At 62.0% G+C, this 57671-nt stretch carries 45 protein-coding genes (2 of these 45 running past the window's edge); 17 read left to right on the top strand and 28 right to left on the bottom strand.

Annotation, left to right across the window (positions count from 1 at the left end; all coding sequences use genetic code 11):
- The 3 genes from QZR30_RS15465 to QZR30_RS15455 all read left to right on the top strand — a co-directional run.
- Window positions 1-603, top strand: partial view of a CheW domain-containing protein gene (locus QZR30_RS15465; protein ID WP_311903635.1) — the 3' portion only. 186 nt of this gene lie to the left of the window's left edge; the window shows 603 of its 789 coding nt (coding positions 187-789); its start codon lies off the left edge, out of view; the stop codon is at window positions 601-603.
- An 80-nt stretch (window positions 604-683) separates the two neighbouring features.
- The gene (locus QZR30_RS15460) at window positions 684-1166 is read left to right on the top strand and encodes a chemotaxis protein CheW (protein WP_005790025.1); all 483 of its coding nucleotides are present in this window, start codon (window positions 684-686) and stop codon (window positions 1164-1166) included.
- Window positions 1167-1559, top strand: a complete 393-nt coding sequence (locus QZR30_RS15455) for a DUF2802 domain-containing protein (RefSeq protein WP_046071807.1) — start codon at window positions 1167-1169, stop codon at window positions 1557-1559. It abuts the gene before it with no gap.
- A 78-nt stretch (window positions 1560-1637) separates the two neighbouring features.
- Here the strand turns inward: QZR30_RS15455 and QZR30_RS15450 are convergent, their stop codons facing one another.
- On the bottom strand, window positions 1638-2372 hold the full coding sequence (locus QZR30_RS15450; RefSeq protein ID WP_056847927.1) for a DUF6875 domain-containing protein: 735 nt from the start codon (window positions 2370-2372) through the stop codon (window positions 1638-1640).
- 213 nt (window positions 2373-2585) lie between these two features.
- On the opposite strand from QZR30_RS15450, the gene yegS reads away from it, so the two are divergent.
- The gene (gene yegS, locus QZR30_RS15445) at window positions 2586-3506 is read left to right on the top strand and encodes a lipid kinase YegS (protein WP_056847928.1); all 921 of its coding nucleotides are present in this window, start codon (window positions 2586-2588) and stop codon (window positions 3504-3506) included.
- Here yegS and QZR30_RS15440 read toward each other — a convergent pair.
- From QZR30_RS15440 to QZR30_RS15430, 3 genes are all read right to left on the bottom strand, one after another.
- Window positions 3465-4124, bottom strand: a complete 660-nt coding sequence (locus QZR30_RS15440) for a response regulator transcription factor (protein WP_046071810.1) — start codon at window positions 4122-4124, stop codon at window positions 3465-3467. The two genes, yegS and QZR30_RS15440, sit on opposite strands and share 42 nt — an antisense overlap.
- Complete coding sequence (locus QZR30_RS15435) at window positions 4121-5014, bottom strand: sensor histidine kinase (protein ID WP_046071811.1); 894 nt, start codon at window positions 5012-5014, stop codon at window positions 4121-4123. Before QZR30_RS15435 ends, QZR30_RS15440 begins: the two co-directional genes overlap by 4 nt.
- 343 nt (window positions 5015-5357) lie before the next feature.
- Complete coding sequence (locus tag QZR30_RS15430; protein ID WP_046071812.1) at window positions 5358-5807, bottom strand: hypothetical protein; 450 nt, start codon at window positions 5805-5807, stop codon at window positions 5358-5360.
- A gap of 584 nt (window positions 5808-6391) precedes the next feature.
- On the opposite strand from QZR30_RS15430, the gene QZR30_RS15425 reads away from it, so the two are divergent.
- On the top strand, window positions 6392-7327 hold the full coding sequence (locus QZR30_RS15425) for a chemotaxis protein CheV (RefSeq protein WP_046071813.1): 936 nt from the start codon (window positions 6392-6394) through the stop codon (window positions 7325-7327).
- Window positions 7328-7365: 38 nt separating this feature from the next.
- On the top strand, window positions 7366-8169 hold the full coding sequence (locus QZR30_RS15420; RefSeq protein WP_046071814.1) for an MOSC domain-containing protein: 804 nt from the start codon (window positions 7366-7368) through the stop codon (window positions 8167-8169).
- A 48-nt stretch (window positions 8170-8217) separates the two neighbouring features.
- Here the strand turns inward: QZR30_RS15420 and ppnP are convergent, their stop codons facing one another.
- From ppnP to QZR30_RS15380, 8 genes are all read right to left on the bottom strand, one after another.
- A complete protein-coding gene (ppnP, locus tag QZR30_RS15415) occupies window positions 8218-8502 on the bottom strand; it encodes a pyrimidine/purine nucleoside phosphorylase (RefSeq protein ID WP_046071815.1) in 285 nt (94 codons plus the stop codon).
- 63 nt (window positions 8503-8565) lie between these two features.
- On the bottom strand, window positions 8566-9108 hold the full coding sequence (locus QZR30_RS15410; RefSeq protein ID WP_046071816.1) for an exonuclease domain-containing protein: 543 nt from the start codon (window positions 9106-9108) through the stop codon (window positions 8566-8568).
- A 75-nt stretch (window positions 9109-9183) separates the two neighbouring features.
- Window positions 9184-11067 (bottom strand): acetyl/propionyl/methylcrotonyl-CoA carboxylase subunit alpha, encoded by a 1884-nt coding sequence (locus QZR30_RS15405; protein ID WP_068967544.1) that lies wholly within the window; start codon window positions 11065-11067, stop codon window positions 9184-9186.
- Window positions 11068-11178: 111 nt separating this feature from the next.
- Window positions 11179-11940, bottom strand: a complete 762-nt coding sequence (locus QZR30_RS15400) for an enoyl-CoA hydratase/isomerase family protein (protein ID WP_046071818.1) — start codon at window positions 11938-11940, stop codon at window positions 11179-11181.
- Window positions 11937-13094 (bottom strand): citronellyl-CoA dehydrogenase, encoded by a 1158-nt coding sequence (gene atuD / locus QZR30_RS15395; protein WP_059397757.1) that lies wholly within the window; start codon window positions 13092-13094, stop codon window positions 11937-11939. Before atuD ends, QZR30_RS15400 begins: the two co-directional genes overlap by 4 nt.
- 23 nt (window positions 13095-13117) lie before the next feature.
- The gene (atuC, locus tag QZR30_RS15390) at window positions 13118-14734 is read right to left on the bottom strand and encodes a geranyl-CoA carboxylase subunit beta (protein WP_046071820.1); all 1617 of its coding nucleotides are present in this window, start codon (window positions 14732-14734) and stop codon (window positions 13118-13120) included.
- A gap of 4 nt (window positions 14735-14738) precedes the next feature.
- The gene (locus QZR30_RS15385) at window positions 14739-15611 is read right to left on the bottom strand and encodes an SDR family oxidoreductase (protein ID WP_068967543.1); all 873 of its coding nucleotides are present in this window, start codon (window positions 15609-15611) and stop codon (window positions 14739-14741) included.
- Window positions 15612-15623: 12 nt separating this feature from the next.
- Window positions 15624-17402, bottom strand: coding sequence for an acyclic terpene utilization AtuA family protein (locus QZR30_RS15380; protein WP_068967542.1), 1779 nt, complete (start codon window positions 17400-17402; stop codon window positions 15624-15626).
- Window positions 17403-17554: 152 nt separating this feature from the next.
- Between QZR30_RS15380 and QZR30_RS15375 the strand changes: the two genes are divergently transcribed.
- The gene (locus QZR30_RS15375; RefSeq protein ID WP_046071823.1) at window positions 17555-18178 is read left to right on the top strand and encodes a TetR/AcrR family transcriptional regulator; all 624 of its coding nucleotides are present in this window, start codon (window positions 17555-17557) and stop codon (window positions 18176-18178) included.
- Window positions 18179-18271: 93 nt separating this feature from the next.
- Window positions 18272-19060, top strand: coding sequence for a substrate-binding periplasmic protein (locus QZR30_RS15370; RefSeq protein ID WP_056847934.1), 789 nt, complete (start codon window positions 18272-18274; stop codon window positions 19058-19060).
- Between the two features lie 636 nt (window positions 19061-19696).
- Here the strand turns inward: QZR30_RS15370 and QZR30_RS15365 are convergent.
- Window positions 19697-20248, bottom strand: a complete 552-nt coding sequence (locus tag QZR30_RS15365; protein WP_043049829.1) for an RNA polymerase factor sigma-70 — start codon at window positions 20246-20248, stop codon at window positions 19697-19699.
- 300 nt (window positions 20249-20548) lie between these two features.
- On the opposite strand from QZR30_RS15365, the gene QZR30_RS15360 reads away from it, so the two are divergent.
- Both QZR30_RS15360 and QZR30_RS15355 read left to right on the top strand, forming a co-directional pair.
- Window positions 20549-21301: a thioesterase II family protein gene (locus QZR30_RS15360; RefSeq protein WP_046071825.1), complete on the top strand. Its 753-nt coding sequence runs from the start codon at window positions 20549-20551 to the stop codon at window positions 21299-21301.
- Window positions 21302-21367: 66 nt separating this feature from the next.
- Entirely contained in the window at window positions 21368-34264 is a 12897-nt protein-coding gene (locus tag QZR30_RS15355; protein ID WP_311903629.1) for a non-ribosomal peptide synthetase, read from the top strand.
- A 99-nt stretch (window positions 34265-34363) separates the two neighbouring features.
- Here QZR30_RS15355 and dsbG read toward each other — a convergent pair whose 3' ends face one another.
- From dsbG to dsbD, 3 genes are read right to left on the bottom strand one after another with little or no spacing between them, the layout of a single operon-like run.
- A complete protein-coding gene (gene dsbG, locus QZR30_RS15350; protein WP_046071827.1) occupies window positions 34364-35140 on the bottom strand; it encodes a thiol:disulfide interchange protein DsbG in 777 nt (258 codons plus the stop codon).
- The gene (locus QZR30_RS15345) at window positions 35116-35961 is read right to left on the bottom strand and encodes a TlpA disulfide reductase family protein (protein WP_056847937.1); all 846 of its coding nucleotides are present in this window, start codon (window positions 35959-35961) and stop codon (window positions 35116-35118) included. Before QZR30_RS15345 ends, dsbG begins: the two co-directional genes overlap by 25 nt.
- Window positions 35961-37688: a protein-disulfide reductase DsbD gene (gene dsbD, locus QZR30_RS15340; protein ID WP_059397752.1), complete on the bottom strand. Its 1728-nt coding sequence runs from the start codon at window positions 37686-37688 to the stop codon at window positions 35961-35963. The genes QZR30_RS15345 and dsbD overlap by 1 nt, the downstream gene beginning before the upstream one ends.
- Before the next feature lie 177 nt (window positions 37689-37865).
- Here dsbD and QZR30_RS15335 point away from each other — a divergent pair, with 177 nt between their 5' ends.
- The 5 genes from QZR30_RS15335 to QZR30_RS15315 all read left to right on the top strand — a co-directional run bounded on the left by QZR30_RS15335 (window position 37866) and on the right by QZR30_RS15315 (window position 42723).
- Window positions 37866-38546: a response regulator gene (locus QZR30_RS15335; RefSeq protein ID WP_046071830.1), complete on the top strand. Its 681-nt coding sequence runs from the start codon at window positions 37866-37868 to the stop codon at window positions 38544-38546.
- Complete coding sequence (locus QZR30_RS15330; protein ID WP_046071831.1) at window positions 38543-39865, top strand: ATP-binding protein; 1323 nt, start codon at window positions 38543-38545, stop codon at window positions 39863-39865. The genes QZR30_RS15335 and QZR30_RS15330 overlap by 4 nt, the downstream gene beginning before the upstream one ends.
- A 124-nt stretch (window positions 39866-39989) precedes the next feature.
- Complete coding sequence (locus QZR30_RS15325) at window positions 39990-40757, top strand: N-acetylmuramoyl-L-alanine amidase (RefSeq protein WP_046071832.1); 768 nt, start codon at window positions 39990-39992, stop codon at window positions 40755-40757.
- Window positions 40758-41018: 261 nt separating this feature from the next.
- Window positions 41019-42416, top strand: coding sequence for an aspartate aminotransferase family protein (locus tag QZR30_RS15320; RefSeq protein ID WP_311903627.1), 1398 nt, complete (start codon window positions 41019-41021; stop codon window positions 42414-42416).
- 82 nt (window positions 42417-42498) lie between these two features.
- Window positions 42499-42723, top strand: coding sequence for an MbtH family protein (locus QZR30_RS15315; RefSeq protein WP_046071834.1), 225 nt, complete (start codon window positions 42499-42501; stop codon window positions 42721-42723).
- A 109-nt stretch (window positions 42724-42832) separates the two neighbouring features.
- Here QZR30_RS15315 and QZR30_RS15310 read toward each other — a convergent pair whose 3' ends face one another.
- The 8 genes from QZR30_RS15310 to minC form a co-directional block, all read right to left on the bottom strand.
- Window positions 42833-44179, bottom strand: coding sequence for an amidohydrolase (locus QZR30_RS15310; RefSeq protein WP_059397751.1), 1347 nt, complete (start codon window positions 44177-44179; stop codon window positions 42833-42835).
- Window positions 44180-44195: 16 nt separating this feature from the next.
- Window positions 44196-46361, bottom strand: coding sequence for a mechanosensitive ion channel family protein (locus QZR30_RS15305; protein WP_046071836.1), 2166 nt, complete (start codon window positions 46359-46361; stop codon window positions 44196-44198).
- Between the two features lie 72 nt (window positions 46362-46433).
- A complete protein-coding gene (locus QZR30_RS15300; RefSeq protein ID WP_164484829.1) occupies window positions 46434-46610 on the bottom strand; it encodes a hypothetical protein in 177 nt (58 codons plus the stop codon).
- Between the two features lie 164 nt (window positions 46611-46774).
- Entirely contained in the window at window positions 46775-48064 is a 1290-nt protein-coding gene (locus QZR30_RS15295) for a M18 family aminopeptidase (RefSeq protein ID WP_046071837.1), read from the bottom strand.
- Between the two features lie 187 nt (window positions 48065-48251).
- Entirely contained in the window at window positions 48252-48887 is a 636-nt protein-coding gene (locus QZR30_RS15290; RefSeq protein WP_005789965.1) for an RluA family pseudouridine synthase, read from the bottom strand.
- A 96-nt stretch (window positions 48888-48983) separates the two neighbouring features.
- Entirely contained in the window at window positions 48984-49238 is a 255-nt protein-coding gene (gene minE, locus QZR30_RS15285) for a cell division topological specificity factor MinE (protein ID WP_003175252.1), read from the bottom strand.
- Between the two features lie 3 nt (window positions 49239-49241).
- Window positions 49242-50054 carry a septum site-determining protein MinD gene (gene minD / locus QZR30_RS15280; RefSeq protein ID WP_003175251.1) on the bottom strand — a complete coding sequence of 271 codons (813 nt, stop codon included), beginning with the start codon at window positions 50052-50054 and terminating at the stop codon, window positions 49242-49244.
- A 200-nt stretch (window positions 50055-50254) separates the two neighbouring features.
- Window positions 50255-50992: a septum site-determining protein MinC gene (gene minC / locus QZR30_RS15275; RefSeq protein WP_034117002.1), complete on the bottom strand. Its 738-nt coding sequence runs from the start codon at window positions 50990-50992 to the stop codon at window positions 50255-50257.
- Between the two features lie 119 nt (window positions 50993-51111).
- On the opposite strand from minC, the gene QZR30_RS15270 reads away from it, so the two are divergent.
- The gene (locus QZR30_RS15270; protein WP_311903622.1) at window positions 51112-52047 is read left to right on the top strand and encodes a lipid A biosynthesis lauroyl acyltransferase; all 936 of its coding nucleotides are present in this window, start codon (window positions 51112-51114) and stop codon (window positions 52045-52047) included.
- 30 nt (window positions 52048-52077) lie between these two features.
- Window positions 52078-53226 carry a patatin-like phospholipase family protein gene (locus tag QZR30_RS15265; RefSeq protein ID WP_311903620.1) on the top strand — a complete coding sequence of 383 codons (1149 nt, stop codon included), beginning with the start codon at window positions 52078-52080 and terminating at the stop codon, window positions 53224-53226.
- 111 nt (window positions 53227-53337) lie between these two features.
- On the opposite strand, the gene QZR30_RS15260 is transcribed toward QZR30_RS15265, so the two are convergent.
- The 4 genes from QZR30_RS15260 to QZR30_RS15245 all read right to left on the bottom strand — a co-directional run.
- The gene (locus QZR30_RS15260; RefSeq protein ID WP_043049813.1) at window positions 53338-54123 is read right to left on the bottom strand and encodes an outer membrane protein OmpK; all 786 of its coding nucleotides are present in this window, start codon (window positions 54121-54123) and stop codon (window positions 53338-53340) included.
- A gap of 233 nt (window positions 54124-54356) precedes the next feature.
- A complete protein-coding gene (locus QZR30_RS15255) occupies window positions 54357-55706 on the bottom strand; it encodes a nucleobase:cation symporter-2 family protein (protein ID WP_311903619.1) in 1350 nt (449 codons plus the stop codon).
- A gap of 187 nt (window positions 55707-55893) precedes the next feature.
- Entirely contained in the window at window positions 55894-57177 is a 1284-nt protein-coding gene (locus tag QZR30_RS15250; RefSeq protein WP_311903618.1) for a urate hydroxylase PuuD, read from the bottom strand.
- Between the two features lie 51 nt (window positions 57178-57228).
- On the bottom strand, window positions 57229-57671 hold the 3' portion of the coding sequence (locus tag QZR30_RS15245; RefSeq protein WP_005789953.1) for an ureidoglycolate lyase. It continues 61 nt past the right edge of the window; 443 of the gene's 504 nt are visible here — the last part of the coding sequence; its start codon lies beyond the right edge, outside the window; the stop codon is at window positions 57229-57231.

Raw genomic sequence — 57671 nt, 5'->3', positions numbered from 1 at the left:
GCACTTGCCGAGGCTGCGCCTGTGGTGCCGGTCACGCCAGACCAGGTTGCGCCCGTGGTGGTCGAGCCATTGGTTGAAGTGCATTTGCCGCCGAGCATCACGCCGCCGCCGGTGACCGGCGATGGCCGCCCTGCATGGGCTGCCGAGCCGTTCGAGTGCCTGCTGTTCGACGTCGCCGGGCTGACCCTGGCGGTGCCGCTGGTGTGCCTGGGCTCGATCTATTCGTTGGAAGGCCACGAGCTGACGCCGCTGTTTGGCCAGCCGGAGTGGTTCCTCGGCATCCTGCCCAGCCAAGCCGGCAACCTCAAGGTGCTGGATACCGCGCGCTGGGTGATGCCCGACCGCTACCGCGACGACTTCCGCCAGGGTTTGCAATACGTGATCTCGGTGCAGGGCTATGAGTGGGGGCTGGCAGTGCATCAAGTCAGCCGCTCGTTGCGCCTGGACCCGAATGAAATCAAATGGCGCAGCCATCGTGGCCAGCGGCCATGGTTGGCGGGCACCGTGATCGAACACATGTGCGCCTTGCTGGATGTCGCCGAACTGGCCGAGTTGATCGCCAGCGGGGCGGTCAAGGCGATGCCGCAGAACAAACGCAGTTGATTGAACAATAAGGTCCGTGCGCGAGTGCGGTCAGAGCAGCCTATACGCCGTGTCGAACGGCACTTGAAGGGGTCAGAGAGATGAACAAGTCAGCGTCCGCACAAGGTTTGGATGATCCGATCCTGCAATGGGTTACCTTCAAACTGGACAACGAAACCTACGGCATCAACGTCATGCGTGTGCAGGAAGTGCTGCGCTATACCGAAATCGCGCCAGTGCCGGGTGCGCCAAGCTACGTGCTGGGCATCATCAACCTGCGCGGCAACGTGGTAACCGTGATCGACACCCGCCAGCGCTTCGGCCTGGACACGGTCGAAGTCAGCGACAACACGCGCATCGTGATCATCGAAGCCGACAAGCAGGTGGTCGGGATCATGGTCGACAGCGTGGCCGAAGTGGTCTACCTGCGCCAATCGGAAGTGGAAACCGCGCCGAACGTCGGTAACGAAGAATCGGCCAAGTTCATCCAGGGCGTGTGCAACAAGAACAACGAGCTGTTGATTCTGGTTGAGCTGGACAAAATGATGAGCGAAGAAGAATGGTCGGAACTGGAGAGCATCTGATTGTTCCTTGAGGCAGCGGTGATTGTCCTGGCCCTGTTATGGGCCGGGACCTTGGCGTTTGTGCTGCGCTATGTACGCCAGCAACGGGAGTTGGCCCTGCAACAGGCCGAACGCGATGCGGTGCGCGACCGGCGCATCCTGGAACTGGTCAAGCGTGTCGACCACTTCCAGCAAAGTGCCGTGCGGGTCGGGGATGAAGTGCATGAACTGCGCGCGATACTTGCGCCGTTGCCGGACAAGTTGGTGCAGTTGGAGCAGCGCGATCCTTCGAACCTGTCGTTTGCCCAGGCAGCCAAGCTGGTGGGCATGGGCGCGACCGTGGATGAGTTGACGCAGTCTTGCGGGTTGACCCAGGCCGAGGCGCAGTTGATGAGCAAGTTGCACAAGAGCTGAGCCTGTTTGTCCGACAGGCACCGGCCAGGCAGCACACGCGCACCCATTGCGCCTCGCCCGCCAATGCCAGTCCTGTCGCTAGCTCACCCTCGAGTCGGTGGTGCGGTGTTCAGCCAGGGTGCGTTCAAGGATGACAACCTGGTCCGGATCCAGGCCAAAACGTTCGCGGTGTTTGAGCGTCCGTTCGAGTGTGTCCAACCCCGCAGCGCCGTGGCGTTTCAAGTAGGCGTTAACGTAGGCCTGCGAATCTGCAAGAAATACAATGTCGAAATCCACCATCTCCCTGACCACCAGTAGCGGTATGGGCGAGGTCAGTGGCCGGAACTCCGGATTCCTGAGGCCAGGTTTTTTGCAGGTGGAATAGAACTCGCCAAGCATTAGACCCGCGTCAAGAAAGGCGGGCTTCAACATGGCGTGGAACTCGTCGACTTTATGTTCCGGATGAATATCAGGAAAGACGGCGACAATAGTCTTGAATTGGGTTTTATCACCTTCTGTCGGCGCTGCCCGGTTGAAGTGGTCAATTAACGACAGCATGTCTTCGCATACGGCCTGGTCGCAACGGTCGCGCGTCGCCAGTTCGGTCAGCCAGAACGTTTCTCGTTTCATCGCGTTGGGCGTCCAGGGGCAGACTACGCCGGGGCGTCCGATGTCCGCGCTGGGCTTGCACAGGTATTCACTGGACCAGCGTGCGATGTGCTGCAAAGGGCTGAGTGTTGAGTCGTCCTCATGCGCTGAGTTGATCAAGTTGGCAATGGGGATCAGTTCGAGGGGTGTCGAGTGATCTGTATGTTGGGGTTCTATCTTCATCATGTTCGCCGCTCGTTTTGGTTGAAGTCTGGAGAGGTGCGTGCACGATGAGGTTGAGGGAGTGCGGCCACGGTACGAAGGTGCAATGTCCTGGGGCCGTGTACGAAATCTTTGAGCCCAGAGTAAGTTCGTCACTAATTTCCAATCCCCAGTGACTTTTTCCTGCTGTTTCAGGGTCAACATCCTTCAAGCACCTTTGAACCAGGAGATTCCCCCATGACAACCCCCAAGGCCCTGTTAATCCTCCACGGCAAGCAAGCCCTCAACGAGGACGTGCGCAGCGCCGTGCAGGCCAGGCGCAAGCAGGGTTGGGAGTTGGCGGTGCGGGTGACCTGGGAGGGCGGCGATGCCCAGCGTCTGGTCAACGAGGCACTGGATAACGGCTATACCCATATCATCGCCGGTGGCGGCGACGGCACCCTGCGCGATGTGGCCGAGGCCATGGCGTTGGCCAAGACCGATGCCAGCCTGGTACTGATGCCCCTGGGCACCGCCAATGACTTCGCCAAGGCCGCCGGTGTGCCCTTGGAACCGGCTGGCGCCCTGGCGTTGCTGGACGTTCAACCCAGGGCTATCGACCTTGGCCAGGTGGGCGGTCAGATCTTCCTGAACATGGCTACCGGAGGTTTCGGCAGCCAGGTCACGGCCAACACCTCCGAAGACCTGAAGAAGGTCCTCGGCGGCGCCGCCTACCTGTTCACCGGTTTATCGCGCTTCAGTGAATTGAAGGCCGCCTACGGGGAGCTGGAAGGCCCGGATTTCCACTGGAAAGGCGAGCTGCTCGCACTGGGTATCGGCAACGGGCGTCAGGCCGGTGGCGGGCATGTCCTGTGCCCTGGCGCATTGGCCGATGATGGATTGCTCGACGTCAGCATCCTGCCGGCCCCCCAGGAGGTGGTCGGTACGTTACGTGAGTTGATGAACAACGGCTGGGGCCTGGACACCATGTTCGTTCGCGCACGCCTGCCATGGGTCAATATCAAGGTCGCCCAAGGCTTGTATATCAACCTCGATGGTGAGCCGCTGGAAGGCGATGATCTGCATTTCGAAGCATTGCCAAAGGCCCTGCGCGTGCACCTGCCGCTGGGGTCGCCGCTAGTCGTCCAGGCTGATGATCTGCTCACGCACGGCAAATAGCACGAGGCCCGCCACGTCGAAAATCTGCAAGCGCTTCATGATCTGCGAGCGGTGGGCTTCCACGGTCTTGATGCTCAGGCCCAGGCCGTGGGCGATTTCACGGGTGGACTTGCCGCGCACGATCAGGCGCAGGATTTCCAGTTGTCGCGCTGTCAGGTTATGGCCGTTGGCAACGGGTGCGTTCGGGCCCTGGCTGCGGATCAGCGCCTGGTTGATCACCGTGTGGGCGATTGCGGGGCTCAGGTAGCGTTCGTTGTTACGCAGGGCCAGCAGCGCGTGTTCCAGCTCGTTGGCGGTGGTGTCCTTGAGCAGGTAGCCGTGGGCGCCCGCCTCCAGCGCACGCATGATCAGCTCGGGGTCGGTGTGCATCGACAGGATCAGCACCTTGCACGTGGGGTAGGCGCTTTTGAGTTGCTGCAAGGCATCCAGGCCGCCGGTGTGTTTCATCGACAGGTCGAGCAGCACGATGTCCGGCTGCAGGGCACTGAATTGCTCCAGCAACTGCGCACCATCGCTGGCCTCACCGATCACGCTGTAGCCGGGGATATCCAGGATCAGCGCCCGTACGCCGGCGCGAATCAGTGCGTGGTCATCGACCAGGAGTAAGGTGCAGGTCACTCGAGAACCTTAGGGGAGCTGGCCCGTTTGAGGGCGCGGGGCGCCCAGGGGAAAAGTGCGTCGATGCGTGTGCCTTTGCCTGGCTGGCTGCTGACGGACAACGTGCCTCCCAACTGATCTATCCGTTCGCTCATGCCGGCCATGCCCCGCTGGCCTTCCCGGCCGGGGTCGGTGGCGGGCGAGAAACCCAGGCCGTCATCGCAGATCATCAGCGACAGGCCTTCGGGCAGGCGTTGCAGGCGCACCAGCAGATTGTGCGCCTGGGCATGGCGAAGCATGTTGGTGACGGCTTCCTGGGTGATGCGAAAGGCCGCCACGGCCATTTCCTCGGGGATGCCGGTCAGTCGTTGCTGGCACTCCAGGCTCCAGCATACCTGGGTGTTCTCCAAGGTCTTGAGCAGGTGCGCGCGCAGGCTGGCTTCCAGGCCCAGGCTTGCCAGCTGGCGAGGGTTGAGGATCGCGGACACGTCGCGCACCTTAGCCAGGGTTTCGTTGAGCGTGTTGCACAGCACTGAACAATGGTTTTGCAGGTCTTGGGGCAGGCGACGTTGCAGCCATTCGCCTTGCAGTTTGGCGGCGGTCAGCAGTTGGCCAATGTCGTCGTGCAGTTCGCGGCTGAGACGGTGGCGTTCGTTTTCCTGGACTTGCAGCAGGCGGTCGGCCAGTTCCTGGGGCTGGAACTTGATGGCTTTGCGCGAGCACCACTGGTACAGGCCCACCACCACCAGCGTGGCGAAGTTGAGCAGCAGGATCAATAACGGCAGCGACGCGCCATGCAGGTAGGCCCATAGACTGGCCAGCGTTGCGCACAGGCACAGGGCAAGGACTATGCGAGGTGCATGACTGCGGGACACGGACCTTGCGATGAGTGACTTGAGACTGGCGTACATAGCGGATGGAGCCAATGAGGGTTCGCTGCGGGAAGACCGGTCACGGCGGTTGACTGGGCTCTGTTGGGAATGCGGTGCCGAATCGTGGTTATCCATGATGAAGTTGAGTCACTTCGAGCGGGGCATAGTACCACCACTATTACCGTTGGTCGCCTGGCACTTTCCCTGTTGGATGTGTTGGCCACGTCAGCGCTCTGAGCAATAGTCCCAGAGTTCAAAGATAGCCAGTTGTATTAATTAGAGTAGTTTGTACAACTATTGAATGACAGGCTAAGTGGGTTTCATCTTTTGAGCAAAAACGGTCGTTTTCAGATAGCCAGGTATTAAATACGACCTTTGCGGTTCAAGATCCCTGCTGCAAGCGAGACTGCAGGTCAGGTGCATAATCTTTTTGCGGGATCTGCGAGGTCACCGTTGCAATCAGCGATGTCTGTTCACTGTCGTCCAGACTCAACTCGCCGGTACGCATGTCGATCAGCTCCAACTGCCAAGCCAGTAGCGTCAGGCAGTCATGCAGCGCATCCAGTGCCTGGTCATGCAGTTGCACGGGGCTCACGGCATTGGCGATCAGGTACTGGATATGTCGTGAGAACTCGCTGATCGCCTGCAAGGCCAGGCCGTCGGCTTTTTCAGCCAGTTTAGCCAGGCTTGCCTTCATGCAGTCGATGGCATCGCTGTCGTTGCGGATCAAATGCAGGTGGTTCAGGCATTCTTCAGACTTGGCCAGCAGCATTTCCGCTTCCAGCAGAAAATCGGGAAGTGCTGTTTGCCATTCGTTTGCGCTATTCATCATGCAAGTCTCCACAACTTTAGGTCGGGTGATGAGATGTCGCACCGGGCGAATAGCTTAAAACTAGCGCTGAAATTTGACGGGAATCTGTAGGTCGCTTCTGATGTTGCAGTAGGACGTTTATTGAAATGCCGACAAAGGCCGTGCTTCGTCCTCATTATCGGGACTGCTTGCACACCTTTAGTAGCCGACATGTAAGTGCCTGAAAGGCCGGTGGGCCGAGGGCTTGGGATGGCAAACAAAAGCCTGACTCCATTCATGCAATGAGAATGGCGTCACATTAATGGCTATTAGATATCGCGAATATCAGGTTAGGCCCGATTGTGCCTAGGGGAATCCCTTATATAGCGGAACCTCACGTCGATTTGGATGTCGCGCAAGGTCATGGTCTCTGCCTATGCAGGAGCCGTTGCAGTAAAGCATGATGTCAGTGTGACATCAATGAATTTACATGGCATTTTACTCAGGTCAAGGTCTGGCGTTTGCCGCCGATAACCCACTACAGGCGCGAGTTGGCTCGCGACAACCTCGAGAGCGCGCCACGCTCGCATCAGTGGCACATTCCCTCAGCACACCAGGAGCTTTCAATGGCCGGCATTCTCGACACGGTAGATCAACGCACGCAATTGGTGGGTGAGAATCGCCTGGAAATTCTCATGTTCCGCCTGGCCGGGCGGCAATTGTTTGCCATCAACGTGTTCAAGGTGCAGGAAGTGCTGCAGCTGCCCAAGCTGACCCTGATGCCCCAGCGCCACCCCTTCGTGTGCGGGGTGGTCAACCTGCGTGGCCAGACCTTGCCGGTGATCGACCTGTCCCAGGCCATCGGCATGCGCCCTCTGGTGCCAGGGCCCAACAGCACCATTATCGTCACCGAATACAACCGTTCGGTGCAGGCGTTCCTGGTAGGCGGGGTCGACCGCATCGTCAACATGAACTGGGAAGCCATCCTGCCGCCGCCGACCAGCGCCGGGCGCCAGCATTACCTCACCGCCATCAGCAAGGTCGATGACCAGTTGGTGGAGATCATCGACGTGGAGAAAGTCCTCGCCGAGATCGTGCCCTACAACGCCAAGGTCTCCCGGGAAAAACTTGAAGACCCGATCCTGGAGCGTGCCCGTGGCCGCGAAGTGCTGCTGGTGGACGACTCCAACGTGGCCCTGTCGCAGTTGCGTGACACCCTCGGCCAGTTGGGCGTGAAGATGCACATCGCCAGTGACGGCCTCAAGGCCCTGAACATGCTCAAGGCCTGGGCTGACACGGGCCAGGTGATGACCGACAAGCTGCTGATGATCTTCACCGATGCCGAAATGCCCGAGATGGACGGCTACCGCCTCACCACCGAAATCCGCAATGACCCGCGCCTGCGTGGGCTCTACGTAGTACTGCACACCTCACTGTCGGGCAGCTTCAACGAGTCGATGGTGAAGAAGGTGGGTTGTGACAATTTCCTCTCCAAATTCCAGCCGGACAAGCTGGTAGATGTGGTGCGCCAACGACTGATGTTGGACGAAGTGCCTGCCTGAGGTTAGGATGACACTTTGTGTCCTAGGAATGCAGGCCCATGCTTCGTCTCAGTGCGTTGTACCGTTACCCTTTGAAATCCGGCAAGGGCGAACTTTTGCAGCAGATCGGCCTGGATAAACTCGGGTTGCAGGGGGATCGACGCTGGATGCTGGTGGACGAAGCCAGCGGGCGGTTCCTGACGCAGCGGGCGGTGGCGAAGATGAGCCAACTGTCGGCGCTGTGGAACAGCATGGGCGGCCTGACCCTCAGTTCGCCCGGTCATGCGCCGCTGGAGGTGGCTTTGCCCGGCGACGAGGACTTACGCGGTGTCACCATCTGGCGCGACACCTTGCGCGTACCGGATGCAGGCGATGCAGCGGCGGCCTGGGTCAGTGCGTTCATCGGCAAACCCACACGCCTGGTGCATATGCCCTTGGAGCGTGCGCGTTCTACCGACTCCGGTTATGGCCAGGATCACGATCAGGTGGGGTTCGCCGACGGTTACCCCTTGCTGTTGATCGGGCAGGCTTCCCTGGACGACCTGTGCGCGCATATCGGCCGGCCGATGGAAATGCTGCGCTTTCGGCCCAACCTGGTGATCGAGGGCGCCGAGGCCTTTGCCGAAGATGGCTGGAAACGCTTGCGCATCGGCGACGTGGAGTTTCGGGTGGTCAAGCCGTGCTCGCGCTGCATCCTCACCACCATTGACCCGCAGACCGGCGAGCGCAGTCCCGACCGTGAGCCTTTCGCCACGCTGGAGACCTATCGCAAGACCGAGAAGGGCGCGATGTTTGGCCAGAACCTGGTCAACGATGGCATCGGGCGCCTGGAAGTCGGCATGCCGGTGACGGTGCTGGAATAAAAAATGCCCGTCTCGCTGGAGACGGGCTTTTTTGTTTGCCGGTGATGCTTAGCCGCGGTATTCACACAGGTAAGCGGTGTCCACGGCGACCTTCAATTGGAACTTGCTGTTGGCCGGCACGTTGAACTGGCTGCCGGCGGCAAAGGTTTCCCACTCGCTGCTGTCGGGCAGCTTGACGGTCAGGGCGCCGGAAACCACGTGCATGATTTCACGCTGGGCGGTGCCGAATTCGTATTCACCCGGGGCCATCACACCGATGGTCGCCGGCCCTTCTGCGGTGCCGAAAGCGATCGACTTGACGGTGCCGTCGAAGTACTCGTTGACTTTGAACATGGGTGAATCCTCGGAAAAGGGTCTGGAAAGGCCGGCCAGTATGCCCAACCCTACGAGAGCTGCCTAGACCGGCAAAATCAACGGCAACAGGCGTGCGGTGTTGCGTGCATCTTCCAACGCGCGATGCTGCTGGCCATGGAACTGCATCCCCGCCAATTGCAGGGCGCCGTTGAGCCCCAGCGGCTTGTCCAGGCGCCGGGCCTTGGCAAAGCGCTGCTTGAGGTTCACGTGCGGTGTTTGGCCCAAGGCGCTGGCCAGGTCATGGCGTTGCCATTCCAGCTCAAGCTGCACGCGATCGTAATCACCCCAGCTGGCCCAGCCTTCCAGGCGAGCCTGATGCTGGCCCAGCCAGCGCTCGAACAGCGGCCACACCTCGGTGATCGGTGCGGCTGCGTCGATATTGGCCTGGGTGATGTGGGTCAGTTTGCGGCAAAAGGGCGTCAGCAGTGGCCGTCGCAGTGGCCGCACAAAGCGCTGGAAGTGATCCAGTTCGCGGCCCTGGCGGTTGACCAGGCTGGCGCCAATCTCGATGACTTCCATCTCCGTCACGGGCCAACCGCCGTCATCCGTTGTGGCTTCAAGGTCAATAATCAGCCAATGAGGCATGGTGCAGGTTCCCGTACTCGTCCCTTTCTGATGGGGATAGAGCGTAGCCCGGCCTTGTAGTTCCGCCCAGGGCCGTTATTCGATCTCCAGCAAAACCTGGCGATTGCGCACCTGATCACCCGTCAAGACCTGCACGCCCTTGATGATGCCATCGATGCCAGCCTTCAGCGGGTGCTCCATTTTCATCGCTTCGAGCACCAGCAGCAGTTGGCCTTTGCTGACCCGCTCGCCGACGCTGACGCGTATGTCGACGATGGCGCCGTCCATGGGGGCCTTGACCGTGCCGCTGCTGGCGTCGACCTGGCGGCTGGCGGCTTGCTGGGTGCGGTTGATCACCGTCATGCCGGGCAGCCACAACTGGGTGTCGTCGAGGTGGTAGGCGATACGCCGGCGGATGCCATTGAGTACCTGTGTGGCCCAACGCCCGTCGGTGGTGAGTTGCTGGGCGTCGGCACTCACGGTGTGGATTTTGCCATTGGCCTCGAGGCGATAGGTGCACGGAGCATTGGCATTGTTGCGCCATCCTGCCAGTCCTTGGGGATGCTGGTCGGCGCTGTGTCTATAAAACAGCGCTGCTGCCAAGCTGAGCTGTTCGTTTGAGAGCACCTGGGGCGGTATTTCGCCGAAGTGTTCTGCGATAAAGGCGGTGCTGAAATCGCCGGCGATAAAACCCGGATGCTTGAGCAAATCAGCCAATAGCTGCTGATTCGTGGTGACGCCGAGTAACACCGTGTCTTCCACCGCCCGCAGCAACTTACGTCGGGCCTCTTCACGGTTGGCGCCATGGACGATGATCTTGCCCAGCATCGGGTCATAGAACGGGCTGACTTGGTCTCCTTCACACAAACCATGGTCAATGCGCACGCCGGGGGCGGGCACCCAACGCAACACTTCACCGGTTTGCGGCAGGAAACCCTGGGCCGGGTCTTCGGCGTACAGGCGCACCTCCATGGCATGGCCATTGAGGGCTACATCGGCCTGTGCCAACGGAAGGGGCTGGCCTGCGGCGATGTGCAGTTGCCAGGCCACCAGGTCGAGGCCGGTGATCAGTTCGGTCACCGGGTGTTCGACTTGCAGGCGTGTATTCATTTCCAGGAAATAGAACCGGCCGTTGCGGTCGAGCAGAAACTCCACGGTGCCGGCGCCGACGTAATTCACCGCCCGTCCAGCCTTGAGCGCGGCTTCGCCCATGGCCTGGCGCAACTCGGCGGTCATCACCGGGCAAGGGGCTTCTTCGATGATTTTCTGATGGCGGCGCTGGATCGAACAATCGCGCTCGCCGAGGTAGATCAGGTTGCCATGGCTGTCGCCGAACAGTTGCACTTCAACGTGGCGCGGGTCGACCAGCGCCTGTTCGAGGATCAGTTCGTCGTTGCCGAAGGCGTTCATGGCTTCCGAGCGTGCGGTGCGTAGTTGCTCCAGCAACTGTTCGGGTTGGTGCACCAGGCGCATGCCACGCCCACCGCCACCGGCGCTGGCCTTGATCATCAGCGGGAAGCCGATGCGCTGGGCTTCTTGTTGAAGCGTGGCATCGTCCTGGGCGCTGCCTTGGTAGCCGGCGATACAAGGTACGCCGGCATCGAGCATGGCGAGCTTGGACAGGCGCTTGCTGCCCATCAGTTCGATGGCTTCGACGCTGGGGCCGATGAAGGTGATATTGGCGTTCTGGCAGGCACGGGCGAAGTCGGGGTTTTCGGAGAGAAAGCCGTAGCCGGGGTGGATGGCGTCGGCGCCGGTGCGTTGGGCGGCGTCGAGGATGGCGGCTATGTTCAGGTATGACTGATGGACGGGGGCGGGGCCGATGTTCACGGCTTCGTCGGCCATCTGCACGTGCAGGGCGTGGCTGTCGGCGTCGCTGTACACAGCGACGGTGCGGTAACCCAATGCCTGGGCGGTGCGTTGGATGCGGCAGGCGATTTCGCCGCGGTTGGCGATCAGGATTTTGCTGAAGGCGGGCATTGGTCTATTCCTTGAAGGATGGATTGGCTGTTCTGGCCTCATCGGGAGCAAGCCCCCTCCCACATTTGAAATGCATTCCAACCTGTGGGAGCGGGCTTGCTCGCGAAGGCGTCATTCGCACCACCGTGGCTTGCGCTTGTGCACAAACGCCTGTGTGCCCTCAATCCCTTCCTCGCTCGCGACTGCCTCGGCAAACCACTGCGCCCCGCGGTCCAGCACTGCATCAAGCGGCTCATCCATGCTGGCCAACAACAACGCCTTGGTTCGCGCATTCGCCCCCGGCGCGCACTGCAACACCTGCCCCAGCACTTCGTCCAGGCGCTGGGCCAGTGCCTGGGCATCGTGCTCGACAAAATGCACCACCCCCAGCCGCTCGGCTTCAACCCCATCGAACCGCGCCGCCGTCAGCGCCAGTCGGCGTGCCTGGGTCAGCCCAATACGCTTGACCACAAAGGGGGCAATCTGCGCCGGCAGCAACCCCAGGCGGGTCTCGGGCAAGCCGAACTGGGCCTGGTGGTCGGCGATCGCAATATCACTCACGCACGCCAAGCCAAAGCCGCCGCCCAGCACTGCGCCTTGCAGCAACACAATCACCACCTGCGGTACGGCTTCTACCTCTTGCAGCAAGGTGCCAAATGCCCGGTTCAACGCTTGCAACTGAGCGCCTGCGCCAACCAAGTCCTTCACATCGGCCCCCGCGCAGAAGTGCCCGCCCGCACCACTGATCACCACGGCGCGCACCTGGCTGTCCAACTGTGCCAATACCGCACGCAGTTCCTTGACCATTGCCAGGCTCATCGCATTGCGGCACTCCGGCCGGTTGAGGGTGATATGCAGCACGCCGCTATGGGCTTCGAGCAGCAGGGTGTTCATGGCTTTTTACCGGGCAGGGTGCCCATCAGTTTGCAGATGATGCCCAGCATGATTTCGTCGGCGCCGCCGCCAATCGACACCAGGCGCACATCGCGATAGGCGCGGGCTACCGGGTTGTCCCACATGAAACCCATGCCGCCCCAATATTGCAGGCAACTGTCGCTGACCTCGCGGCCAAGGCGCCCGGCCTTGAGCTTGGCCATCGACGCCAGGCGAGTGACGTCCTGGCCCTTGATGTATTGCTCGGTGGCCTGGTAGACCAAGGCGCGCAGGCATTCGATCTCGGTCGCAAGTTCGGCCAGGCGAAAATGGATCACCTGGTTGTCGATCAACGCTTTGCCGAAGGTCTGGCGCTCCTTGCAGTACGCGATGGTGCTGTCGATGCAGTACTCCAGGCCCTTGATCATATTGGCCGCGCCAAACAGGCGTTCTTCCTGGAATTGCAGCATCTGCATCATGAAGCCCGCGCCCTCCTGACCGATGCGGTTGCGCTGCGGCACGCGCACGCCATCGAAGAACACCTGGGCGGTCTCGGAGCTGTGCATGCCGAGCTTTTCCAGGGGCGGGCTGACGCTGATGCCCGGGCTGTTCATCGGCACCATGATCAGGGATTTGTTGATGTGCGGCTTGTCATCGGAGGTGTTGGCCAGCAGGCAGATAAAGTCGGCGCTGGGCGAGTTGGTGATCCACATCTTGCTGCCGTTGATCACGTAGTCGTCGCCGTCCTTGCGCGCATGGGTCTTGAGCCCGGCCACGTCGGAGCCGGCGCCGGTTTCCGAAACACCGATGCAGCCGACCTGTTCGCCGCTGATGGCCGGGCGCAGGAATTCGTCGCGCAGCTCATCGGAACCGAAACGGGCCAGGGCCGGGGTGCACATGTCGGTCTGCACACCGATGGACATGGGGATGCCGCCACAGCCAATGGTGCCAAATTCTTCGGCGGCGACGATGGAGTAGCTGTAGTCCAGGCCCATGCCGCCGAACTGCTCCGGCTTGGAAATGCCCAGCAGACCGAGGTCGCCGGCCTTACGGAAGATTTCATGGATGGGAAAACGCCCGGCTTTTTCCCATTCATCCACATGGGGGTTGATCTCGCGGTCGACGAAAGCGCGCACGGTGCGGCGCAGTTCCTGATGTTCCTGGGTGAAGATCATTTTTATAGTTCTCCTGGCCGTCGTTAGAAACGCGCTACACCAAAGCTGTTCGGTTGCAGTTGTCGCCGTTCGGCTTCATCACAGATATCCAATAGAAACCCGAGCAAGGTACGGGTATCCCGTGGATCGATCAGCCCGTCGTCCCACAGATTGGCGCTGCCGTAAAGTGCGGTGGATTGGCTGTCGAGCTTCTGCGCGGTGACCTGTTCGAGCATGTCCAGTACCTTGGGATCGGGCACCAGGCCGTCCTTCAATTGCTTGGCCTCGGTGACGATGCGCAGCACCTTGCCGGCCTGCGCGCCACCCATCACCGCCGTGCGGCTGTTGGGCCAGGCGAAGATAAAGCGTGGGTCCAGGCCGCGGCCGCACATTGCATAGTTGCCGGCACCGTAGGAACCGCCGACCACAAGGGTGAGTTTAGGCACGCGGGCATTGGCCACTGCCTGGATCATCTTCGCGCCGTGCTTGATCACCCCTTGCTGTTCGGACTCGGTGCCGACCATGAAACCGGTGGTGTTATGCAGGAACAGCAGCGGCGTGCGGCTCTGGTCGCACAGCTGGATAAACTGCGCGGCCTTGCTCGCACCCTTGGGCGTGATGGGGCCGTTGTTGCCGATCACGCCGACGGCGCGCCCCTGGATCTGCAGGTGGCCGCAGACGGTGTGGGCGTCGAACTCGCCCTTGAATTCAAGAAAGTGCGAGCCGTCTGCCAGGCGTGCGAGGATCTCGCGCACGTCGTAGGGTTTTTTCGGGTCATCGGGAATCAGCCCCAGCAACTCTTCAATGGGATATAGCGGCTCTGCGTAGGCACGTTTGGGCGCGAGGGGCAGACGCTGATTCCACGCCAGCAAGCCGACAATTTCACGCACGATGCGCACGCCGTCGGCATCGTTTTCCGCCAGGTATTCGGCAGTGCCAGCGGTTTGCGCGTGCATCTCAGCGCCGCCCAGTGCTTCGTCGGTGGCGATTTCGCCGGTAGCGGCCTTGAGCAACGGTGGCCCGGCGAGGAACAGCTTGGCCCTGCCGCGCACTACCACCACGTAATCCGACAAACCCGGTTGATACGCACCGCCTGCCGTGGCTGAGCCATGCACTACGGTAATTTGCGGCAGGCCCATGGCCGACATGCGCGCCTGGTTGGCAAAGCTGCGTGCGCCCTCGACGAAAATCTCGGCGGCATAGTTGAGGTTGGCGCCGCCGCTTTCGGCCAGGGTCACCACCGGCAGTTTGTTTTCCATGGCGATCTGTTGCAGGCGCAGGGATTTTTTCAGGCCGGAGGGGGAAATGGTGCCGCCCTTGATCGCGCTGTTGTTGGCCACTACCAGCATGCGCACGCCGCTGACATAGCCGATGCCGGCGATCAACCCGCCACCGGCCGCGCTGCCATCCTTGTCGTCATGGAGTTTGTAGCCGGCAAGGCTTGCCAGCTCGAGGAACGGCGCGCCAGGGTCGAGCAGCAAATTGAGGCGCTCCCGGGGCAGCAATTGGCCGCGCTTGTCGAACTTGGGCTTGGCTTCCTGGGCTTTGGCAAGCAGGGTGTGTTCCAGCTGGCGCAACTGGGCGATGGCGGCCAGCATGGCTTCGCGGTTTTGCGCGAACTGCGGGCTGTGGGCGTCGATCAGGCTTTCAATTGTCGGCATGGGGTTATTGCTCCGCCTTGAGCACATCCGGCAGGTACGCACGGTGGAAACCGTTGAAGGGTTCACTGGGCGCTTGCGCCTTGTGCAGCGGCCACGCCCGGCTGCCCAGGCTGGCGGCGCCGTCGATGCGCAGGGTGCTGCCGCTGACGAAGGCCGCGGCCGGGCTGAGCAGAAACACGATAGCGGCGCTGACTTCCGACTCGGTGCCGATACGCTTGAGCGGTACATACTCGCGCAGGGTAGGGATCACCGCCTTGAACGCGCCTTCATAGGTGTCCATGCCGCTGGAGGCGATCCAACCGGGGGCCACGGCATTCACACGCACCCCGGCATAACCCCATTCAAACGCAGCGGTCTTGGTGAAGTTGTCCATGCCTGAACGCGCCGCGCCGGAGTGGCCCATGCCGGGCATGCCGCCCCACATGTCGGCGAGCATGTTGACGATGGCGCCGCCGTGTTGGCTCATTGACTGGTTGAACACTTCCCGCGCCATCAGGAAACCGCCCACCAGGTTGGTGCGCAGTACGGTTTCAAAGCCTTTTTGATTGATCGCGGCCAGGGGCGACGGATATTGGCCTCCCGCGTTATTGACCAGGCCATGGATCGGGCCGTGATCGTGCATGACCTGGGCGACTAACGTCTTCACCGCCTCTTCATCACGGATATCGCAGGCCAGCCAATGGGCAATGCCGCCGTCTTCGGCAATTTCCGCCGCGACCTTCTGCAGCTTTTCCGGCTTGCGCCCCACCAGGATGACACGGGCGCCGAGGGCCGCCAGTTCATGGGCGGTGCAGCGGCCAATGCCACTGCCGCCACCGGTGACGATCACGGTTTGCCCCTGGAACAGGTCGGCTTTGAAGATCGAGTTGAAGGCCACGGCGACGGTCCTTTAGCTGAGTTGATCGGCAATGTGCTGCGGCACGGCGATGGGGATTTCCAGCAACTGCTGGGCGAAGGCTTTGCCTTGCGGGTCGATGCGCAAGCTGGCGATGCCGCCACCGCCCAAGGCATTTTCCAGCAGGAAATTCAGGCTGTGGCTGCCGGGCAAATACCAGCGTTCGACACGGCCATGGACCGGGTCGAGCACATGGCCCAGCCAGTCGACGATCACCTCCGGGGTCAATGCTTCGGCGATCCACGGCAGGTAGTCGGGGTGGCGGGCGATCACGCCGATATTGCTGTGGTTGCCCTTGTCACCGGAGCGTGCCACGGCCAGTTTCACCAGCGGCACACTGGCGTCGGCGCGGCCTTGGGGTTTGACGGGGTCAATGGGTGCGGCTGGGGTGAGCATGGCGGCAGAGGCGGGCAGCTCGACAGCATGGCGTTGGCCTTGGTAGTCGATGACCACTTGGCAGCACGCCTTGTCGATCAGGAATGAAAACAGCCGGATCAGCGGATACACCGTGGGCCGCCCGCCGACGATGCCGGTCAAGCCTGGCGCCATGCCAGTGGCGGCCTGGGCGATCTCGCGGGCGAACAGCACCAGCGCCTGCTTGCTCGGGTGCCGTACGGCGAGCTTGACCACCACCTCACGGCAATCCTCACGCCGGGCCTGGGCGCCGTAGGTGGCTTCACTGCCGAGCAGTTCGATGTTGACTTCGGTGTAGGGCGCCCAGCCGCGTTGGCTGAACAGTTCCGAGGTCTTGTTGATGATTGCCTGGCTGACCCGCTCGGCCTTGGCTACCGCGTCAATGCCTGCAAGCAGGCAACTGGCGGTACAGCGAAAGCCATCGGGGTAGGTGGCGCTGACCTTGTACTGATCGGTGGGTGGCAATCCCCTGGCGCCATGCAGGCGTACAGAGTGTTTGCCCTGTTGCTGCAATTTGACTTGGCTCAAATCGCAGATCACGTCCGGCAGCAGGTAGGCACGCGGGTCGCCAATTTCATACAGCAGCTGTTCGGCCACGCTGAGTTCGCTGATCAGCCCGCCGCTGCCCTCGACCTTGTTAACGGTGAATTGGCCGTCGGCGCTGACTTCGACGATGGGGAAACCGATGTGCTCATAGTCGGGTACGTCGCGCCAATCGGTGAAGTTGCCGCCGGTGCACTGTGCGCCGCATTCGATGATATGCCCGGCCAGGGCGGCCTGGGCGAGGTGATCGTAGTCTTGCCATGACCAGTTGAATTCGTGCACCAATGCTGCGCTGACCACTGCACTGTCGACCACCCGGCCGGTGATAACGATATCGGCGCCCAACCCCAGGGCCTGGGCAATGCCTGGCGCGCCGAGATAGGCATTGGCGGACACACACACGGGCGGCAGCGGGGCACCGGTGAACATGTCGTTGGCTGTGGGCAGGTGTTTGAGTTGGGGGTGCAGGTCATCGCCGAGCAACACGGCGATTTTCAGGCCGATGCCAGCCTGGTCGCAGGCCGCTTGCAGGGCGGCGGCGCACGCCTGGGGGTTGATGCCGCCGGCATTGCTGATCACCCTGATGCCCTGTTGCTGGATATCCGCCAGCAAGGGCGTGAGCACCTCGACAAAATCCGTGGTGTAGCCGGCCTTGGGGTCTTTCATGCGCGCACCGGCCAGGATCGACATCGTGACTTCGGCCAAGTAGTCGAATACCAGGTAATCCAAGGCGCCGCCGTGTACCAACTGGGCGGCGGCGGTGCAGGTGTCACCCCAGAAGGCGCTGGCGCAGCCGATACGAACCGTCTTGCTCATGAGAAGTCCCTGCTCCAATGGCTGGTGTCGAGACTACCAAGCAAGCGCTTGGTTTGTAAACTGTCGAAACAAGTTTGACCCAAGCGCTTGCTTGGGTGACAGCCACGGCCTAAATTGCCGCCCAAGACGTCAGTAGAGTGAAGGAGAGTAGCGTGGATGAGCACAAAGCCCTGGGGGTGATGCGCACCATGGTCGACGGTGGCCAATTGACTGATCCGGAAAGTGCGCGGGGAAAATTGCTGCAAACCGCAGCTCACCTGTTTCGCAACAAGGGCTTTGAGCGCACCACAGTGCGGGATTTGGCCAGCGCCGTGGGCATCCAGTCGGGCAGCATCTTTCATCATTTCAAGAGCAAGGATGAGATCCTGCGGGCAGTGATGGAGGAAACCATCCATTACAACACTGCGATGATGCGTGCTTCGCTGGAGGAGGCGAATAACGTGCGCGAGCGTGTGCTGGCGCTGATTCGCTGCGAGTTGCAGTCGATCATGGGCGGCAGTGGCGAGGCCATGGCGGTGCTGGTGTACGAATGGCGCTCGCTGTCGGCCGAAGGTCAGGCCCAGGTGCTGGCCCTGCGCGACGTGTACGAACAGATCTGGCTGCAGGTATTGGGCGAGGCCAAGGCCGCTGGCTATATCAAGGGCGACGTGTTTATCACCCGGCGCTTCCTCACTGGCGCGCTGTCCTGGACCACCACCTGGTTCCGCGCCCAGGGCAGCTTGACCCTTGAGCAGTTGGCTGAAGAGGCGTTGCTGATGGTGCTTAAGTCAGACTGAGGCGCAAGTTATTAAATTTGATGGCGAAAGTTGTCTCTCCGGATAAAAACGCCTAGCTTATCGGCATCAAAGAATTCAACGGTGTGTGCCTCGATGTTTTCGCCATGGCGGCTGGCTGCAGGATTGACATTATGGGCACTGAGCAGCGCCGCGTGGACGCAGGCGGGCGCTGCGCAATTGGTGAGAGTGGGTGCGGCGCACTTTCCGCCCTACACCGTGCGTCCCGAGCAAGGGGCAGACACCGGTTTGCTGCCGCAATTGCTCGAGGCGCTGAACGCTGAGCAAACCGACTATCAGTTTGTACTGGTACCCACCTCTATCCCCCGGCGTTTTCGCGACTTCGAGCAAGGTCGGGTCGATATGGCGATCTTCGAAAACCCGTCGTGGGGCTGGCGGGAGATTGCCCATACCAGCGTCGACATGGGCCTGGAGGACGCAGAAATCTTCGTCGCCCAACGCCAGGTCGGGCGCGACCAGAGTTACTTCGCCGATCTCTCCGGCAAACGCCTGGCGGTATTCAGCGGCTATCACTACGCCTTCGCCAACTTCAACCCCGACCCCAAAAACATGGCCGAACACTTCAACGCCACGTTGACCTATTCCCATGACAGCAACTTGCTGATGGTGGCGCGTGGGCGTGCGGATATCGCGCTGGTCACCCGTTCTTACCTGAGTGATTTCATGGTGCGCAACGAGAGCATGGCCAGGCAGTTCCTGGTGTCGGAGCGCATTGACCAGGTGTATCACCATTACGCGTTGCTGCGTCCCAAGGCACCGATCACGGGTGATGCGTTTTCAGCATTGCTCAAGGGACTGCGGGACAATGGCCAGATGCTGAAGATCTTTGAGCCGTATCGCATTGATGTAACACCGCTGCCCTGAGATCTCAGGGCAACAAAATGTGGGAGGGGGCTTGCTCCCGATGGCGGCCTTGCGGCTGACGAGGATGTTGGACCGTGTACATATCCATTGTTTAGGTAACGGCCGCTATTGGTTCCGCTCTTACAGCGGGTCACTTTTGAAAAGCGCAAAAGTAACCAAAACGCTCTTGCCCCACCACTCGGCACCTCGCTTAGGCTCGGTGTGCCCGTAATCCGACAGGGATTTGGGGGGCCGCCGCCACGCGCCATCCATGGCGCGGGGCGGCTAAACCGGCATCCCTGCCGGTTTACCCCCCAAATCCCTGTCGAATTGCGGCCAGCGTGGTTTAACGGGGCGCCTCAGATCAAAAGCAAGATCAAGAGCGGCTCGCTTCGCATCGTGGTTACTGACGGTCGTTACGTCAGAGTTGTGTTGATACCCATGCTCACCGGGGCAAGCCCTGATGCCGGTCAGTTAAGCGCAGATCCCCTGTGGGAGGGGGCTTGCTCCCGATAGCGGTGGGTCAGCCAACGTCAATGTTTGCTGGGCTGACGTCTTCGGGGGCAAGCCCCCTCCCACATTGATCGAGTTCGACATCTGTTATCAGAGACCAGTTGAATCCCCGCGCCGCTCCTTCCACATGTGTTTGCGCCGCGTTCAAACCCTGCGCGCAAACGTATCGCTATGGCTGCCTGACACCTTGCGGCAATGCACCAACGCATCGCGAATCATGAAATTCACCAACGTCGGCGAAACCCCGAGTTCCTTGGCAATGTCCTTCTGCGGCACGCCGTGCAGGCGGTACATTTCGAACGCGTAGCGGGTGCGTTGGGGCAGTTGCGTCAGGGCGTCGGCGATGTTTTCCAGAGTGTTGAAATTGATGTGGGAGGTTTCCGGCGAAGCGCCGTGAATAACCACATTCAAGCCTTCCTCTTCGGTCCCGGAGTATTTGAGCTCCAGGGCCTGCTTGCGGTAGTGATCGATGGCCAGGTTGCGCACGATCTGGAACAGGTAGCTCAGCTGGGCCTTGAACGATGAAGTGATGGTTGGCGCAGACTGCAGTCGGAAGTAGGCGTCTTGAACCACATCTTCGGCGCGGGAGCGGCAACCGGTGATACGTGCCGCGATCTTCACCAACATCAGCCGATTGTCGACAAACGCCTGGAGAAGGGGTGAGTCGCACCTGCCTGTGGATACTTGTTCCGTCATGGAAATCACCTTACTGCTATTAGGTTAGGGGAGGGCGTCCCTGCTGAGGCCTCCTACACATCGGGCAACAAATTATGCTGAATGATAATGATTGTCAAATGAGAAGGCGAACTAATCTTATGCCTTTGTGGAAGGTGTGAACCACGTCTCGCTCGCCGCCTGCGACTAATTATTTGCCGGGGCCGTCCGTTCTTCTGGGTGACAGGCCTGTTAACAAACGGCCAAGGATCAGCACCCGCAGGAGGACCAGATGGGTTTTTATCGTGCAATCGGCATGTTGCAGTTTGGAGTCCTCGCCTCATGAGTACGCCAATCCGGCTGCGCTTGTTTTGCCTGCCCCACTCAGGCGCCAGCGCCTCGGTTTACGCTCGCTGGCGTCGCGCCCTGCCGGATTGGCTGCAGGTGTGCCCGCTGGAATTGCCTGGGCGCGGCCTGCGCATGGATGAGCCGTTGCAGCGCGATATCAAGGCCCTTGCGGCACAGTTGGCCGAGGAAATCAGCCGCGACCTCGACGGCCCCTACGCTCTGTTTGGCCACAGCCTTGGCGGGTTGCTGGCCTTTGAATTGGCCCATGCCTTGAGTGCGCGCGATGTGCCGGCGCCCCTGGCGCTGTTTGCTTCCGGCACCGCCGGGCCGGCGCGACGCGATGTCAGTGAATACGCCATCGAAAAAAACGATGCCGAACTGATCGCCCGCTTGCGCCAATTGCAGGGCACAGCTGAAGAAGCGCTGGCCAACCCGGAGTTGATGCAGTTGATGCTGCCGATTTTGCGCGCTGACTTCCTGTTGTGCGGCAGCTTCACCTATGGCGAGCGCAAGCCCCTGGGGCTGCCGATCCATGTGTTCGGCGGCAAGCAGGACAGCGTGCGCGCCGATCAGCTGCTCGACTGGCAGCTCGACACCGCCAGCGGTTTTTCCCTGGACATGTTTGACGGCCACCACTTCTTCCTCGTGCAGCACGAAAGCGCCGTGCTGCGTTGTGTGCGCCGCTATGCCGACGAACACCTGGCGCGCTGGCGCATCGACGCGGCGCGGCAACGGCTCGCGGTCTGATTGCTCGCCGTTATTGATTTTCAAGCAAGCCGAATTTCCCGTAAGCCGATTTCAGGCAGGAACCCCATGATGGACGCCTTCGAACTCCCCCGCACTTTGGTCCAGTCCCTTCAACGCCGAGCTGCGCAGACACCGGACCAGGTGGCTCTGCGCTTCCTGGCCGAGTCGACCGAGCACAGCGTGGTGCTCAGCTACCGTGATCTGGACCTGCGCGCCCGCACCATCGCCGCCGCCTTGCAAGCCAATGCCGGCCCGGGCGAGCGTGCGGTGCTGCTGTTCCCCAGCGGCCCGGACTACGTCGCGGCGTTTTTTGGTTGCCTGTACGCCGGGGTGATCGCGGTGCCGGCTTATCCGCCGGAGTCCACGCGCCGTCATCACCAGGAGCGTTTGCTGTCGATCATCCAGGACGCCGAGCCACGCCTGCTATTGACCATTGCCAGTCTCAGCGAAGGCCTGGCGCAGATCGAAAATGCACCGCCGGTATTGAGCGTGGACAGCCTGGATGCACAGCAGGCCGAGCACTGGCTCGAGCCCGAGCTGCAAGCTGACGACATCGCCTTCCTGCAATACACCTCCGGCTCTACCGCCTTGCCCAAGGGCGTGCAGGTCAGCCACGGCAACCTGGTCGCCAACGAAGTATTGATTCGACGTGGTTTCGGCATCGACCTCAACCCTGATGACGTGATCGTCAGCTGGCTGCCGCTCTACCACGACATGGGCCTGATCGGCGGCCTGCTGCAACCCATTTTCAGTGGCGTGCCCTGCGTGTTGATGTCGCCGGCCTACTTCCTCGGGCGCCCATCGCGTTGGCTGGAAGCGATCAGCGAATACGGCGGCACCATCAGCGGCGGCCCGGATTTCGCCTACCGCCTGTGCAGCGAACGGGTCAGTGAATCGGCCCTGGAGCGCCTGGACTTGAGCCGCTGGCGCGTGGCCTATTCCGGCTCTGAGCCGATTCGCCTCGATACCCTGGAACGCTTCGCAGAAAAATTCGCCCCTTGCGGTTTCACCTCGAACAGTTTCTTTGCCTCCTACGGCCTGGCCGAAGCGACCCTGTTTGTTGCCGGCGGCATCCGTGGCCGCGGCATCCCCGCGATGCACATGGACGAACAGGCCCTGGCCGCCAACCGCGCGGAACCCGGGCAGGGCAGTGCGATCATGAGTTGTGGCACCAGCCAGCCGGACCACGCCGTGCTGATCGCCGATCCCCACAGCCTCATGGAGCTTGCCGACAACAGCATCGGTGAACTCTGGGCCACGGGCCCGAGCATCGCCCACGGCTACTGGCGCAACCCAGAAGCCAGCGCCAGGACCTTCGTCCAGCACGCTGGTCGCACTTGGTTGCGTACGGGTGACCTGGGTTTTATCCGCGACGGCGAGGTATACATCACTGGTCGCCTCAAAGACCTGCTGATTGTGCGTGGTCACAACCTCTACCCCCAGGACATCGAACAGACCATCGAGCGCGAGGTGGAAGTGGTGCGCAAGGGCCGGGTCGCCGCCTTTGCGGTGAATGACCTGGGTGTGGAAGGCATCGGTATCGCGGCGGAAATCAGCCGCAGCGTGCAGAAAATCCTGCCACCCGAAGCGCTGATCAAGGCGATCCGCCAAGCTGTGGCCGAGGCTTATCAAGAAGCCCCGAGCGTAGTGGTGTTGCTCAACCCCGGTGCCTTGCCGAAGACCTCCAGCGGCAAGGTGCAGCGCTCGGCGTGCGCGATTCGCCACGCCGATGGCAGCCTCGACAGCTACGCGCAATTCCCCGGCTTGCCAACGCAGGCGAGCGAGGTGGCGCTGGAGTCTGACCTGCACAACCAGATCGCGGCGATCTGGTGTGAGCAACTGCAACTGACCAGCGTGGCCGCCGACGATCACTTCTTCCTGCTTGGCGGCAACTCCATCACCGCCACCCAGGTGGTCGCCCGCCTGCGCGAAACCCTGGGCCTGGAGCTGAACCTGCGTCTGCTGTTCGAAGCCCCCACGTTGTCAGCGTTTGCCGCCGGCGTGGCGCAACTGCAACAGGACGGCGGCGTTGCCCAGGGCGCGATCCATGCGCTGTCGCGCCACGAAGACCTGCCCCAATCCCTGGCCCAGAACCGTCTGTGGATCACCTGGCAACTGGACCCACACAGCAGCGCCTACACCATTCCCGGCGCCTTGCACCTGCGCGGCGAGCTGGATGAAGACGCGCTGCGCTCAAGCTTCCAGCACCTGATCCAGCGTCACGAGGCCCTGCGCACACGCTTTTACGAACGCGATGGGCAAGCCTTCCAGCGTGTAGAACCGCAGGTGGATTTCGCGCTGCAAGTCATCGACCTCAGCGACCTGCCGCACGCCGAGCGCGAAGCTCGTGCGCAACAGATCCGCGAAGACGAGGCGCATACCCAGTTTGACCTGGAAAAAGGCCCGCTGCTGTGGGTCACCCTGCTACGCCTGGATGATGAAGACCATCAACTGCTGGTGACGCTGCACCACATCATCGCTGATGGTTGGTCGCTGAATATCCTCATCGACGAATTCTCACGGCTGTACGCCGCTGCCGTCCAAGGCCAGAGCCTGGAGCTGCCGCCGTTGAGCTTGCACTACGCCGACTACGGCAGTTGGCAGCGCCAATGGTTGGCCGAAGGCGAGGGCCAGCGACAACTGGCGTATTGGAAAACGCAGTTGGGTGAAGAGCATCCTGCCTTGGACCTGGCCACCGATCACCCGCGTTCCGCGCTCCATCGGCACAGTGCTTCGCGCCATAGCGTGCGCCTGGATGCGCGCCTCAGCGCCGCGATTCGCCAGACCGCCCAGGCCCACGAGTCGACGCCGTTCATGCTGTTGTTGGCGGCGTTCCAGACCCTGCTTTATCGCTACAGCGGGCAGCGCGATATCCGCATCGGCGTGCCCAGTGCCAACCGCCCGCGCCATGAAACCCAGGGCCTGATCGGGTTCTTTATCAACACCCTGGTGCTGCGTGCCGAACTGGATGGGCGCCTGCCGTTCAACCAGCTGTTGGCGATCACGCGCGAGACGGCAATGGCCGCCCAGGCCCATCAGGACCTGCCTTTCGAACAACTGCTGGAAGCCTTCCCCCAGGCCCGCGAACAGGGCCTGTTCCAGGTGATGTTCAACCACCAGCAACGTGACCTCAGCGCCTTGCGTCGCCTGCCGGGCCTGCTCGCCGATGAACTGCCATGGCACAGCCGCGAAGCCAAGTTCGACCTGCAATTGCACAGCGAAGAAGACCGCAACGGGCGCTTGAGCCTGTCGTTTGACTACGCCGACGAGCTGTTCGAGACCGCGACCATCCAGCGCATGGCCGAGCATTTCATCCACCTGCTGCAAGCTGTGTGCGCGCAACCCCAGCAAGCCCTCGGCGACCTGCCGTTGATGCTGGCCGACGAACAGCACGCCTGGAGCGCAGCACCTTGTGAACCGGCCCGGCAATGGCTGCCCGACCTGCTCAATCAACAGGTCTCGGACGCCACCGCGCTGGTCTGGCAGGACGGCAGCCTGACCTTCGCCCAACTGCACACCCAGGCCAATCGCCTGGCCCATTACTTGCGCGACAAGGGCGTCGGCCCGGACGTGTGCGTGGCCATCGCCGCCGAGCGTTCGCCGCAATTGCTGGTCGGCCTGCTGGCGATCATCAAGGCCGGTGGCGCCTACGTGCCGCTCGACCCGGATTACCCCGCCGAGCGCCTGGCCTACATGCTCAAGGACAGCGGCGTGCACCTGCTGCTGACCCAAACGGCGTTGCTGGCGCAGTTGCCGACTGCCGAAGGCGTATGCGTGATCGCCATGGACAGCCTGCACCTCGACAGCTGGCCAACCCAGGCACCGGGCCTGCACCTGCATGGCGACAACCTTGCCTACGTGATCTATACCTCCGGCTCCACCGGCCAACCCAAGGGCGTGGGCAACACCCATGGCGCGCTGGCCGAACGTTTGCAGTGGATGCAGGCCACTTACCAACTGAATGAAACCGACGTGCTGATGCAAAAGGCGCCGATCAGTTTCGACGTGTCAGTGTGGGAGTGCTTCTGGCCGCTGATCACCGGTTGCCGCCTGGTGCTGGCGGGGCCGGGTGAGCACCGCGACCCGCAGCGCATCGCGCAGTTGGTGCAGGAACATGGCGTGACCACGCTGCACTTCGTGCCGCCGCTGTTGCAGGTGTTTATCGACGAGCCGTTGGTGGCCGAATGTACCAGCCTGCGCCGCCTGTTCTCCGGTGGCGAAGCCTTGCCCGCCGAGTTGCGTAATCGCGTCCTGGCCCAGCTGCCCGCGGTGCAATTGCATAACCGTTATGGCCCCACCGAGACGGCGATCAACGTCACCCATTGGCATTGCACCGCCGCCGATGGCGAGCGCTCGCCGATTGGTCGGCCCTTGGGCAATGTGATCTGCCGCGTGCTCGACGAGCAGCTCAACCCGTTGCCGGCCGGTGTGCCGGGCGAGTTGTGCATCGGCGGCATCGGCCTGGCCCGCGGTTACCTTGGCCGTGCCGGCTTGACCGCTGAACGCTTTATCGCGGACCCCTTGGGCGCGGCGGGCACACGCCTGTATCGCACCGGTGACCGTGCGCGCTGGAATGCCGATGGCGTACTTGAATACCTCGGGCGTCTGGATCAGCAGGTCAAACTGCGTGGTTTCCGTGTGGAGCCAGAAGAAATTCAAGCGCGGCTGCTGGCCCTCGATGGCATCGCCCAAGCCGTGGTGCTGGTACGCGATGCGCAGTTGATTGGTTACTACACTGCCCACAGCGCACTGGACGAACAGCAAGTCAGGACCACCCTGGCCGCCGAGTTGCCGGAATACATGGTGCCGGCGCTGCTGATGCGCCTGGATGCCATGCCCCTGAGCCCGAGCGGCAAGCTTGATCGCCGCGCCTTGCCGGAGCCTGTCTGGCAAACCCGCGAACACATCGAACCGCACACAGCGTTGCAGCTGCAAATCGCCGCGATTTGGCGCGAGGTCCTCGGCCTGCCACGCATCGGCCTGGGCGATGACTTCTTCGCTTTGGGCGGGCACTCGTTGCTGGCCACGCAAATCATCTCGCGCACCCGCCAGGCGTGTGACGTCGAGCTGCCGTTGCGCACCTTGTTCGAAGTCAGCGAGTTGGGCGCCTTTGTCGAGCAGGTAGGGCTGATCCAGGCCGCGGGCCAACGCAACCAACAAACGGCAATCGCCAAGGTCGACCGCAGCCAACCGGTGCCGCTGTCCTATTCCCAGCAGCGCATGTGGTTCCTCTGGCAGATGGAGCCCGACAGCCCGGCCTACAACGTCGGCGGCATGGCGCGCCTGCGCGGCGTGCTGGATGTGCAACGTTTTGAGGCGGCGTTGCAGGCGTTGATCATGCGCCACGAAACCCTGCGCACCACCTTCCCGAGCGTCGACGGCGTGGCATACCAGAAGGTTTCGCCGCAGACCGCTGTGCGCATGGACTGGCAGGACTTCTCGGCGCTGAGCGAAACCGAGCGCCAACAGCGTTTGCAACAACTGGCGGATCAAGAAGCGCACACGCCGTTCAACCTGGAAACCGGGCCGCTGTTGCGGGCCTGCCTGGTCAAGGCCGGCGAGCAGGAACACTACCTGGTGCTGACCTTGCACCATATCGTCACCGAAGGCTGGGCCATGGACATCTTTGCCCGTGAACTCAGCGCCTTGTACGAAGCTTTTATCGACGAACGCGACTCGCCGCTGGCGCCGCTGCCGGTGCAGTACCTCGACTACAGCGTGTGGCAGCGCCAGTGGCTGGAGTCCGGCGAGCGCCAACGCCAGCTGGATTACTGGACCGCGCAACTGGGCACTGAACACCCGTTGCTGGAGCTGCCCGGCGACCGCCCAAGGCCAGCGGTACAAAGCCACCAGGGCGAGCTGTACCGCTTCGACCTGAGTGATGAGTTGGCCGCCCGTGTGCGCGCCTTCAATGCCGAGCGCGGCCTGACCCTGTTCATGACCATGACCGCGACCCTGGCCGTGTTGCTTTACCGCTACAGCGGCCAGACCGACCTGCGCATCGGCGCCCCGGTGGCCAACCGCATTCGCCCGGAAAGCGAAGGGCTGATCGGCGCGTTCCTCAATACCCAGGTGCTGCGTTGCCAGCTCAATGGGCAGATGAGTGTCGCCCAGCTGTTCGAGCAAGTCCGTCATACGGTGATCGAGGGCCAGTCCCATCAGGACCTGCCGTTCGACCATCTGGTCGAAGCCCTGCAACCGCCGCGCAGCGCGGCGTACAACCCGTTGTTCCAGGTGATGTGCAACGTGCAGCGCTGGGAGTTCCAGCAGCGCCGCCAACTGGCGGGCATGACCGTCGAGTACCTGGCCAACGATGCACGGGCGACTAAGTTCGACCTCAACCTGGAAGTCACCGACCTTGATCATCGCCTGGGCTGCTGCCTGACCTACAGCACCGACCTGTTCGACGAGCCGCGCATTGCGCGCATGGCCGAGCATTGGCGCAACCTTTTGGAAGGCTTGATCGCCAATCCGCAACAGCGCCTCAGCGAATTGCCGTTGCTGAGCGCAGATGAACAGCGTGCGCTGCAAGACAGCCTCGGGGTTGAAAAGGGCGAGCATCGCCTCGACCAGTGCATCCATCAGTTGTTCAGCCAGCAGGCCAGCCAGCGAGCCGATGCCCCAGCGCTGACCTTTGCCGGGGTGACCCTGACTTACGCTGAGCTGGACGCCCGCGCCAACCGCCTGGCCTGGATGCTGCGCGAACGTGGCGTGGGCCCGCAGGTGCGTGTCGGCCTGGCGCTGCCGCGCTCGCTGGAAATGGTCATTGGCCTGCTGGCGATCCTCAAGGCCGGTGGCGCCTACGTGCCACTGGACCCGGAATACCCGCTGGACCGCCTGCACTACATGATCGAGGACAGCGGCATCGGCCTGCTGCTCAGTGATGCGGCGATGTTCGAAGCCCTCGGCGAATTGCCGGCGACGGTGGCGTGCTGGTGCCTGGAAGATGACCTGCCGGTGCTGGCGAATTACCCGGCCGACACGCTGCCCTTTGTCAGCCTGCCACAACACCAGGCGTACCTGATCTACACCTCGGGCTCCACCGGCAAGCCCAAAGGCGTGGTGGTGTCCCACGGTGAAATCGCCATGCATTGCCAGGCGGTGATCGAGCGGTTTGGCATGCGTGCCGATGATTGCGAGCTGCACTTCTATTCGATCAACTTCGATGCCGCCACCGAGCGTTTGCTGGTGCCGCTGCTCAGTGGTGCGCAGGTGGTGCTGCGCGCCCAGGGGCAGTGGGATGCCGAAGAGATCTGCGCACTGATTCGCACCCATCGCATCACTATCCTCGGCTTCACCCCCAGCTACGGCAGCCAGTTGGCCCAGTGGCTGGCGACCCAGCAGCAGACCTTGCCGGTGCGCATGTGTATCACCGGTGGCGAGGCATTGACCGGGGAGCACCTGCAGCGCATCCGGGCGGCGTTCATGCCCGAGGTGTTTTTCAACGCTTATGGCCCGACCGAAACGGTGGTGATGCCCTTGGCCAGCCTGGCGCCGCAGCAGTTGGAGGAGGGCGCCGGCAGCGTGCCGATTGGCAGCATCATCGGTGCGCGCGTGGCCTACATTCTCGACGCCGACCTGGCGCTGGTGCCCCAAGGCGCCAGCGGTGAGTTGTATATCGGCGGCGCCGGCCTGGCCCAGGGTTATCACCGCCGCCCGGGCATGACGGCGGAGCGTTTTGTCGCCGACCCGTTTGCCGCCAATGGCGGGCGTCTTTACCGCACCGGCGACCTGGTGCGCCAACGCGCCGATGGCCTGGTGGAATACCTGGGGCGCATCGACCATCAGGTGAAGATCCGCGGTTTCCGCATCGAGCTGGGCGAGATCGAAACGCGCCTGCTGGAACATCCCGACGTGCGCGAGGCGGTGGTGTTGGCGCTGGATGCGCCGAGTGGCAAACAGCTGGTGGCCTACCTGGTCAGCGACGCCGAACACGGCGCGCTGCGCGAAGCGCTGAAGGCGCACCTCAAGGCGCAACTGCCGGACTATATGGTGCCAGCGCATTTGATCGTGCTGGACAGCATGCCGCTGACCGCCAACGGCAAGCTCGACCGCCGCGCCTTGCCTGAGCCGGATCCGCAGGCCAATCGTCAACACTACGTGGCACCACGCAACGCGCTTGAAAGCACCCTGGCGGCGATCTGGTGCGCGGTGTTGAACGTGCAGCAAGTCGGCCTCGACGATAATTTCTTTGAGTTGGGCGGCGACTCGATCCTGTCGATCCAAGTGGTCAGCCGTGCACGCCAGGCCGGGATTCATTTCAGCCCCCGCGATCTGTTCCAGCACCAGACCGTAGAGACCCTGGCCGCCGTCGCCACTCGTTCGGAGCAGGTGACCGCCGAGCAAGGTGTATTGACCGGCAGCTCGGGGCTCACGCCGATCCAGCACTGGTTCTTCGACACTGACATCCCGGCACGCCAGCACTGGAACCAGGCGTTGGTGCTCAAGCCCCTGCAACTGCTCGACCCCCATCGCCTGGAGCAAGCCCTGCTGGCGGTGCTGGAACACCACGATGCCCTGCGCCTGAGCTTCACCCGGCGCGACGCGCAGTGGCACGCCGAACACCTGGCCGTGCCGGAAGGCGGCGTGCTGATGCAGGCCCAGGTGGGTGATATGCAACAGTGCACCGCACTGTTCACCGACACCCAGCGTAGCCTCGATCTGGAACACGGGCCGTTGTTGCGTGCCCTGCTGGTGGACGGGCCGCAAGGCCAGCAACGCTTGCTGATCGCGATCCATCACCTGGTGGTGGATGGCGTGTCCTGGCGTGTGTTGCTGGAAGACCTGCAAAACGTCTACCGCCAACTCAGTGAAGGCCAATCCGTCAGCCTGCCGACCAAGACCAGCGCGTTGCGCGATTGGGCGGCGCGCTTGCAGGCCTATGCCCATAGCGAATCCCTGCGCGAAGAGTTGAGCGTATGGCAGGCGCAGTTGGCCGGCCCGGCCGTGGCCTTGCCGGTGCAGCGCCCACAAGGTGCACGGCGTAATCGCGATGCCGAAACCGTCAGCGTGCGCCTGGACGCCGAACACACCCGCCAGTTGCTGCAACAGGCGCCGAGCGCCTATCGTACCCAGGTCAACGATCTGCTGCTGACCGCCCTGGCCCGCGTGCTGTGCCGCTGGAGCGGGCACGATTCGGCATTGGTCCAACTGGAAGGTCATGGCCGCGAAACCCTGTTCGATGACATTGACCTGACCCGCAGCGTCGGCTGGTTTACCAGTGCCTATCCGCTGCGCCTGACACCGCAGGCCGGGCAGGGCGACTCGATCAAGGCGATCAAGGAACAACTGCGCGCCCTGCCGCACAAAGGCTTGGGTTATGGGGTGCTGCGCTACCTGGCCGATGACCTGTGCAAACAGAGCATGGCCGCACTGCCGAGCGCGCCGATTACCTTCAACTATCTTGGCCAGTTCGACCAGAGCTTTGGCTCCGACGCACTGTTCCATCCGCTGGAGGAGTCCGCCGGCCTGGCCCATGATCCTGATGCGCCGTTGCCCAATGAGTTGAGCGTCGACGGCCAGGTGTATGGCGGTGAGCTGGTGCTGCGTTGGACCTTCAGCCGTGAGCGTCATGATCAACAGGTGATTCGCGATCTGGCCGAGGCTTACCTGGCCGAATTGCACAGCTTGATCGCCCATTGCCTGCAGGATGATGCCGGCGGCCTCACGCCGTCGGACTTCCCCCTGGCCCGCCTGACCCAGGCGCAACTGGATGCCTTGCCGGTGCCGGCCTGCGCCATCGAAGACGTCTACCCGCTGACCCCGATGCAAGAGGGCCTGCTGCTGCACACCCTGCTGGAACCGGGCACTGGCCTGTATTACATGCAGGACCGCTACCGCATCAACAGCGCCCTGGACCCCGAGCGTTTCGCCCAGGCCTGGCAAGCGGTGATCGCCCGGCATGAAGCCTTGCGCGCGTCGTTCTGCTGGAACGTCGGCGAAGACATGCTGCAAGTGATCCACAAACCCGGCAGCACGCCGATTGAGTACCTGGACTGGAGCGCCGACCCCGAAGCCGAGCAGGAGCCGCGCCTGCAAGCCTTGCTCAAAGCCGAACGCGAAGCCGGTTTCGACCTGCTCAACCAGGCGCCTTTCCACCTGCGCCTGATCCGTGTGGGCGAGTCGCGCTACTGGTTCATGATGAGCAACCACCACATCCTGATCGATGCCTGGTGCCGTTCGCTGCTGATGAATGACTTCTTCGATATCTACATGGCCCTGGGCGAAGGTCGCGAAGCGCAACTGGCGACGCCGCCGCGCTACCGCGACTACATTGCCTGGCTGCAACGCCAGGACCTGGATGAGGCGCGCCAATGGTGGCAGCGCAACCTGCAAGGTTTCGAGCGCACCACACCGATCCCGAGCGACCGCCCGTTCCTGCGCGAACATGCCGGTGGCAGCGGCGGCATGGTGGTGGGTGATTGCTACACCCGTCTTGATGCCTGTGACGGTGCGCAATTGCGTGAATTGGCCCAGGCCCACCAGCTCACCGTCAACACCTTCGCCCAGGCGGCCTGGGCCTTAGTGCTGCGGCGTTTGAGCGGCGAGCGTGACGTGCTGTTCGGCGTCACCGTGGCCGGGCGCCCGGTAGACATGCCGCAGATGCAACGCACCGTCGGCCTGTTTATCAACAGCATCGCGTTGCGGGTGAAGCTGCCTGAGGATGACCAGCGTTGCAGCGTGCGCCAGTGGTTGAGCGGCTTGCTCGACAGCAACATGCAGCTGCGCGAGTACGAATACCTGCCGCTGGTGACTATCCAGGAACACAGCGAATTGCCCAAGGGCCAGCCGTTGTTCGACAGCCTGTTCGTGTTCGAGAACGCGCCGGTGGAAGTCTCGGTGCTGGACCGTGCGCAGAGCCTGAATGCTACGTCCGATTCCGGGCGTACCCACACCAACTTCCCGCTGACTGCCGTGTGTTATCCGGGCGATGACCTCGGCTTGCACCTGTCCTACGACCAGCGTTACTTCGACGAAAGCACCGTGCAAGGCATGCTCGGCGAGTTCAAACGCTTGCTGTTGGCGCTGGTGCAGGGCTTCCATGGCGACATGGCCGAGCTGGCGCTGATTGGTGAGCAGGAGCGTGAATTCCTCGTGGACGGCTGCAACCAGAGCGAGCGTAGCTATCCGCTGGAACGCAGCTACGTTGAGTTGTTCGAAGAACAGGTGGCGCAACATCCGCAACGTATCGCCGCCAGCTGCCTCGACCAGCAATGGAGCTACGACGAGCTGAACCGCCGCAGTAACGGCCTGGGCCACGCGCTGATCGCGGCGGGTGTCGGCCTGGATCAACCGGTGGCGTTGCTGGCTGAGCGTAACCTCGACCTGTTGGGCATGATCATCGGCAGCTTCAAGGCCGGTGCCGGTTACTTGCCGCTGGACCCGGGTCTTCCTAGTCAACGTCTGAGTCGAATCATCGACTTGAGCCGCACACCGTTGCTGGTGTGCACCGAGGCGTGCCGCGAACAGGCCATCGAGTTGCTCGAAGGTGTTGATTGCCAGTTGCTGGTGTGGGAGGAAGTGCCCGCCCGTGGTGAAAACCCAGGGGTCTACAGCGGCCCCGACAACCTCGCCTACGTGATCTATACCTCGGGCTCCACCGGCCTGCCCAAGGGCGTGATGGTCGAACAGCGCGGCATGCTCAATAACCAGTTGAGCAAGTTGCCGTACCTGGATCTGACTGATGCGGACGTGATCGCCCAGACCGCTTCGCAAAGTTTCGACATTTCCGTCTGGCAGTTCCTCGCCGCGCCGCTGTTTGGTGCGCGGGTGGATATTGTGCCAAACACCCTTGCCCACGATCCGCAAGGTTTGTTGGAACATGTTCAAGCCCACGGCATCACGGTGCTGGAGAGTGTGCCGTCGCTGATCCAGGGCATGTTGGCCCAGGAGCACATCAGCCTCGACGGCCTGCGCTGGATGCTGCCGACCGGGGAGGCGATGCCACCCGAGTTGGCCCACCAGTGGCTGTTGCGTTACCCGCAGATTGGCCTGGTCAATGCCTACGGCCCGGCGGAGTGCTCGGACGATGTGGCGTTCTTCCGCGTCGATCTGGCCTCGACCCGTGGCACTTACCTGCCGATTGGCACACCGACCGACAACAACCGTTTGTACCTGCTCGATGGTGCACTTGAGTTGGTGCCCCAGGGCGCGGTCGGTGAACTGTGCGTCGCCGGCACCGGTGTCGGCCGCGGATACGTCAGCGATCCGCTGCGCACCGCCCAGGCCTTTGTGCCCAACCCATTTGGTGCGCCGGGCGAGCGTCTCTACCGCACCGGCGACCTGGCACGGCGTCGCAGTGACGGTGTGCTGGAGTACGTCGGGCGTATCGACCATCAGGTGAAGATTCGCGGCTACCGCATCGAACTGGGTGAAATCGAAGCGCGCCTGCACGAACAGCCCGAAGTGCGCGATGCGGCGGTGGGGGTGCAAGAGGGCGTCAATGGCAAGCATCTGGTCGGCTACCTGGTGGCCGCCGGTGCAACGCTCAACCCGAGCGAGCGCCTGGACCGCATCAAGCAACGCCTGCGGGCCGAACTGCCGGAATACATGGTGCCGCTGCACTGGCTCTGGCTTGAGAGCCTGCCACTCAACGCCAACGGCAAGCTCGACCGCAAGGCTTTGCCGGCCCTGGAGATCGGCCAACTGCACAGCCAGGACTACCTGGCGCCGCGCAATGAACTGGAAACCACCCTGGCCGGGATTTGGGCCGAGGTGTTGAAGGTTGAGCGGGTTGGGGTACAGGACAACTTCTTCGAACTGGGCGGGCACTCGTTGCTGGCTACGCAGATCGCCTCGCGGGTGCAGAAAACCCTGCAGCGCGATGTGCCGTTGCGAGCGATGTTCGAATGCAGCACGGTGGCGGAATTGGCCGAGTATATCGACGGGTTGGCGGCTAACGAGATCAGTGCCGAGAAGGTGGACCGGTTGAGTGATCTGATGGCGGAGCTGGAGGGCTTGTAATAGTCGTTACCAGCCAAGCCTCCTCCCACATTTTTGAATGTGTTTACAGTTCAAAGTGTGGGAGGGGCTTGCTCCCGATGGCGTCAGTTCAGGCAGCGCTTATTTCGGCCCGAGTATCTTCACCAACTTATCCGGCGACGGCGCCCCCTGCTGCTGCTGCAACCCGCCTTTATCATCCAGATAGAAAATCGCTGGCGTCGCCGACAACTCCAGTTCATCCATCAACTTCATATTGGCATCGAGCTTGGCCTCGACATCGGCCGGGATCTTCTCCATGGCCTTGAGCTGGCTGCCCTTGCCGGCGGCTTCGTGTTCCTGCAAGGCCTTCTGTGGGTCCTTGGCGGCGAGCAGGGCGGCGGATTTGCCCGGGCTGTCTTCGCGGATGATGCCGACCATGATGTGGCGCAACTGCACTTTGCCGGCCTTGACCCATGGGCGGGCCTGTTCCCAGAACATGTTGCAGTAGGGGCAGTTGGGGTCGCTGAACAGGTAGACGGTGCGCGGCGCGTTTTTATCGCCGTCCTGGATCCAGCTGCTTTTTTCCATCTTGGCCCAGACTTCCTTGGCCATCGGCGCGTACACCAGTTTTTCCAGGGGCGCGCTGCTCAGGTCATTGCCTTGGGCGTCGTAGAGGCTGCCGGCGATCACGTTCTTGCCGTCGGCCGTCAGGTACAGGGCCATGCCACGGTTCTGGTACTGGGCGGCGTAGCCGGTGAGGCCGCCGGGGGCGTCGAACTTGCCGAGGATCTTGGCGCCCTTGGCTTCGATCTGCTTGATCGGTGCCGGCCAGTCTTCGGCCTGGGCCAGGGTGACGGTTGCGCTGAGTGACAAGAAGGTCAAAGGCAGCAGGGTCAGCAGGTGGCGGAGGCGAGGCATGTCGGTTTCCTTGTCTGGGTGTTGTCGAAGGGTTCCATGGCACGGGCCAGGCTGGCATCGGAGAGTTCGCCCAGGTGGCTGTTGATCAGGCGCCCATCGGCTTGGTAGAACAGCGTGGTCGGCAGGGCCATGGAGCCCACGGCCTGGCCGAGGCGGCCGCTGGCGTCGAACAGCACATTGTCGAGGTTCAGGCCCTGGGTGGCCAGGTAGGTGCTGACGCTTTGCATGCTTTCGGCCTGGTTGACGAACAGGAAGGTCACGTCCGGGCGCATGCGCTGGGCGTTTTCCAGCACCGGCATTTCGCGGCGGCACGGCGGGCACCAGGTGGCCCACAGGTTGATCACCAGCGGGCCGCCCTGGTAGTCCGCCAGTTGCACCACTTCGCCGTTGGCATTGCGCAAGGTGATATCCGGCAGGCGCGTGCCTTTTTCGTAGACGCTGAGGGACAGGCTGGTCATGCCCCAGAACAGCAGGCCAGTGATCACCCCGGCGCTGAGCGGCTTGCGCAGGGCCGGGCGACGCCAGCCATAGACCAGCGAGCCGATAATCAGCGTGATGATCCCGGGCCAGGCGAGAAAGCCACCGTCACGCAGGTCGACCATCTCGACCCAGTCGTCGCTGTAATAACTCCAGTACATCAGCACAAAGCTGACGCGGGCGGCGAGCAGGCCCAGCAGGAACAGGCTGAACAGCACCGACTCCGGGTTCTCACCGCCACGCTTGGCCACCCGCCAGCCCACCAGGGTGGCGAGCATCAACGCGCTGATCAGCAGCAGGTGATTCAGGGCGATGGCGAAGGTGCCGATGGTGAAAGTCAGCATCAGAGAGCGTCCCGCGTCTGGGTCCAGCGTTGCAGGAAGGCAGCGGCATCCACTTCGCCGGTGATGCGCTGGGCACGGCGTTCGTCACCGTCCGGGCCGATCCACACGAAGCTCGGTGGCCCCGGCACCTTGTAGCGGCCCAGCAGTTCGCGGCTGGCGGCGTTGTCGGCGGTGACGTCCAGGCGCAGCAGGCGCACGTCTTTCAGTGCGTCCATCACTTCGGGTTTACCGAATACCTGTTTCTCCATGATCTTGCACGACACGCACCAGTCGGCGTAGTAGTCCAGCAGTACCCATTGGCCCTGGGCCTTGGCACTTTCGAGCTGGCTTTGCAGCGCGCCCGGGTCGTTGAGGGTGGTGAACGCATCGTGGGCGCTCGGCGCATCGGCGACCCGCGAGCCGCTGTAGACCTTCAACGGTTGCCACAACTCATCGCTGCCACCGGCCGCGCCCACCACCAGTACCGCGCCCCACAGGCCCAGTACCAAGGAGCCTGCGCCACACATCTTGGCTGCGGGGCCGGACTCACGGGCCAGCGTCCAGCCGCAATAGGCCATTACCAGGGCCAAGGCGCCCCACAGGCCGATCCACAGGCTGTCGCCGACCACCGGGCGAATCATCAGCACGGCGGTGCCCAGGAACAGGAAGCCGAAGATGCCCTTGAGCACGTTCATCCAAGTGCCCGGCTTGGGCAGGAAGCGATTGCCCACGGTGACCAGCAATAACAGCGGAATGCCGATACCGATACCCATGGCGAACAGGATCAGGCCACCGTGCAGCGCATTGCCACTTTGGGCGATATACAGCAGGGCGCCGGCCAGGGGCGCAGTCATGCACGGGCCCACCAGCAGGCCGGACAACGCGCCGAGAATGCCGGCACCCACCAGGCTGCCGCCGCTTTGCTGGCGGCTGACGTTGTCGAGGCGGTCACGCAGGAAGGCGGGCAGTTGCAGTTCGAAGAAGCCGAACATCGGCAAGGCGAGGATCACGAACAATGCGGCAAAACTGCCGAGGATCCAAGGGGTCTGCAGTAACGCGGCGAGGTTGGCGCCGAGCAACGCGGCCATCACCCCCAGGGCCGCGTACACCAGCGCCATGCACACCACGTAGCTGCCGGCCAAGGCAAAGCCGCGCCGGGGGCTGGCGCCACTGCCAACCACCAGGCCGGCAAGAATCGGCAGCATTGGCAGCGAGCAGGGCGCAAACGCCAGCAGCAGGCCCAGGCCAAAGAACACCAGCAGGCTCCAGCCCAGGCTGCGCTGTTGCAAGCCGCTGGCCAGGCTCTGGTCCTGGGCCTGCGCGGTAGCAGCGACGGCCGGGTTGCCGCCCAGGTCCACGGTAATCGATTGCGGCGGATAACACAGGCCCGCATCGGCACAGCCCTGCCAGCCCAGCTTGACCTGGCCGGTGGCGCCGGCGGGGATCTTCACTTCCAGGCCTTGGCGATATACCTGCTGCTCGCCGAAGAACTCATCGCTATGGGCTTCACCCTGGGGCAGTACCGGTTGCTCGGCCAAACCCTCGAACTTCATGCGCTGCTGGTACAGGTAGTAACCGTCGGCAATCTGCCAATACAGTTGGGTTTCGCCACTTTCAAGACGTTCGGAGGTAAAAGTGAAGGCCTTGCCCACCGGGAGAAAATCAGGTTTGGTTTCGAAGGGGTTACCCGGCGCTGCCTGGGCGAATCCCGCGAACAACACCAGCAGAAAGATAAACAGATGCCGCATGGTCAAGCCTTAGTTCGATGCAAGTGAGGCACACAATGTGTGGCGCTGATTAACCGATGATTAACCGGACGCTATTCTAGAGTGTAGGGAAAATCTGATGTTGTGAACTTTGACCGCATAATGCGCGCTTAATCCGTGCCTTTTCTAATCACCCGCATCTTTTATGAAGGGCTCAGCATGCACGTACTGGTCTGCGAAGACGACGAACTGATCGCCAGCGGCATCGTGGCCGGCCTCACCGCCCAGGGTTTTACCGTGGAGCGCGTGGCCACGGCTGGCGCTGCGCGGGCGATGCTCAAGGCGGCGGCCTTCGACATCATGGTGCTCGACCTCGGCCTTCCGGACGAAGACGGCCTCAAGCTGCTGCAACAACAGCGCAGCCAAGGCCTGGAGATTCCGGTGCTGATCCTCACGGCGCGGGACTCGGTGACCAACCGCGTCGATGGTTTGCAAGCCGGCGCCGATGACTACCTGCTCAAGCCCTTCGACCTGCGCGAACTCGCCGCCCGCCTGCAAACCCTGTTGCGCCGGGTGGCGGGGCGCAGCGTCAACCTGATCGAACACGGGCGACTGGCCTACGACCCCAGCAGCCGTGAAACCTTCCTGGGTGGCCAGCCGGTGGACCTGTCACGTCGCGAACAGGCGCTGTTGCAGGCGCTGCTGCACAACAAGGGCCGCGTGCTGTCCAGCGAGCAGCTCAAGGACAGCGTCTACGGGTTCAGCGACGAACTGGAAAGCAATGCGCTCAATGTGCATATCCATCACCTGCGGCGCAAATTGGGCAACGGCATCGTCGAGACCGTGCGCGGCCTTGGCTATCGCCTGGGCCCGGCGGATGCTGGAGAGAACAGCAAGTGAAGAGCCTGCGCCTGCGCCTGACGTTCAAGCTGGGCGCCGCTTTTGTGCTGATCTGGGTGCTGGCGGCCGCCTGGATGCTCAACGATTTGCGCAACCAGATGATGTTCTCCCTCGACCAGCGCCTGGTGGCCTCGGCGCGCATGGTGGCGGGGCTGACCGAGCAGATGCCGGGGTTGGCCAGTGTCAGCGGTGGCGCACATCTGCGTACCGAACAGCTGAATGTGCCGGGAGGCATGGCGTGCCAGGTCAGCTCGCTGCGCGGCGAGATCCTGGCGCGCAGCCACACCACGCCTGAGGAAGGGCTGGAGTCGCGCAGGAGCGGTTTTCGCGATCAGATGATCGATGGCGTGGGCTGGCGCACTTTCACCTTGTCCCGTGGCGACTTGCTGATCACCACCGCCGACCGCCAGGTGGAGCGCGAGGCGCTGAACCTGTCGATCCTGCTCGCCGCCTCGGTGCCCGTCGGCGTGGCCTTGCTGGGTTGCCTGTGCCTGTTGTGGCTGGGCATCGGCCAAAGCCTGGTGCCGCTCAACCGCATGCGTGACGCCTTGATGCGCCGCAGTGCGGACTCTCTCGAACCGCTGCAGATCCATCCGTTACCCAGCGAGCTCAAGCCGCTGCTCGACACCCAGAACCAACTGTTGCAACGCATCGCCAAGACTATTGAGCGCGAGCGCCGCCTTACCGGTGATGCCGCCCATGAGCTGCGCAGTCCGCTGACGGCGATCAAGACCCACCTGCAAGTGGCGCGCATGACCGAGGGTGCGGCCCGCGACCAGTCCCTGGCCCACGCCGAGGAAGGCGCCGACCGCTTGCATCGCACCCTGGAGCAGTTATTGCTGTTGGCGCGGGTGGAAGGCAGCCTGTCGTTTGACGACGGCTTGCAGTCCAGTGCCGAGGAAGTCGCCAGGTTGGCGATCCAGGATGCCAACGCTGGCGACAATCGTCGGATCGACCTGGTCCTGGCCCACGATCTTGCCGCCAGCCCGGTGGAGATGCCCGTGGGCCTGGCTGTCGCGGCCTTGCGCAACTTGCTGGACAACGCCTTGCGCCACACTCCGGCCGATACCCGGGTGGAGTTGAGCGTGTCCAGCAGTGTCGATCAGGTGCTGTTTCGCGTGCGTGACCATGGCAAGCAGATCTCCAGCGAAGACCTGCAATGCCTCACCCAGCGTTTCTGGCGCAACGGCAACAGCGAAGGCTGTGGCCTGGGCCTGGCGATCGTCCAGGCGATTGTGCAGCGCTGCTCCTGCTCGTTGGCATTCGACAGCCAGCCCGATGGGCTGCGGGTTGACCTGGGCATGCCGCTGCGTCGCTGAATCGTTTTTTCACGTGCCAAATAATTACCGCCTGCCTGACATTGACACCTTCAGGATGGCGGTAATTTTTTGCGCTTGAACGGGCCGAATGATTCGGTCCGAAATGAAAAGGACGGCTCTTTTTATGTTGGTAATCGATACCAGTTTTCCTGCCAGGGATTTCAATGACCGCGACGGCGAAAGCGTGCGGCAGGTGATCCTGCATTACACCGCCGGGCCCTTTGCCTCGGCCTTGCGCACCCTGACCCAGGGTGGCGTGAGCGCTCACTATTTGTTGCCCGACCCGGATGAGCCCAGTTACCGTGCTGCCGGTTATGAAGAGTTGCGCGTGTTCCGCCTGGTGGATGAGGACAAGCGTGCCTGGCATGCGGGGGTGAGCGACTGGGACGGGATTGACAACCTCAACAGCCGGTCGATTGGCATCGAGATCGTCAACCTGGCGCGCGACGACAAGGGCGTATTCAATTTTCCGGCGTATCCCAACGCTCAGGTCGATATGCTCATTGCCTTGATCCGAGACATCCTTGGACGCTATCCGCAGATCACCGCCACTGACATCGTCGGTCACGCGGACGTGGCGTATTGGCGCAAGAGTGATCCGGGGCCGCGGTTCCCCTGGTGTCGCTTGCATGAAGCGGGGCTGGGGGCCTGGTTTGATGAGGCCACGCGCGCGATGTACCAGCGCCGGTTCAGTGTCAGGTTGCCACCCGAGGTCGAGGTGGAGCGGGCTTTCCAGCGCTATGGGTATAAGCCGGCGCAGAATCGCCAGGCGTTCGAGCTGCGAACCCGGGCATTCCAGATGCACTTTCGGTCACAGGATTATCGCGGCGTCCTGGATGCGCAGACCTGCGCGATCCTGTATGCGCTGAACGAAAAATACCGCGGAATTTGATTCGAACGCTGTTCAAATGTGGGAGGGGGCTTGCCCCCGATAGCAGTGTGTCAGTTAGCATATTTTTTACTGACCTACCGCTATCGGGGGCAAGCCCCCTCCCACATTTGGATCTTCATTCATCAGTTAACCAGCCCGTTCCCTAAATCCTCATCTCGCTGATGCGTCTCCAGAACAGGAAATCCGTGCGCATGCCCTTGGGCCAGACGCCAACGGATCGGCAGTTTGGTCACCATCACCCGCGTATCGAGGGATCCAGAGATGTCAGTCGCTACCAGCCGTACCGAAGACGCCGCGGCGCCTGCGGAAACGCTCTATCAGTTCGACGAAAACCCGTTGCTGGTCCGCCAGCGCCAGCAGGAGTCCAACGCCCGCAGCTACCCGCGGCGCATCCCTCTGGCGCTCAAGCGCGCCAAAGGTATTTATGTGGAAGACGTCGAAGGGCGTCGTTTCATCGACTGCCTGGCTGGTGCCGGGACGCTCGCGCTGGGGCATAACCACCCGGTGGTGATCCAGGCCATCCGGCAAGTGCTGAGCGACGAACTGCCGCTGCACACCCTTGACCTGACCACGCCGGTCAAGGATCAGTTCGTGCAGGACCTGTTCGGCTTGCTGCCCTCTGAATTGGCGCGGGAAGCGAAGATCCAGTTCTGCGGCCCCACTGGCACCGATGCGGTAGAAGCTGCATTGAAGCTGGTGCGCACCGCCACTGGGCGCAGCACTGTGCTGTCGTTCCAGGGTGGCTATCACGGCATGAGCCAGGGCGCCTTGAGCCTGATGGGCAGCCTGGGGCCGAAAAAACCCCTGGGCGCGTTGCTCGGCAATGGCGTGCAATTCCTGCCGTTCCCGTATGACTACCGTTGCCCGTTCGGTTTGGGCGGCGCGCAAGGTGTGCAGGTCAACCTGCATTACCTGGAAAACCTGCTCAACGATCCGGAGGCGGGCGTGTTGCTACCGGCGGCAGTGATTGTTGAGGTGGTGCAGGGCGAGGGCGGTGTAATTCCTGCAGACCTCGATTGGTTGCGCGGCCTGCGGCGTATCACCGAGCAGGCCGGTGTGGCGCTGATCGTCGATGAAATCCAGAGTGGCTTTGGGCGCACCGGCAAGATGTTTGCCTTCGAACACGCCGGCATCATCCCAGACGTGGTGGTCATGTCCAAGGCCATTGGCGGCAGCCTGCCGTTGGCTGTGGTGGTGTATCGCGACTGGCTCGACACTTGGCTGCCGGGCGCCCATGCCGGTACGTTCCGGGGCAACCAGATGGCGATGGCAGCGGGCTCGGCGGTCATGCGGTATCTCAGGGAACACGACCTGGCGAGCCATGCGGCGGCCATGGGTGAACGTCTGGCGGAACACCTGCGCATCTTGCAGCGCGACTTCCCGCAACTGGGGGATATCCGTGGTCGCGGGCTGATGTTGGGGGTGGAGTTGGTGGACCCGACAGGCACGCCGGATGTCCAGGGCCACCCACCGGTGCATCGCCAGTTGGCGCCGCTGGTGCAGCGTGAGTGCCTCAAGCGCGGCCTGATCCTGGAGCTGGGTGGGCGCCATGGCAGCGTAGTGCGCTTCCTGCCACCGTTGGTGATTACCGCCGGCGAAATCGACCAAGTGGCCGAGATCTTCGGGCGCGCCTTGGCGGCGGCGGTTGCCGGCGTCTAATTTTCCAGGCCCTTGATACGTTTCTACAGATATCAGTGCTGCGCGTGGTGCGCAGCCAGCCTTTGAGCGACGGAGAACAGCAATGACCTCAGTATTTGACCGCGATGACATCCTGTTTCAGGTAGTGGTCAACCACGAAGAGCAGTATTCGATCTGGCCTGACTACAAGGCCGTGCCCGAAGGCTGGCGCACCGTAGGCAAGAGCGGCATGAAGAAAGAGTGCCTGGCCTATATCGAGCAAGTGTGGACCGATATGCGCCCGTTGAGCCTGCGCCAGAAGATGGACAGCGCTGAGCTGGTCAACTGATTCACCACAATACCCTGTAGGAGCGAGCTTGCTCGCGAAGAACGCAAGAACGCCGCGGTCACCTTGAGTAAACGCGGCGCTCTGAAGTACTTCGCGAGCAAGCTCGCTCCTACAGGGGTGTGTGGGTGTACAGGTAATCCGTCGCCAGCGACGCCAGCGTCCTCACCCCCACCACCAACGCCGACTCATCCACGAAGAACCCCGGGTTGTGATTCGGCGCCGCCTTGCTCATGTCCTGGTCCCTCGGCGTTACCCCCAGGAACACGAACAATCCCGGCGCTTCCTTGGCATAAAACGAGAAGTCTTCCGCGCCTCCTACCAACGGGCCTTGCACCACGTCATCCCGGGCTGCCCAACGCAGGCTCGGCAGCATTTTCTCGGTCAGTGCCGGGTTGTTGATGGTGGGGTCGTACTTCTCGATGATCGTCACTTCGGCCTTGGCGCCGCCGCTTTCGGCAATCTTCTCTACGGTCTGGCGCACATCTGCATGCAGCTTCTGGCGAATGCCGTAGTCATAGGAGCGGATGGTGCCGGTCATCTCCAGCGACTCGGGGATGATGTTGTAGCGGGTGCCACCGTTGATGGTGCCGATGCTCACCACCGAGGGCGATGACGAAATATTGGTGCGGCGGCTGACCACGGTCTGCAAACCGACAATGGTTTGTGCGCCGACGGTGATCGGGTCGATGCCGTTCCAGGGCTGCCCCGCGTGGGTCTGTTTGCCGAGGATCTTGATGCGCAGGTCGTCGGAGCTGGCCAGGGTCGGGCCCGGGCGGTAGGCGATCTGCCCGGCCGGTACGCCGGCCCACACATGCAGGCCGAACACCGCATCCGGCTTCGGCGCTTTCATCACGCCTTCCTGCACCATCATCTTCGCGCCCCAGGTGTTCTTGCCGTCGGGGCTGAAGTCGCTGGGGCCTTCTTCGGCCGGTTGGAAATAGAACACCACGGTGCCAGGCAAACGCTCGCGCATGCCAGTAAGAATTTTCGCAGTGCTCAGCAGGATAGCGGTATGGGCGTCGTGGCCGCAGGCGTGCATCACGTCGACTTCCTTGCCCAGGTAGGTGCCCTTGGCCTTGGAGGCGAAGGGCAGGTCGGCGATTTCCTTGACTGGCAGCGCATCCATGTCGGCGCGCAGGGCCACGGTCGGGCCGGGCAGGGCGCCTTTCAGGACCGCGACGACGCCGGTGCGCGCCACGCCCGTCTTGACCTCAAGGCCCAGCTCGCGCAGCTGTTTGGCGACCAATTCTGCGGTGCGGGTTTCGGCGTTGCCCAGCTCTGGATGGGCGTGGATATCGCGGCGGGTTTCGAGCAGGCTCGGTTCAAGGATCTTCGCCTGGGCGGCAATTTCCTCCCGGGCGCTATCCTGACCACTGCTGGCGGCAATCACTGCGCTGCTGGCAACCCCGCAGAGCAAGCCGAACACCCATTGATGTTTCAAACCGTTCAAACGCATACAAACCTCTCCTTCTTTATTGTTCTGGTTCTTTCTCCTGCACCGTGCCGGCGGTGACCACCTGCACACTCAAGCGCGGTGTCGCCAGGTCGAGCCCGGCTTCATCCAGGTGGCGCTTGAGCGACAGATTGAACGCCCGCGACACTTCCCACTGCTTGATTGGTGCGGTCTTGAAACGTGCGCGCAGGATCGCACTGCCGGACTCGAAGCTTTCCACACCCTGGATCTCCAGCGGCGACCAGATATTACGGCGTTGCAGCGGGTCGTTGCGCATGGCATGCCCGACATCACGCATCAGCTTGATCGCATCGTCGATTTCCATGTTGTAGGGGATCGCCACCCGGAAGATCGCGTAGCCAAACTCCCGGGAGTAGTTCTTGATGCTCTTGATTTCGCTGAACGGGATGGTGTGCACGATGCCGTCGATATCGCGCAGGCGCACGGTGCGGATGGTCAGGCCTTCCACCGTGCCGAGGTGGCCGCCGACGTCTACGTAGTCGTCGATGGCCAGGGAGTCTTCGATGATGATGAACAAGCCGGTGATCAAGTCCGCTACCAGCGACTGCGCACCAAAGCCGATGGCGATACCGATCACGCCCGCACCGGCCAGCAGTGGCGTGACGTTCATGCCCATGTTCGCCAGGGCCACGATGGCGGCGATGATGAAGATGGTCACGAACAGCACGTTGCGGATCAGCGGCATCATGGTTTGCGCACGCGCGTTGGCCAGGCCTTTGCGTGAGCGGGTCAGGGCGTGGTGGATCGCGGTGTCGCTGAGGATCCAGATCAGCCAGGCAAACAGCAAGGTGCCTGCGAGGCCGAACAGCTTCACGGCTATTTCATGGCCGTCACCTTCGGTAAAGCGAATCATCGACAGGCCCCACACCCGCAGCCCCAACTCGATAAACACCAGCCACACCACCAGGTGCACCAGGGTGTAGACAAAGCCTTTGAGGCGCTCGGAGTACAGCGCATGGCGCTTGTGCCCGCGTTGCGGCTTGAGGGCGTGGCGGCGCACCAAGCCGTTGATCACCATGCACAACACCAGCAGCACCGTGCACAGCAGCGACTGGCGCAGGGCGGTGCTGGTGTCGCCGGCCGACAGGAAGGTGGCGAACAGCGAGATACCCACCAACAGCAAGGCCGGGATGTACCAGAAGGTGCCGATGATTGAAAGGGTGTCGGTGAGAGCGCGACGGGTCAGGCGACGCGACAGCGGCTGGTTGCGGATCAGGTGCGCGATCGGCCGGCGGAAACGCAGGATAAATACGCCTGTGGACAGCGCCGCCATCACATTGGCCACAGTCGCGGCGGTATGGGCAAGGTGTTGGCCGAGCGCCTCGACCAGGCGCGGGTCGCTCAGGGCTTCACCGAAGGCGGCAAAACTGCCGATCCACCACAACGGGCGGAACGCCTGGTGGCGCAGGATATACAGGGCGCGGTGGCGGTGTGGGCCGTCGAGCACGGAGAAGGCAATCACGCAGATCGCCGAGAAACAGGTGCCGATCACCAAGGCATAGGCCAGCACCATCGCCAGTGATTTACCCAGGGATGACGGCAGGGCGTAGCTGAGGTAAACCGTGATCACCAGGGCGATCAGCCAGGGCCCAAGCTTGCGCAGGGCAAAGCGCAGCATGTCCCAGGTCCGCGGGTGTTGCGGCAACTCCTCGGGCAGGCCGAAGCGCTCGCGTACCCGGTGGCTGAGCCAGATCAACGCGGCGGCCAGCAGACTCCACACCGCCAGGATCACGGCAAAGCCGAAGATGATCGGCAGCCACTCGTTGGCCGGCAGCATCAGCGCACCCAGTTCATCCTTGGCCAGATCGACTTCATTCGACCAGCGCCCCAGTGGGCTGTCGGCACCGGAAAACTGCTGTTCAAAGCCCGACAGCGTACTGCCGATCAATCCGAGCACGCCTTGTTCGGCGGCGGGCTGGGCCTTTTGCGTAGCGGCGCGCAGTTTCTTCAGGTCGCTCAGCAATTGGGTGCGCTGCTGATCGTTTTCCAGAGTCTTGATCACCTCGTCCAGCGACTGCCCCAGCGGCACTTCGGCCTGGGGTTGGGTCTTGCTGGAGCCGCCCAGCATGCCGGGCAAGCCTACGGCTTGGGCGGACGTGAACGGCAGCAGTGTGAGCAGGGCGATCAGCAGGTAGCAGGGCAGGGCAAACAGACGGGAGAACACGAGGCGGTCAACCTTGAAAACGACGAATTGACCGAGTGTACGAGGCCGCTATGCCCAATGCGAGCGCATTTATCATTCCGCCAGTTTGGCGAGAATCTTGTACACCACGGTGCCCAGGATCAACAGCATGCCGATCCACATGCCGAACACGCCGAGGGGCTTGTCGCGAAAGTTGAAACCGACCGCGAGCATGATCATGCCGATCACGATGGGAATCAGCATGGCGTGGAAGGAGGACATTGAGATCATGGGAGCAATAGCCTTGTCACAGTGGAAGTTTTGACAAGTCTAGGCGCGATTGCAGGAAGTGCAGGTGATGCAAGTCAGTTTGGCAGTACACAGAACCCAATGTGGGAGGGGCGGTGCGACGATTCGACTTGCTCCCACACTTCGATCACATTTCGCCCATCAAATCAGGGCAGGTCGCGGCTCGCATAAAACGCACCCAGCACCTTCACCAGATGCGCCAGGTCATGGCTGCCGCACAGTTCACGAATGGAGTGCATGGCAAAGGTCGGCAAGCCGATATCCACGGTACGCACGCCCAGGTGGCTGGCGGTAATAGGCCCAATCGTCGAGCCGCAACCCATGTCGCTGCGTACTACAAAACTCTGCACCGGCACTTCCTCGGCCATGCACAAGTGGCGGAAAAACCCGGCGGTTTCGCTGTTGGTGGCGTAGCGCTGGTTGCTGTTGACCTTGATTACCGGGCCGGCGTTGAGTTTCGGGCCGTGGTTGGCGTCATGCTTCTCGGCGTAGTTGGGGTGTATGCCGTGGGCATTGTCGGCCGATACTAGAAGGGATTTCTGAATGGTGCGTACGAACTCATCACCTTCGGGCAACAGGCGGCGCAGGGTCTGTTCCAGCATCGGGCCATCGGCGCCGCAGGCCGAGCAGGAGCCGACTTCTTCGTGGTCGTTGCACACCAGCACGCAGGTTTCGTCGGTCTCGCTGGTCAGCAAGGCTTGCAGGCCGGCGTAGCACGACAGCAGGTTGTCCAGGCGCGCACCGGCGATGAAATCGCCATTGAGGCCGATGACCGCGGCACTTTGGGTGTCGTAGAAGCTCAGCTCGTAGTCGAGCACCACATCAGCGTTCAACCCATGCTCGCGGGCCAACTGCTCGGTGAGTACGGCGCGGAAGTCCACGCGTTCGTCACCGGCAAATTGCGCGAGGATCGGCGGCAGCTCGGTCTGGGCATTGATCGCCCAGCCTTGGTTGGCTTCACGGTTGAGGTGAATGGCCAGGTTGGGAATGATCGCGATGGGCAGCTTGAAATCGATCAGCTGGCTTTCGACCTTGCCGTCACGGCGGAAGGTCACGCGGCCGGCCAGGGACAGGTCGCGGTCGAACCACGGTGCCAGCAGCGCGCCGCCGTAGACTTCTACCCCTAACTGCCAGAAACCCTGGCGTTGCAGCTCAGGCTGGGGCTTGACCCGCAGGCATGGGCTGTCGGTGTGGGCGCCGACCAGGCGGATGCCGCCCTGCAGCGGCGAGTGACGGCCGAGCTTGAAGGCGATGATCGAGGAGTCGTTGCGGGTCACGTAATAGCGACCGTTGGCCTCGGTGGCCCAGGTGTCGCGCTCGTCGAGACGCTGGTAACCGGCCGCTTCCAGGCGTTGGGCGAGGGCGGCAGTGGCATGAAAAGGAGTAGGGGAGGCCTTGAGGAAGTCGATCAGGCCTTGATTCAACGCTTCGCGCATAAATAGCTCCAGACAGCAATGCGCGGAGTTTACCGTATTGGTTTGACTCGGTGTCTAGAACTGACACAGAACTAAATGTGGGAGGGGGCTTGCTCCCGATGGCGGTGTGTCAGTGAGCAAATACAGTGACTGACACTCCGCCATCGGGAGCAAGCCCCCTCCCACAGTTTTGATTGTATTGCCAATTCTAGAACGGGGCAGGGCACTCGAAGCGCAAGCGCTCGCCGCTTTGTGGATGGGTGAAACTGAGCATGCTTGCATGCAGGCACAGCCGCGGCCAGGCAGCCAACGCTTGTTCATGGGCATACAAGCCATCACCCAGCAGCGGATGCCCGATGGACAGCATATGCACACGCAACTGGTGCGAGCGCCCGGTGATCGGCGTCAGTTCCACGCGGCACCAGTCGCCACAACGCTCCAGCACTTTCCAGAAGGTCAGGGCGTGCTTGCCGAACTCGTGGTCCACCACATGCCGTGGCTTGGTCGGCGGGTCGTAGCGCAGGGGCAGGTCGATGCTGCCGCTGTCCAGTTCCGGCTGGCCCCAGGCCAGGGCGGTGTAGGCTTTTTCTGTTTCGCGGTCGTGAAACTGGCGGGACAGTTCGCGGTGGGTGTCGGCGTCGCGGGCCAACAGGATGATCCCGGAGGTTTCCCAGTCCAGGCGATGGACGATCCGGGCCTCGGGGTAGCCGTTTTCCTGCAGGCGGGTAATCAGGCAATCCTTGTTGTCGTCGGCGCGACCCGGCACCGAGAGCAGCAGGGTCGGCTTGTTCACCACCAGGACGGCATCGTCCTGATGCAGGATATGGATATTGGACAGCGGCATTAAACAGCCTCGTAACAAACGCCAACGGCGGCTCGACCACCTGGCTCCCGAAGAGGGATCAAGGTGACCGAGCCGCCGTGGCGACCGCCCTTTCGATCAACGATCGGGCAGGGTGATATTGAGTTCCAGAATCGAGCAACTGCCGTCATTTTCCAGGGCGACATGCACGTCATCGTTACCGATATTGACGTACTTGCGGATCACCTCGACCAGTTCCTTCTGCAAGGCTGGCAGGTAGTCCGGCGTGCTGCGTTGGCCGCGTTCGTGCGCCACGATGATCTGTAGACGCTCTTTCGCTACCGACGCGGTACTTGGCTTTTTGTTGGCGCGAAAGAAGTCGAGAAATTTCATTGTTTAGTTGCCTCCAAAGATACGCTCGAAGAATCCCTTCTTCTTGACATCGAGGAAGCGGTGTTCCACGGTCTTGCCCAGCAAGCGATCCACGGCATCGCTATACGCCTGGCCGGCGTCGCTCTGGTCGTCGAGAATCACTGGCACGCCCTGGTTGGATGCCTTAAGCACGGCCTGGGATTCCGGGATCACGCCCAGCAGGGTCACTGCGAGGATTTCCTTCACGTCTTCAACGCCGAGCATTTCACCATTGCTGACGCGCTCAGGGTTGTAGCGGGTGAGCAGCAGGTGTTCCTTGATCGGGTCCTGGCCTTCTTCGGCGCGCTTGGACTTGCTGGCCAACAGGCCGAGCATGCGGTCCGAGTCACGTACCGAGGAGACTTCCGGGTTGGTCACCACGATGGCTTCATCGGCGAAGTACATCGCCAGGTGAGCACCGGTCTCGATACCGGCCGGGGAATCGCATACCACGTATTCGAAAGTTTCTTTCAGCTCGGCGAGGACCTTGCCTACGCCCTCTTTGGTCAGCGCATCCTTGTCACGGGTCTGGCTGGCGGCCAGCACGTACAGGTTTTCAAGGCGCTTATCCTTGATCAGGGCCTGTTGCAGGTTGGCTTCGCCGTTGACTACGTTGACGAAGTCGTACACCACGCGGCGTTCGCAGCCCATGATCAGGTCGAGGTTACGCAAACCGACGTCGAAGTCGACGATGACTGTCTTGTGGCCGCGCAGAGCGAGGCCGGTACCGATAGCGGCGCTGGTGGTGGTCTTACCCACACCACCCTTGCCGGATGTAACCACGAGAATCTTGGCCAAGGTGTTTCACCCCTAAGGAAAAAGGACTTTTCAGTCCCTGAAAAACATCTCTTGGAACTCGCTGCAGGCGGACAGCCTTTGTAGGAAAAAGATGCAGTTTCCGCAGGGAAACACCAACTTCCAAATATTCCTACACAAGTCTTGCCGGTTTCGCTTTGCTATCAGAGTCTAGAGATGCTTGGAAAATGCGGCAGTATCCGTTAAAGACGGATGATGTTCAACACATCGCCCGACAGGTTGACCTGCACCGAAGCCCCCCACAGCGGATCACGGCGCAAATCTTCTGAAACCTTGTACTGGCCTGCGATGGACACTAGCTCAGCGGTCAACTGCTGGCAAAAAATCCGGGCCTTGGTATCACCCTTGATGCCGGCGAGGGCGCGGCCGCGCATCGGGCCGTATACATGGATGTTGCCATCGGCAAGAAGTTCCGCCCCCGGGCTGACCGAGGAGATCACCACGAGATCACCACCCTGGGCGTAAATCTGCTGCCCGCCGCGTACGGGCGAGGTAATGATCTTTGTTGGCTTGATCGCAGGCTCGGGCGGTTTTTCCGGTTTTTTCTTCTCTTCACCGACCAATGGTTCGAGCGGACGCTCACGGGCGCCGGACGGTGGCAGTACTGGCAGTTCAATGGCGATGGCTGCGGCAATGTCTTCGATACGGCTGGCGCGAATCGCCAGGGTACGCAAGCCATGGGAGCGGCATACGCGCATCAGCCCGGGCAAATCAATCGCCCCTTGGCCGGCCGGGAGTTTGTCCAGGGCCAGTACCAGCGGGGCATTGTTGAAAAAGTTCGGCGCCAAGGCGACCTTGGCGGCCAGTTGGCGGTCCAGGGCATCGAGGTCGTTGCGGGCCAGTTCCAGCACGGTAATGGCGAGCATGCTGCCTTTCAGCTGGAACACGGGATCTTGGTCTAGCGGTTCGGTTTGGCTCATGGTCGGCGAAAGCGGCTTGTCACGAAAAGTGTCGAGACTTATAACGAGAACACTCACCCGCCGCAAGCCGAGTCGAACCGTTGTAGAATGCGCGGCCCTTGTCTTTACCGGAATCTGTAATGGATCGCCCGCGTTTTCGAGCTGTATTTCTTCACCCGCGTTTTTGGCTGCTGTGGCTGGGGCTCGGCCTGCTGTGGCTGGTCACCCAGTTACCGTACCGGGCGCTGTTGACCATTGGTCGCCTGCTGGGCGTGGGCATGTACCGCGTGGCCGGCGATCGCCGCCGTATCGCGGCGCGCAACCTTGAGCTGTGCTTCCCGGAAAAGTCCGCCAAGGAACGCAAACGCCTGCTCAAGGAAAATTTCGCCTCCACCGGCATCGCCTTCTTTGAGATGGCCATGAGCTGGTGGTGGCCCAAGCCGCGCCTGGCGCGCCTGGCCCATGTCGAAGGGCTGGAACACCTCAAGCAGGCGCAGTTGGAAGGCAAGGGCGTGATCCTCATGGCCTTGCATTTCACCACCCTGGAAATCGGCGCGGCGCTGCTCGGGCAGAAACACACCATCGATGGCATGTACCGCGAGCACGGCAATCCGCTGTTCGACTTTATCCAGCGCCGTGGCCGCGAACGCCACAACCTCGATTCCCTGGCCGTGGAGCGCGACGACGTGCGCGGCATGCTCAAGCTGCTGCGCGCCGGCCGCGCCATCTGGTACGCACCGGATCAGGACTACGGCGCCAAACAAAGCATCTTCGTGCCGCTGTTCGGCATCCAGGCCGCCACTGTCACCGCTACCAGCAAGTTCGCGCGCCTGGGCAAGGCGCTGGTTGTGCCGTTCACCCAGGAACGCCTGGCCGATGGCAGCGGTTACCGCTTGGTGATCCATCCGCCGTTGACCGACTTCCCCGGCGAAACCGACGAAATCGACTGCCTGCGCATCAACCAATGGGTCGAAGCCTCGGTACGCGAATGCCCCGAGCAATACCTGTGGACCCACCGCCGCTTCAAGAGCCGACCGGCGGGTGAACCCAAGCTGTACGAAAAACGCCGCCGATAAGCGCTGGCTTTTCCCACATGGAGTGACGCAATGCGCCCAGTTGAACCGGTCACAGGCTTGATTCTTTCTGGCGGCGGGGCGCGAGCGGCGTATCAGGTGGGGGTATTGGCGGCGATTGCCGAGTTGCTGCCACCAGGGGCGCCGAATCCTTTTCCGGTGATTGTCGGCACGTCGGCTGGTGCGATCAATGCGGTGAGCCTGGCCAGCGGGGCCACCGATTTCCGTGCGGCTATCCAGCGACTGACGGCGTTCTGGCAGGGCTTTCGCAGTCACCAAGTGCTGCGCAGCGACTGGCCGGGGGTGATACGCCAGGCCAGTCGTTTCCTCATCCACAGCCTATTGGGCCTGGGCGCACAGGTACCAGTGGCACTGCTCAACAGCTCGCCGCTGCGCGAATTGTTGCAAGAACGCCTGAGCCTGGACGGCATCGACGAAGCCATTCGCTGCAAGCATTTGCAGGCGGTGGCGGTCACGGCCTTCGGTTATGAATCCGGGCAAGCGGTGACCTTCTATCAGGGCGGCGGCACCATCGATGCCTGGTTGCGCCATCGACGGATCGGCGTGCCCACCCAACTGACGGTGGAGCACCTGCTGGCGAGTTCGGCGATTCCGCTGTTGTTTGCGCCGGTCAAGCTCGATCAGGAGTACTTCGGCGATGGCGCGGTGCGCCAGTCGGCGCCGATCAGCCCGGCCCTGCACCTGGGCGCCAGCCGCGTGTTGGTGGTCGGCGTGAGCGGCAACCCACGGGGCAATGAGCCTTCGGTGCAACGCACCTACACCGGCCAGGAGCCGACCCTGGCGCAAATTGGCGGGCATATGCTCAACAGCACGTTCATCGACAGCCTGGAAAGCGATATCGAACTGCTGGAGCGTTTGAACCAGTTCAGCCGCGTCGTGCCTGCTGATGCAGCGGTACAGGGCCTGGCGCCGGTGGAAGTGCTGGTGATTGCGCCCAGCCAGCCGATCGACGAGATCGCTGCGCGGCATCGCCAGGAATTGCCGGCGGCGTTGCGTTTGTTCTTGCGTGGGCCGGGGGCGACCAAGACCAGTGGCGCGGGGGTATTAAGTTACTTGCTGTTCGAGGCGGGGTATTGCAGCGAATTGATCGAGTTGGGGCGCAAGGATGCGCTGGCCAAACGTGAGCAGTTGTCGCGATTCCTCGGCCTGACGCAGAGCTGAAAATGTGGGAGGGGGCTTGCTCCCGATGGCGGCGATTCAGTCACAGATACTTTGAATGACACACCGCTATCGGGAGCAAGCCCCCTCCCACATTTTGTCCAGCAGTGTTTATTAGAAGTGGTACTTGACCAGGAAGCTCGCCGTGTCCTGGGTAGTCTTGAACGCGCCGCTATCTTCAATCCCGTACTTGTTCTTCCAGTAGTCGTATTCAAAACCCACATACAACTGCTTGTCGCCCCAATGCAGCGCCTTGCCCAGGTCATATTTGACCTGCGGGTTAAAGTGCAGGTTGGCGTGATAAGTACCACGGGCGTTCTTGTCGTTGTCCACCACCCAGTCCATGAAGCCGTCGATCAACACGTCGGAGTTGCCTACGGGAATGGTGTAGGACCACACCGGGGTGATCTGCCAGACGCCGTCACCCGGGCGGTTGCCTTCGGTCTGGCGCTGGTAGAAGTTCAGCTGGAAGTAGTCGAAGCCAGGAATGTTCAAGTCGATGGCAGGACCGAGCAAGTAGGACTCGTTATCGCCTTCGCCGAACTCGTAGGTGAAGGCCAGCAACACATCCTTGATCGGGCCGAACGACAGGTCCTTGTCGAAAATCTTGCCGAATGACAATCGTGGGCTGAACTCGCCGTAGTAAGTATTGGGGCCGACGTTGCCGTCTTCCTTGCCGTTGTAAAAGATACGGTCGAGGAAGAAGAAGTTGTCGCCATACTTCCATGCGTCAGCATGTTCGAAGGTGACGGTTTGCTGGATCTGCGGGTTGACGGTAAAGCTCTTGCCCCACAGGTAGGTCAGGCTGTTGTTCTGCCATTGCAACAAGTCGCCGGCTCCGGCTTGGCCGGCGGCCAGCAGGGATCCTGCCAGCACCAGGCCCTTGAACATAGGTTTCATTCGGTTGCTCCCGAGTTAAAGTTTTTTTATGTTTTTTCTAATCTGGCGCTCTGATGTGGCGCCTTTGGATTCGCTGAAAAAATCATCTGATTGGTCAGCTTTTATGCTTACAGCAAAAGCCGCGCCAAGGCGGTTAAAAACCGTCGATTCAAGCGGGCGCGGAGAATACTGGCTCCCACGTCCTGGCTCAAGTGCGCCGTTACAGCGCGCGCAGGACGACAATGGAGCATGCTTCAGGTGTGGACGTGCTCAACGGCAACGCGCTCAGCGCCGCCCAGGATGTTGAACAGTATGTTCAGCGACAACGCGCTGAGGGTGGCCATAGCGATGCCACTATGGGTAATCGGGCTCATCCATAGCGGCAACTGCGCGAAGAACTCCGGGCGTACCACGGGGATCAGGCCCATGCCGATGCTCACCGCTACCAACAGCTGGTTACGGCGGTCGGCAATGTCGGCTTCCTGCAAAATCTTGATCCCGGTCGCCGCCACCATGCCGAACATGGCAATCGCCGCGCCGCCGAGTACCGCGGGTGGAATCGAAGCCACCAGGTAGGCCGCCTTGGGCAGCAGGCTCAGCACAATCAAAAATGCGCCGGCCATGATGGTGACCGAACGGCAGCGCACGCCGGTCATCTGCACCAGGCCGATATTCTGCGCGAAGGAGGAGTGGGTAAAGGTGTTGAAGAAACCGGCAAAGAACGACGCGCCGGCATCACACAGCAAGCCGCGGCGCAGCATCTTCGGCGTGACCTCCTGATCGGTGATCTTGCCCAGGGCGAGGAACATGCCGGTGGACTCGACAAAGATGATCACCACCACCAGGCACATCGACAGGATCGGCGCCAGCTCGAACCTGGGCATGCCGAAGTGCAACGGCGTCACCACTTGCACCCAGGGCGCCTGAGCCAGGCCACTGAGGTCGACCATGCCGATAACAGCGCACAACCCGTAACCCAGGCCCATGCCGATCAGCACCGAGATATTCACCCAGAAGCCGCGCATGAAGCGGTTGATCAGCAGGATGGTGGCCAGTACCAGGGCGGCAATCGCCAGGTAGATCGGTGAGCCGAACGTGGCGGCGGCACTGCCACCCCCGGCCCAGTTCACGGCCACGGGAAACAGCGAAAGGCCGATGGCGGTAATCACGGTGCCGGTCACCAACGGCGGGAAAAAGCGTACGACCTTGGACATGAATGGTGCGATAAGCATGCCGAAGAACCCGGCGGCTATGGTCGCGCCGAAGATGCCCTGCAAGCCGATACCGGGCATGCCGGCCATGGCGACCATGCTGCCGACGGCGGCAAAACTGGCGCCCATCATCACCGGCATGCGGATGCCCACCGGGCCGATACCGAACGATTGCACCATGGTGGCGATCCCGGCCACCAGCAGGTCGGCGTTGATCAGGAAGGCGATTTCTTCACGGCTCAAGCCCGCGGCCTGGCCAATGATCAGGGGCACGGCGACGGCGCCGCCGTACATCAGCAAGACGTGTTGCAGGCCAACCAGAATCAGTTGCAAGAGGGGCAGCCGCACCATGGCGGGCGCGGCAGGAATCTGCGGTTCGACTAACTCGGTCATGCAACACCTCGGATCTTTTTATTTTTGTGTTGTTTGGCATTCAATTGCCATTAGCGCTGTTCGCAATTCCTGTAGGAGCGAGCTTGCTCGCGAAGAACCCAAGAGCGCCGCGTTCATTCAGCATGTGCGCGATATCGTTGACGTCCTTCGCGAGCAAGCTCGCTCCTACAGTGGGTGATGTACATAGTTAATTGGTACGCGCCCCCTGGGTGATCCAGGAACCAATCAAATCCCGCTCCTGCTGGGTCATCTGGGTGATGTTGCCCAACGGCATGATCTGGCTGGCCACGGCCTGTGCTTGAATGCGCGCGGCCTGCTGCTGGATCTGTGCCGGTGTGTCGAACATCACCCCTGCCGGCGCCGTGCTGAACAACGGGCTGGTGGGCTTGGCCGAATGGCACACAGTGCAGCGCTGCTCAATCACGTGATGCACCTGGCCGAAATCGGTGGTGGCCTGGGCCGGTGCCGGTTCAGCAGCTGGAGCGGCAGGCGCTGCGGGCTTCAAACCACCGCCCAATGCCGTTTCCGGCAGTGGCTGGTACTCGATCGCTGCAGGTGCCTTGGCTACTTCCGGAGCCGGCTTGGGCCCGGTCACGTACGCCAGGCTGATCATCGCCAACGCGCCCACCGGTAAGGTCCACGCATACTTCTGGCTGTTGTGCCGGGTGTTGAAGTAGTGCCGCACCAACACCGCCGCTACCGCGATCCCGGCCAGGATCAGCCAGTTGTATTGGCTGCCATAGGTGCTCGGGAAGTGGTTGCTGATCATGATGAACAGCACCGGCAAGGTGAAGTAGTTGTTGTGCCGCGAACGCAGCAGGCCCTTGGCCGGCAGCGCTGGATCCGGCGTGCGGTTCTCGGCGATGGCCGCCACCAGTGCGCGTTGCGCCGGCATGATGATGCGGAACACGTTACCGACCATGATCGTGCCGATCACCGCGCCCACGTGCAGGTAGGCACCGCGGCCGCTGAACACCTTGCTGAAGCCGTAGGCCGCCGCAATCAACAGCACGAACAGGATCAAGCCGAGCAGGGCAGGGCGCTTGCCCAGGGCTGAGTCGCAGAGGAAGGAGTAGATGAACCAGCCGGCGAACAACGAGCCGATGCCCAGCAGCACGCCTTCGGTGCCGCTGAGGCTGCTGCCGGGGGCGAGCAGGTACAGCGTCGGGTTCCAGTAGAACACCACGCACAGCAGCGCGACGCCCGACATCCAGGTGAAGTAGGCTTCCCATTTGAACCAGTGCAGGTTGTCCGGCATGGTTGGCGGGGCCAGTTTGTATTTTTCCAGGTGGTAGATACCGCCACCGTGGATCGCCCACAAGTCACCGGCCAGGCCGCTCTTGGGGTTGACGCGATTGAGGTTGTTTTCCAGCCAGACAAAGTAGAACGAAGCGCCGATCCAGGCGACGCCAGTGATCATGTGAACCCAGCGCACGCTCAGGTTCAGCCATTCCATCAAATGTGCTTCCACAGTCTTTACCTCTCGCCTGTCACCCTTGTTGTCGGGTGATCCGGCCTTCTCTTATTGGTGGGGGGCGAGGATCAACCGCTCATCCTCTTTGAAAAAATGCTCATCGCAGTTATTGCCTGTGCCACTGCGATCAACCACCAGGAAGTCATCCCGCTTTTCGATCGTCAGCACCGGGTGGTGCCAGACGCCGCGATGGTAATTGATGCCCTGCCTGCCGTTGGTGACGAAGGCGCGGACCAAGCCTGATACAGGTGCATCGCCAAGTGGCGCGACCACGATCAGAAAGGGGTTGCCGAGCAGCGGAATAAAAGCCTGGCTGCCCAGCGGGTGTCTTTCCAGCATGCACACGGTCAGCGGCATGTCCTGCGCGTCGGCGCGGAAGATGCTGATGATGGCGTGGTCTTCAGGCTGTGCTGTTTCGACCGTTGCCAACTTGTGAAAGCGCATGGTCGACCCGTTGTTGATCATGAAGTGATCGCTGCCGTCGGTTTCGA

The sequence above is a fragment of the Pseudomonas sp. rhizo25 genome (genome assembly GCF_031931935.1).
In the GTDB taxonomy this organism is placed as follows: domain Bacteria; phylum Pseudomonadota; class Gammaproteobacteria; order Pseudomonadales; family Pseudomonadaceae; genus Aquipseudomonas; species Aquipseudomonas synxantha.
The sequence above is the reverse complement of the archived record's forward strand: the minus strand, read 5'-3'. Positions and strand labels throughout refer to the sequence as shown.

What these genes read in the sequence shown, in the direction of transcription:
- QZR30_RS15260 (WP_043049813.1), bottom strand. Translation starts at nt 54,123, where the DNA reads ATGAAACCTATGTTCAAGGGCCTGGTGCTGGCAGGATCCCTGCTGGCC.
- QZR30_RS15460 (WP_005790025.1), top strand. Translation starts at nt 684, where the DNA reads ATGAACAAGTCAGCGTCCGCACAAGGTTTGGATGATCCGATCCTGCAA.
- QZR30_RS15315 (WP_046071834.1), top strand. Translation starts at nt 42,499, where the DNA reads ATGACCTCAGTATTTGACCGCGATGACATCCTGTTTCAGGTAGTGGTC.
- QZR30_RS15320 (WP_311903627.1), top strand. Translation starts at nt 41,019, where the DNA reads ATGTCAGTCGCTACCAGCCGTACCGAAGACGCCGCGGCGCCTGCGGAA.
- QZR30_RS15365 (WP_043049829.1), bottom strand. Translation starts at nt 20,248, where the DNA reads ATGACGGAACAAGTATCCACAGGCAGGTGCGACTCACCCCTTCTCCAG.
- QZR30_RS15450 (WP_056847927.1), bottom strand. Translation starts at nt 2,372, where the DNA reads ATGATGAAGATAGAACCCCAACATACAGATCACTCGACACCCCTCGAA.
- atuD (WP_059397757.1), bottom strand. Translation starts at nt 13,094, where the DNA reads ATGATCTTCACCCAGGAACATCAGGAACTGCGCCGCACCGTGCGCGCT.
- QZR30_RS15325 (WP_046071832.1), top strand. Translation starts at nt 39,990, where the DNA reads ATGTTGGTAATCGATACCAGTTTTCCTGCCAGGGATTTCAATGACCGC.
- QZR30_RS15295 (WP_046071837.1), bottom strand. Translation starts at nt 48,064, where the DNA reads ATGCGCGAAGCGTTGAATCAAGGCCTGATCGACTTCCTCAAGGCCTCC.
- QZR30_RS15290 (WP_005789965.1), bottom strand. Translation starts at nt 48,887, where the DNA reads ATGCCGCTGTCCAATATCCATATCCTGCATCAGGACGATGCCGTCCTG.
- QZR30_RS15270 (WP_311903622.1), top strand. Translation starts at nt 51,112, where the DNA reads ATGGATCGCCCGCGTTTTCGAGCTGTATTTCTTCACCCGCGTTTTTGG.
- dsbD (WP_059397752.1), bottom strand. Translation starts at nt 37,688, where the DNA reads ATGCGGCATCTGTTTATCTTTCTGCTGGTGTTGTTCGCGGGATTCGCC.
- QZR30_RS15380 (WP_068967542.1), bottom strand. Translation starts at nt 17,402, where the DNA reads ATGAGCAAGACGGTTCGTATCGGCTGCGCCAGCGCCTTCTGGGGTGAC.
- QZR30_RS15265 (WP_311903620.1), top strand. Translation starts at nt 52,078, where the DNA reads ATGCGCCCAGTTGAACCGGTCACAGGCTTGATTCTTTCTGGCGGCGGG.
- QZR30_RS15370 (WP_056847934.1), top strand. Translation starts at nt 18,272, where the DNA reads ATGTTTTCGCCATGGCGGCTGGCTGCAGGATTGACATTATGGGCACTG.
- QZR30_RS15335 (WP_046071830.1), top strand. Translation starts at nt 37,866, where the DNA reads ATGCACGTACTGGTCTGCGAAGACGACGAACTGATCGCCAGCGGCATC.
- QZR30_RS15425 (WP_046071813.1), top strand. Translation starts at nt 6,392, where the DNA reads ATGGCCGGCATTCTCGACACGGTAGATCAACGCACGCAATTGGTGGGT.
- QZR30_RS15430 (WP_046071812.1), bottom strand. Translation starts at nt 5,807, where the DNA reads ATGATGAATAGCGCAAACGAATGGCAAACAGCACTTCCCGATTTTCTG.
- QZR30_RS15420 (WP_046071814.1), top strand. Translation starts at nt 7,366, where the DNA reads ATGCTTCGTCTCAGTGCGTTGTACCGTTACCCTTTGAAATCCGGCAAG.
- QZR30_RS15345 (WP_056847937.1), bottom strand. Translation starts at nt 35,961, where the DNA reads ATGCTGACTTTCACCATCGGCACCTTCGCCATCGCCCTGAATCACCTG.
- QZR30_RS15410 (WP_046071816.1), bottom strand. Translation starts at nt 9,108, where the DNA reads ATGCCTCATTGGCTGATTATTGACCTTGAAGCCACAACGGATGACGGC.
- QZR30_RS15360 (WP_046071825.1), top strand. Translation starts at nt 20,549, where the DNA reads ATGAGTACGCCAATCCGGCTGCGCTTGTTTTGCCTGCCCCACTCAGGC.
- QZR30_RS15400 (WP_046071818.1), bottom strand. Translation starts at nt 11,940, where the DNA reads ATGAACACCCTGCTGCTCGAAGCCCATAGCGGCGTGCTGCATATCACC.
- QZR30_RS15405 (WP_068967544.1), bottom strand. Translation starts at nt 11,067, where the DNA reads ATGCCCGCCTTCAGCAAAATCCTGATCGCCAACCGCGGCGAAATCGCC.
- minE (WP_003175252.1), bottom strand. Translation starts at nt 49,238, where the DNA reads ATGAAATTTCTCGACTTCTTTCGCGCCAACAAAAAGCCAAGTACCGCG.
- QZR30_RS15355 (WP_311903629.1), top strand. Translation starts at nt 21,368, where the DNA reads ATGATGGACGCCTTCGAACTCCCCCGCACTTTGGTCCAGTCCCTTCAA.
- QZR30_RS15310 (WP_059397751.1), bottom strand. Translation starts at nt 44,179, where the DNA reads ATGCGTTTGAACGGTTTGAAACATCAATGGGTGTTCGGCTTGCTCTGC.
- atuC (WP_046071820.1), bottom strand. Translation starts at nt 14,734, where the DNA reads ATGCCGACAATTGAAAGCCTGATCGACGCCCACAGCCCGCAGTTCGCG.
- ppnP (WP_046071815.1), bottom strand. Translation starts at nt 8,502, where the DNA reads ATGTTCAAAGTCAACGAGTACTTCGACGGCACCGTCAAGTCGATCGCT.
- QZR30_RS15255 (WP_311903619.1), bottom strand. Translation starts at nt 55,706, where the DNA reads ATGACCGAGTTAGTCGAACCGCAGATTCCTGCCGCGCCCGCCATGGTG.
- QZR30_RS15300 (WP_164484829.1), bottom strand. Translation starts at nt 46,610, where the DNA reads ATGATCTCAATGTCCTCCTTCCACGCCATGCTGATTCCCATCGTGATC.
- minC (WP_034117002.1), bottom strand. Translation starts at nt 50,992, where the DNA reads ATGAGCCAAACCGAACCGCTAGACCAAGATCCCGTGTTCCAGCTGAAA.
- yegS (WP_056847928.1), top strand. Translation starts at nt 2,586, where the DNA reads ATGACAACCCCCAAGGCCCTGTTAATCCTCCACGGCAAGCAAGCCCTC.
- QZR30_RS15435 (WP_046071811.1), bottom strand. Translation starts at nt 5,014, where the DNA reads ATGTACGCCAGTCTCAAGTCACTCATCGCAAGGTCCGTGTCCCGCAGT.
- dsbG (WP_046071827.1), bottom strand. Translation starts at nt 35,140, where the DNA reads ATGCCTCGCCTCCGCCACCTGCTGACCCTGCTGCCTTTGACCTTCTTG.